52 protein-coding genes, 1 tRNA gene and 1 pseudogene (2 of these 54 cut by a window edge) are annotated in these 57,671 nt (G+C 55.3%); 16 read left to right on the forward strand and 38 right to left on the reverse strand.

Annotated elements, in window-relative coordinates:
* The 4 genes from arsB to GMST_RS07580 all read left to right on the forward strand — a co-directional run.
* Nucleotides 1-126, forward strand: the 3' end of a protein-coding gene (arsB, locus tag GMST_RS07565) for an ACR3 family arsenite efflux transporter (RefSeq protein WP_183354025.1). 924 nt of this gene lie to the left of the window's left edge; only the last 126 of its 1,050 coding nucleotides appear in the window; the start codon falls outside the window, past its left edge; its stop codon occupies nt 124-126.
* A 19-nt stretch (nt 127-145) separates the two neighbouring features.
* Nucleotides 146-700, forward strand: coding sequence for an RNA polymerase sigma factor (locus GMST_RS07570; RefSeq protein WP_183354026.1), 555 nt, complete (start codon nt 146-148; stop codon nt 698-700).
* 91 nt (nt 701-791) lie between these two features.
* On the forward strand, nt 792-1,058 hold the full coding sequence (locus tag GMST_RS07575) for a carboxymuconolactone decarboxylase family protein (RefSeq protein WP_183354027.1): 267 nt from the start codon (nt 792-794) through the stop codon (nt 1,056-1,058).
* A gap of 153 nt (nt 1,059-1,211) precedes the next feature.
* Complete coding sequence (locus tag GMST_RS07580; RefSeq protein ID WP_183354028.1) at nt 1,212-1,442, forward strand: hypothetical protein; 231 nt, start codon at nt 1,212-1,214, stop codon at nt 1,440-1,442.
* A 167-nt stretch (nt 1,443-1,609) separates the two neighbouring features.
* On the opposite strand, the gene GMST_RS07585 is transcribed toward GMST_RS07580, so the two are convergent.
* The 3 genes from GMST_RS07585 to GMST_RS07595 form a co-directional block, all read right to left on the reverse strand.
* Nucleotides 1,610-2,125: a hypothetical protein gene (locus tag GMST_RS07585; protein ID WP_183354029.1), complete on the reverse strand. Its 516-nt coding sequence runs from the start codon at nt 2,123-2,125 to the stop codon at nt 1,610-1,612.
* 305 nt (nt 2,126-2,430) lie between these two features.
* On the reverse strand, nt 2,431-3,399 hold the full coding sequence (locus GMST_RS07590) for a transporter family protein (RefSeq protein WP_183354030.1): 969 nt from the start codon (nt 3,397-3,399) through the stop codon (nt 2,431-2,433).
* 424 nt (nt 3,400-3,823) lie between these two features.
* The gene (locus tag GMST_RS07595) at nt 3,824-4,744 is read right to left on the reverse strand and encodes a cation diffusion facilitator family transporter (RefSeq protein WP_183354031.1); all 921 of its coding nucleotides are present in this window, start codon (nt 4,742-4,744) and stop codon (nt 3,824-3,826) included.
* A 395-nt stretch (nt 4,745-5,139) separates the two neighbouring features.
* Between GMST_RS07595 and GMST_RS07600 the strand changes: the two genes are divergently transcribed.
* Nucleotides 5,140-5,682, forward strand: a complete 543-nt coding sequence (locus tag GMST_RS07600) for a thioredoxin domain-containing protein (protein ID WP_183354032.1) — start codon at nt 5,140-5,142, stop codon at nt 5,680-5,682.
* An 81-nt stretch (nt 5,683-5,763) separates the two neighbouring features.
* Nucleotides 5,764-7,539 carry a cytochrome c3 family protein gene (locus GMST_RS07605; RefSeq protein WP_183354033.1) on the forward strand — a complete coding sequence of 592 codons (1,776 nt, stop codon included), beginning with the start codon at nt 5,764-5,766 and terminating at the stop codon, nt 7,537-7,539.
* A 171-nt stretch (nt 7,540-7,710) separates the two neighbouring features.
* On the opposite strand, the gene GMST_RS07610 is transcribed toward GMST_RS07605, so the two are convergent.
* From GMST_RS07610 to GMST_RS07635, 6 genes are all read right to left on the reverse strand, one after another.
* Nucleotides 7,711-8,676 carry a hypothetical protein gene (locus GMST_RS07610; protein ID WP_183354034.1) on the reverse strand — a complete coding sequence of 322 codons (966 nt, stop codon included), beginning with the start codon at nt 8,674-8,676 and terminating at the stop codon, nt 7,711-7,713.
* A 464-nt stretch (nt 8,677-9,140) separates the two neighbouring features.
* Nucleotides 9,141-9,995, reverse strand: a complete 855-nt coding sequence (locus tag GMST_RS07615; RefSeq protein ID WP_183354035.1) for a transporter — start codon at nt 9,993-9,995, stop codon at nt 9,141-9,143.
* Between the two features lie 42 nt (nt 9,996-10,037).
* Entirely contained in the window at nt 10,038-10,550 is a 513-nt protein-coding gene (locus GMST_RS07620; protein WP_183354036.1) for a single stranded DNA-binding domain-containing protein, read from the reverse strand.
* A 148-nt stretch (nt 10,551-10,698) separates the two neighbouring features.
* Entirely contained in the window at nt 10,699-12,048 is a 1,350-nt protein-coding gene (locus GMST_RS07625) for a sigma-54-dependent transcriptional regulator (protein WP_183354037.1), read from the reverse strand.
* Entirely contained in the window at nt 12,045-13,295 is a 1,251-nt protein-coding gene (locus GMST_RS07630; RefSeq protein WP_183354038.1) for a two-component system sensor histidine kinase NtrB, read from the reverse strand. Before GMST_RS07630 ends, GMST_RS07625 begins: the two co-directional genes overlap by 4 nt.
* Nucleotides 13,296-13,515: 220 nt before the next feature.
* Nucleotides 13,516-13,791, reverse strand: coding sequence for a hypothetical protein (locus GMST_RS07635; RefSeq protein ID WP_183354039.1), 276 nt, complete (start codon nt 13,789-13,791; stop codon nt 13,516-13,518).
* Between the two features lie 393 nt (nt 13,792-14,184).
* On the opposite strand from GMST_RS07635, the gene GMST_RS07640 reads away from it, so the two are divergent.
* The 3 genes from GMST_RS07640 to GMST_RS07650 are packed head-to-tail and all read left to right on the forward strand — an operon-like array spanning nt 14,185 to nt 19,476.
* Nucleotides 14,185-16,620: a PAS domain S-box protein gene (locus GMST_RS07640; RefSeq protein ID WP_183354040.1), complete on the forward strand. Its 2,436-nt coding sequence runs from the start codon at nt 14,185-14,187 to the stop codon at nt 16,618-16,620.
* Nucleotides 16,621-16,678: 58 nt separating this feature from the next.
* Nucleotides 16,679-17,077 (forward strand): response regulator, encoded by a 399-nt coding sequence (locus tag GMST_RS07645; protein ID WP_183354041.1) that lies wholly within the window; start codon nt 16,679-16,681, stop codon nt 17,075-17,077.
* Nucleotides 17,074-19,476 carry a hybrid sensor histidine kinase/response regulator gene (locus GMST_RS07650; protein WP_183354042.1) on the forward strand — a complete coding sequence of 801 codons (2,403 nt, stop codon included), beginning with the start codon at nt 17,074-17,076 and terminating at the stop codon, nt 19,474-19,476. The genes GMST_RS07645 and GMST_RS07650 overlap by 4 nt, the downstream gene beginning before the upstream one ends.
* A gap of 49 nt (nt 19,477-19,525) precedes the next feature.
* Here the strand turns inward: GMST_RS07650 and GMST_RS07655 are convergent, their stop codons facing one another.
* From GMST_RS07655 to ftsH, 3 genes and pseudogenes are all read right to left on the reverse strand, one after another.
* Nucleotides 19,526-22,090 carry a cation-translocating P-type ATPase gene (locus tag GMST_RS07655; RefSeq protein WP_183354043.1) on the reverse strand — a complete coding sequence of 855 codons (2,565 nt, stop codon included), beginning with the start codon at nt 22,088-22,090 and terminating at the stop codon, nt 19,526-19,528.
* Nucleotides 22,091-22,692: 602 nt separating this feature from the next.
* Complete coding sequence (locus GMST_RS07660) at nt 22,693-22,941, reverse strand: hypothetical protein (protein ID WP_183354044.1); 249 nt, start codon at nt 22,939-22,941, stop codon at nt 22,693-22,695.
* Between the two features lie 418 nt (nt 22,942-23,359).
* Nucleotides 23,360-25,214: pseudogene (ftsH, locus tag GMST_RS07665) on the reverse strand (ATP-dependent zinc metalloprotease FtsH).
* Nucleotides 25,215-25,470: 256 nt separating this feature from the next.
* On the opposite strand from ftsH, the gene hslO reads away from it, so the two are divergent.
* The gene (gene hslO, locus GMST_RS07670) at nt 25,471-26,394 is read left to right on the forward strand and encodes an Hsp33 family molecular chaperone HslO (RefSeq protein ID WP_183354045.1); all 924 of its coding nucleotides are present in this window, start codon (nt 25,471-25,473) and stop codon (nt 26,392-26,394) included.
* Nucleotides 26,395-26,837: 443 nt separating this feature from the next.
* On the opposite strand, the gene GMST_RS07675 is transcribed toward hslO, so the two are convergent.
* The 6 genes from GMST_RS07675 to GMST_RS07700 form a co-directional block, all read right to left on the reverse strand.
* A complete protein-coding gene (locus GMST_RS07675) occupies nt 26,838-27,842 on the reverse strand; it encodes a tyrosine-type recombinase/integrase (RefSeq protein WP_183354046.1) in 1,005 nt (334 codons plus the stop codon).
* A gap of 555 nt (nt 27,843-28,397) precedes the next feature.
* A complete protein-coding gene (locus GMST_RS07680) occupies nt 28,398-28,904 on the reverse strand; it encodes a JAB domain-containing protein (RefSeq protein ID WP_183354047.1) in 507 nt (168 codons plus the stop codon).
* A gap of 23 nt (nt 28,905-28,927) precedes the next feature.
* Nucleotides 28,928-29,272 carry a hypothetical protein gene (locus tag GMST_RS07685; protein WP_183354048.1) on the reverse strand — a complete coding sequence of 115 codons (345 nt, stop codon included), beginning with the start codon at nt 29,270-29,272 and terminating at the stop codon, nt 28,928-28,930.
* Nucleotides 29,273-29,581: 309 nt separating this feature from the next.
* The gene (locus GMST_RS07690) at nt 29,582-30,475 is read right to left on the reverse strand and encodes an ArdC family protein (RefSeq protein WP_183354049.1); all 894 of its coding nucleotides are present in this window, start codon (nt 30,473-30,475) and stop codon (nt 29,582-29,584) included.
* Between the two features lie 326 nt (nt 30,476-30,801).
* On the reverse strand, nt 30,802-31,305 hold the full coding sequence (locus GMST_RS07695) for a hypothetical protein (RefSeq protein ID WP_183354050.1): 504 nt from the start codon (nt 31,303-31,305) through the stop codon (nt 30,802-30,804).
* Between the two features lie 63 nt (nt 31,306-31,368).
* Nucleotides 31,369-32,295 (reverse strand): tetratricopeptide repeat protein, encoded by a 927-nt coding sequence (locus GMST_RS07700; RefSeq protein ID WP_183354051.1) that lies wholly within the window; start codon nt 32,293-32,295, stop codon nt 31,369-31,371.
* A gap of 158 nt (nt 32,296-32,453) precedes the next feature.
* On the opposite strand from GMST_RS07700, the gene GMST_RS07705 reads away from it, so the two are divergent.
* The gene (locus tag GMST_RS07705) at nt 32,454-32,798 is read left to right on the forward strand and encodes a helix-turn-helix domain-containing protein (RefSeq protein ID WP_183354052.1); all 345 of its coding nucleotides are present in this window, start codon (nt 32,454-32,456) and stop codon (nt 32,796-32,798) included.
* Between the two features lie 64 nt (nt 32,799-32,862).
* Here the strand turns inward: GMST_RS07705 and GMST_RS07710 are convergent, their stop codons facing one another.
* The 4 genes from GMST_RS07710 to GMST_RS07725 all read right to left on the reverse strand — a co-directional run bounded on the left by GMST_RS07710 (nt 32,863) and on the right by GMST_RS07725 (nt 36,682).
* Complete coding sequence (locus GMST_RS07710; protein WP_183354053.1) at nt 32,863-34,551, reverse strand: AIPR family protein; 1,689 nt, start codon at nt 34,549-34,551, stop codon at nt 32,863-32,865.
* Between the two features lie 269 nt (nt 34,552-34,820).
* Nucleotides 34,821-35,369: a hypothetical protein gene (locus GMST_RS07715; RefSeq protein ID WP_183354054.1), complete on the reverse strand. Its 549-nt coding sequence runs from the start codon at nt 35,367-35,369 to the stop codon at nt 34,821-34,823.
* Between the two features lie 703 nt (nt 35,370-36,072).
* Nucleotides 36,073-36,399 carry a hypothetical protein gene (locus tag GMST_RS07720; protein WP_183354055.1) on the reverse strand — a complete coding sequence of 109 codons (327 nt, stop codon included), beginning with the start codon at nt 36,397-36,399 and terminating at the stop codon, nt 36,073-36,075.
* Nucleotides 36,400-36,448: 49 nt separating this feature from the next.
* A complete protein-coding gene (locus GMST_RS07725) occupies nt 36,449-36,682 on the reverse strand; it encodes a DUF2188 domain-containing protein (protein WP_183354056.1) in 234 nt (77 codons plus the stop codon).
* 304 nt (nt 36,683-36,986) lie between these two features.
* Between GMST_RS07725 and GMST_RS07730 the strand changes: the two genes are divergently transcribed.
* A complete protein-coding gene (locus GMST_RS07730) occupies nt 36,987-37,766 on the forward strand; it encodes a ParB/RepB/Spo0J family partition protein (protein WP_183354057.1) in 780 nt (259 codons plus the stop codon).
* Nucleotides 37,767-37,884: 118 nt separating this feature from the next.
* On the opposite strand, the gene GMST_RS07735 is transcribed toward GMST_RS07730, so the two are convergent.
* From GMST_RS07735 to GMST_RS07805, 15 genes are all read right to left on the reverse strand, one after another.
* Nucleotides 37,885-38,415, reverse strand: a complete 531-nt coding sequence (locus tag GMST_RS07735) for a hypothetical protein (protein WP_183354058.1) — start codon at nt 38,413-38,415, stop codon at nt 37,885-37,887.
* A 41-nt stretch (nt 38,416-38,456) separates the two neighbouring features.
* Nucleotides 38,457-38,927, reverse strand: a complete 471-nt coding sequence (locus tag GMST_RS07740) for a hypothetical protein (RefSeq protein WP_183354059.1) — start codon at nt 38,925-38,927, stop codon at nt 38,457-38,459.
* Nucleotides 38,928-39,537: 610 nt separating this feature from the next.
* Nucleotides 39,538-41,562, reverse strand: a complete 2,025-nt coding sequence (locus GMST_RS07745; protein ID WP_183354060.1) for a bifunctional DNA primase/polymerase — start codon at nt 41,560-41,562, stop codon at nt 39,538-39,540.
* A gap of 106 nt (nt 41,563-41,668) precedes the next feature.
* Nucleotides 41,669-41,902 carry a helix-turn-helix transcriptional regulator gene (locus GMST_RS07750; RefSeq protein WP_183354061.1) on the reverse strand — a complete coding sequence of 78 codons (234 nt, stop codon included), beginning with the start codon at nt 41,900-41,902 and terminating at the stop codon, nt 41,669-41,671.
* A gap of 263 nt (nt 41,903-42,165) precedes the next feature.
* Nucleotides 42,166-42,612 (reverse strand): hypothetical protein, encoded by a 447-nt coding sequence (locus tag GMST_RS07755; protein ID WP_183354062.1) that lies wholly within the window; start codon nt 42,610-42,612, stop codon nt 42,166-42,168.
* A gap of 484 nt (nt 42,613-43,096) precedes the next feature.
* Nucleotides 43,097-44,317, reverse strand: a complete 1,221-nt coding sequence (locus GMST_RS07760) for a hypothetical protein (protein WP_183354063.1) — start codon at nt 44,315-44,317, stop codon at nt 43,097-43,099.
* Between the two features lie 589 nt (nt 44,318-44,906).
* Nucleotides 44,907-46,199: a site-specific integrase gene (locus tag GMST_RS07765; protein WP_246399281.1), complete on the reverse strand. Its 1,293-nt coding sequence runs from the start codon at nt 46,197-46,199 to the stop codon at nt 44,907-44,909.
* Between the two features lie 61 nt (nt 46,200-46,260).
* Nucleotides 46,261-46,348, reverse strand: a tRNA-Ser gene (locus GMST_RS07770).
* A gap of 134 nt (nt 46,349-46,482) precedes the next feature.
* A complete protein-coding gene (tadA, locus tag GMST_RS07775; RefSeq protein ID WP_183354064.1) occupies nt 46,483-47,016 on the reverse strand; it encodes a tRNA adenosine(34) deaminase TadA in 534 nt (177 codons plus the stop codon).
* A gap of 147 nt (nt 47,017-47,163) precedes the next feature.
* Nucleotides 47,164-47,583 carry a nickel-responsive transcriptional regulator NikR gene (nikR, locus tag GMST_RS07780; protein WP_183354065.1) on the reverse strand — a complete coding sequence of 140 codons (420 nt, stop codon included), beginning with the start codon at nt 47,581-47,583 and terminating at the stop codon, nt 47,164-47,166.
* 186 nt (nt 47,584-47,769) lie between these two features.
* Complete coding sequence (locus GMST_RS07785; protein WP_183354066.1) at nt 47,770-48,834, reverse strand: GGDEF domain-containing protein; 1,065 nt, start codon at nt 48,832-48,834, stop codon at nt 47,770-47,772.
* A gap of 190 nt (nt 48,835-49,024) precedes the next feature.
* Nucleotides 49,025-49,675 carry a response regulator transcription factor gene (locus GMST_RS07790; protein WP_183354067.1) on the reverse strand — a complete coding sequence of 217 codons (651 nt, stop codon included), beginning with the start codon at nt 49,673-49,675 and terminating at the stop codon, nt 49,025-49,027.
* Between the two features lie 89 nt (nt 49,676-49,764).
* Entirely contained in the window at nt 49,765-52,083 is a 2,319-nt protein-coding gene (locus tag GMST_RS07795) for a response regulator (RefSeq protein ID WP_183354068.1), read from the reverse strand.
* A gap of 293 nt (nt 52,084-52,376) precedes the next feature.
* Nucleotides 52,377-53,024, reverse strand: a complete 648-nt coding sequence (locus tag GMST_RS07800; RefSeq protein WP_183354069.1) for a response regulator transcription factor — start codon at nt 53,022-53,024, stop codon at nt 52,377-52,379.
* 178 nt (nt 53,025-53,202) lie between these two features.
* The gene (locus tag GMST_RS07805; protein ID WP_183354070.1) at nt 53,203-54,087 is read right to left on the reverse strand and encodes a complex I NDUFA9 subunit family protein; all 885 of its coding nucleotides are present in this window, start codon (nt 54,085-54,087) and stop codon (nt 53,203-53,205) included.
* A 154-nt stretch (nt 54,088-54,241) separates the two neighbouring features.
* On the opposite strand from GMST_RS07805, the gene GMST_RS07810 reads away from it, so the two are divergent.
* A complete protein-coding gene (locus GMST_RS07810; protein ID WP_183354071.1) occupies nt 54,242-54,724 on the forward strand; it encodes a ferritin family protein in 483 nt (160 codons plus the stop codon).
* Between the two features lie 184 nt (nt 54,725-54,908).
* Here the strand turns inward: GMST_RS07810 and GMST_RS07815 are convergent, their stop codons facing one another.
* Nucleotides 54,909-55,361: an FKBP-type peptidyl-prolyl cis-trans isomerase gene (locus GMST_RS07815; protein WP_183354072.1), complete on the reverse strand. Its 453-nt coding sequence runs from the start codon at nt 55,359-55,361 to the stop codon at nt 54,909-54,911.
* 194 nt (nt 55,362-55,555) lie between these two features.
* Here GMST_RS07815 and GMST_RS07820 point away from each other — a divergent pair, with 194 nt between their 5' ends.
* The 3 genes from GMST_RS07820 to GMST_RS07830 form a co-directional block, all read left to right on the forward strand.
* Entirely contained in the window at nt 55,556-56,077 is a 522-nt protein-coding gene (locus tag GMST_RS07820; RefSeq protein ID WP_183354073.1) for an NUDIX hydrolase, read from the forward strand.
* On the forward strand, nt 56,074-56,964 hold the full coding sequence (locus GMST_RS07825; RefSeq protein ID WP_183354074.1) for an RluA family pseudouridine synthase: 891 nt from the start codon (nt 56,074-56,076) through the stop codon (nt 56,962-56,964). The genes GMST_RS07820 and GMST_RS07825 overlap by 4 nt, the downstream gene beginning before the upstream one ends.
* Before the next feature lie 361 nt (nt 56,965-57,325).
* Nucleotides 57,326-57,671, forward strand: the 5' portion of a protein-coding gene (locus GMST_RS07830; protein WP_183354075.1) for a hypothetical protein. 191 nt of this gene lie beyond the right edge of the window; 346 of the gene's 537 nt are visible here — the first part of the coding sequence; the start codon lies at nt 57,326-57,328; its stop codon lies off the right edge, out of view.

Here is a 57,671-nt window from a genome sequence, read left to right on the forward strand (position 1 = left end):
GTCTTCGGCCTCAACTCCGGGGCGGCTTTTGCCGCAGTCATCGGTCCCTTGGTCGAGGTTCCGGTCATGATCGGGCTGGTCAACGTCGCGTTCTGGTTCCAGAGAAGGTACTTCCAGGCAGGGTAGGGGAGTCGCGGAGGGGGGCATGGACTTCGAGGAGATCTACCGTCAGTACCAACCAAGGATTTACCGGTACCTGAGCAATCTCACCTGTGAGGCTGACGCTTACGACCTGAGCCAGGCGGTTTTCCTGAAGGTCAGCGCTTCCCTGGAGAGTTTCAGAGGGGACTCGTCCCTGGCGACCTGGATCTATCGCATAGCGACGAATACCGCCCGGGATTTTGCCGGCTCGACGCTGGTCCGGCAGCGGGAGGCTGAGGTAGTGACCGACGAGGGGGGCGGCCTTGACGGCATCGCAAATCCGCAGGCCGAGGATGTCGAGGAGCAGTACGTCCGCAAGGAGATGAATGCCTGCATCAGCGGAATGGTTCAGGAACTGCCGGAGAGTTATCGTGAGGTGGTTGCGCTGAGCGACCTTGCCGAGCTCTCCAACGCGGAGATCGCCGCGGTGTTGGGGCTCAGCCTGGAAACGGTAAAAATAAGGCTACACCGGGGGCGCAATGTTTTGCGCGATGCCATGGAATGCCGCTGCCACCTCTACCGTGACGAAGGCAACGAGTTGAAGTGCGATCGCAAATAATTTTCGGGAAGGGCGTATCCTTTTACCCGTGTCCTCCGTCTATGGTTGCAGCAGCGACAATTGCTGCAATTTCAGGCGAGAGGAGAAAATCATGGACGAAAAGATCAAGGAGCTTATTGCCATTGGGGCAGCGATCGGAGCGCACTGCCAGCCGTGTCTCACCTATCACCTCGAGAAGGCCCGCGAACTCGGCGTGGACGACGAGTCGATCCGTGCAGCGATCGAAACCGGGCACCAGGTGGAACGTGGCGCCATGAACGCCATGAAGAAGTTTTCCGAGGAGATCCTTCCCCCCAAAAACTGCTACGAGGACCGGTGCAAGTCCATGAAGCAGATGGCGTCTTCCTGTTGCGGCTGAATGAGTGTGGGCCCCGGCAACGGGGCCTTTTTTTTGCTGATGGGGGGGCAAATGGACCGTTGACTCTCAGTTAATTAGTGGGCCTCTCGAGGTAAAACGACGAGATTTCATAGGCTAGTATGGAAATAGCAGCTGCGCCACTTCATCGTACGATTGAATCCCGAAACAGAGCAGTCAGATGGGGGAACTGCACCTTTTTGGATAAAAGTGAAGCTTTTTGGGAAAAAATGCAGCTTTTTCAAGAAAAGTGAAGTTTTTTGGGGGGAGAATATTACTTTTGTAGGAGAAAGAGAGGTTTTGCGCGCAAAAAGTGAAGCTTTTTCTGAAAAAGTGAAGTTTTTTGGAAAAAAGTGGAGTTTTTTGAAAAAAGGTGAAGTTTTCTGACCGGGAAATGTCGCTTGCGATACAAATGGTGACACTCCCAGCAGCGAGCTGGAGACGATGGTTCAGGATATTCGTTTGAGGAGGCGCGGGAATAGTTTTGGTTTTGGGGGCACGAGGAGGGCTAAGCTCCCGCCGGGGTGCCGGGAGCTTAGGCGGGGTCTCGTAACTTAAGAATTGGGAATACTGATAGCTGCCGACCAGGGCCCAGCTTGTTTGCCACGGAGAGCTCGTACTTTCAACCAGTGGAAGAGCGCACGATTCAACCCGGGTATCACTATGCCTTTGCAAACTGTTGCAGACTCGTAGAGCCTCCAGTTCGATTCGATGCTGGGATCTCCGTCGCTGATCCAGATCTGGTAACCCTTGGCGTTCTGAACCTTTGCAAAGGAAACCACGGGTTGTCCAAAGTTGTTGTACGTCACCCTCACATCACGCACCTCGGCAAGAATTATAGCGGCGGACGGAGTTTTTTCGGTGGCGGAGTCAAAACCGAGCATCGCCGGCACCTTCGGGTTCACGATGCTGCAGGCCTTGGCTATACCACGATATTGCGCGATGTGTTTGCAGACTTCGAGACGGTCTTCTTCGCACGCCTTTGCCATTTCCGCATCGCCTTTGAGAAAACCGGCATAACTCGCCTGGTGTCGGGTGGTGGCGGCGAGTAGTTTCTCGACGTTTGGCAATAGCGACTGACCGAAGTTCTCCCCTACGAGCTCTTACTCCGGGAAATAGTTGTCTCCGGCAAGAAAATATCCGATTATCATCGAGATGCCATTCAGTTGGAGAAGCCGTCGGCGCAGCGTTCTTTCCAGTTCAGGTTGAAGAGGGATGTCCGGAGGCAAGCTGACTAACGGATCGGGTACGGAGATGAGAATATCAAAGGGGCTATGGATTATGACCATAGCCCCTTTATCATTTTTGCCGCGTTACCTGGTGTCTGATGTTGTCGCTTCGTTTGCCTTTCTCCGTGTGCTCCGTGCCTCCGTGGCTAAAAACGCCAACTCACTGCGGCCTTGATCCGGTAGTCCGGCACGAGCTGCAGGGCGGTGTTGTTACTCACCACCGGAAATTCGGCGCCCAGCTCGGCGCTTAAGTGCTCCTTCCAGGTGTAGGAGAACTCGGGCCCCAAAAAGACCGAGGTCATGCCGGTATCCTCGGCGCTCACTCCCGCCAGATCGTCTTTCCCTTTATCCTCTCCGCTTAAGGCCAGCTGCAAACCCACGGAACTCGTGTGCGAAAGGTAGAGGTAGCCGCCGGGCTTGAAGTGCCAGGCGAGGTCGTTCGCGTAGCGGTAGTCGTAGTCGCCGCGGCTGCGGATGCTGTACTGCAGGGCCGCGGTCACAAAGAGCCGCTCCCAGCTCGCGAAGACGCTGGTCCCCACGATGCCGTCATAGGAGCCGCTCCCCAGCGCGAGGTCGTGGCCGTGGATCCCTGAGGCCGGCACGCCGGGATCCGGCACGGTCTCGCTCAACTCCTCCTTGAGCCGCGTGGTGCTTCCCGTGGGGAACTTGACGCCTCCCAAGGCGCTCCAGACCACCAGGGTGTCTTCGGTCGTGTGCTGCAGGAGCCGGTAGTGTGCCGTAAGCGACAGATCGCCCAGTCCCGACTCGGTGCCGCTATCGATGCTGCCGGTAGGGGGGGGACGCCGAAAGGTGCGGTTGATGTAGGGGGCGTTCAGCTGGACACCGAACCGGTCGCTGAACTCGTAGCCGATGATGAATTGGGTGATGCTGCTGTCGAGTTTCTGGTCCGCCGGGTTGTCCACCTTGTGACCGTCTTGCTGCATGGTCCCGAAGTGGGTGAACTGTTCGAAGACGCCCAGGTGCAACCCCGGGTTGTTGGACTTCGCGGCCTCGGCGCGGTAAATGGCGCAAAGGTCGCAGGCCCCGGCCTGCGGTACGGGGAGTGCCAGCACAACTAAGATCAGCAGCGTCGAGGATAGCAGGAGCGATTTCATGGCCGGGTTCCTTTCTTGGCAGTGGTGAAGGCAGTCCATGACAGAGGTCTCACTGGCTGCGAAAAAATGTCGGCTGCTCTAAATTTTGCAACCATAGTTTGAACCTCTGATGTTGCCAACTAGTCCAAATTTCGTGTGATGGTCAGGAAAAGGGGGGCTGACAACAGAGAGATACCGCAACTGCTGTGCCAACGGCAGCTAAAGGTCACCGCGGTTGCTGCACAACGTCGCAAACAGGTGAAAGGCAGGCGCGCGATGGTGTGAATGGGTAAATTGAACGCCGACAATGTTGCGCGGTGATGGACGGTGGAGAGGTTCTCTATGACTATCTGAAGGAGGGGAAAAGTAGGTAGTCCCTGTATAGCTTTAGAATCCCTTTATGACTGTTTCACCGCGCATGGCACCTGAAGTTCTCCTGCCGCTCTCACGAGAGTTTAGGGCATTCCTCGGCACACAGGTCGCAGCTGCCCGGGCAGGGTTCGATGTGCATCAGGATGTGGCTGTAGGGGAGGCGGAGCTTGATTTCGGCGGTGATCGCGTCACCGAGGGTGTGGGCGGCCTCGACGGTCATCTGCCGGGGGACCACCAGGTGCATGTCGATGTGCCGGATGTGGCCAGACTTTCGGGTCCTCAGCTTGTGGTACTCGATGAACCTACCCTGGAACCCCTGCATCACCTCGTGGATCACCGCCTCCTCTTCTTCCGGCAGCTTCACGTCCAGTATGTGGAAAAAGGCGGTCCTGGTGAGATCCCAGGCGGCCTTGAAGATGAGGGTGGCGACGATGATGGCGATGATCGGGTCGATCATGGCGATCCCGGTCGCCTTTATGGCTGCCAGGCCGGCCATGACCCCCGCCGAGGTATAGACGTCGGTCCTCAGGTGCATGGCATCCGCTTCGAGGGCCACCGAATCGGTGGCGTTGGCGACGTTTAAGAGGTGCCTGGAGATGAGGTAGTTCACCAGCGCCGAGATCGCCATGACCCCGGCCCCCAGTCCCAGGTGTTCCACCTCGACGACCCCGGTGCGCAGCTTGCCGGCAGCCTCCCAGATGATATAGATCGCGGCGCCGAAGATGAGGAGCGCCTCGATGGTTCCGGCGACGTTCTCGATCTTTCCGTGACCGAACCGGTGCTGGTCGTCGGCCGGCTTGCTCGATTCGCGCACCGAGTACCAGGCAATCCCGGCAGCAACGAGATCTACCCCGGAATGCACCGCCTCCGAGAGGATGGATACCGAGCCCGAGAGGAGGCCGACAACCACCTTCCCGACAACCAGTGCCGAGTTGGAAAGTACCGAAAGCCTTGCTGCCTTCCGTTTTAACGTGTCATGTTCAGGATTGATCATGTCTCGCTGCACAAGATTGGGAATGAGTGTGGCTTCAGGAAGAATACGGTAACGCGGGAACATAAATCAAGGAAATTACAGCCAATGCACCGGCGATGCGCCTCTTGCGGCGGTTGAAAAAGAAGGCCGTGGTCCTGGACTACGGCCTTCAGTCGTCTGTGCACCGGTACTCACGAGGAGAGTTTCTCAAAATCTGACCTGCGCGGCTCGGCGGGTGGGCGGCCGAGGCATCGTGACAGCAATGCCTTGACAGGGCGTACCAACAAAAGAGTTCGAGGCATGACACAGCCTTGCTTATGACAGAATTTTATTTACACTCAGAGCGACTATATTCAGCAATTCGCATTCACACCTTGGGGAGCGCGTTGTCAAAACTCCTGGATCCGGCAGACCTGATGAGAAGAGCCCTTACCTGTACCGTGGCGCTCTACCTTGCGCTCGGCGTCCTTTGCACTCTTTCGAGTGCTGCCGAGACATCCCGGTATGGGGAGCTTCCCCTGGACCAGGCGATACGAATCGGGTCGGGGCGCGAGGTGGTCGTCGAGATTTCCGATCCGGACTGCCGGTTCAGCCGCAGGATGGTCCGCTATTGGGACCAGCGGCAGGACGTGTCCCGCTTCATCTTTATGGTTGCACTGAGTAACCACCCTGAGGCGGCCGGAAAAGTCCGTTACATCCTGTGCGCCCGCGACCGTGTCGCAGCGTACCGGGAGGTCTACTCAGGCGGACTCGATTTCGGGGAGAAATCGTCAGAGCGCCAGTGCGACGACCAGGGCCTGGCCCGAGTGCACCGCGAGGTGGCAGCAAAGGTCGGTGCCGTGGGGACCCCGACGTATCTCATCAAAGGTGTCAAGGTGGACGGCGCCAAGGTCGGAGAGATCGAGCGCCTACTGGGTGGGGCGAAGATTCCCTTCTCCGCAGGCGACCCCGATTGGTAACAGGCTACGTGCCTGTCGTGTTCCATGCTGTCGGGGCCCAGGTCGGGCTCCGGCCCGTGCAGTTGACTTAAGGAGGGGGCTATGATGCGAACTTTCCCCGGTACCCGCCACATCGTCAGTGCAGTGGCCGCCGCGTTTATCCTGGTTGCCTCCCTGGCAGCCGCCGCGACCGAAAGCGGTGCGGATTCCTGCGTGGGGTGCCACGCGGACCAAGCCAGGATGGCCCAACTGGGCTACCCCCACCTGACCGTGACCCCTGCGGAGGTCGCACGGCAGTCGGGGATGCAGGCGGGGTGCTCCGACTGCCACCTGGGAGATCCGGGGCAGCAGGAGCTTAACGCCGCCCACCAGGGGATGGGGCGCCTGCAACCGGTGCGCAAGAAGGGGCTGCTGGTGGAGACCGGGCCGCGCCAAGTTCCGCTCGAATTGACCGGCGACCCGATGACCCGCATCAAGCACCGCATCCTGAAAAACGGCAAAAGCGTCGGGGACCCGGACGTGTCCCTCGTCCTCTACCAGGACAAGCGCCGGGACAACCTGTCCCAGGATTTCAAGGTCATAGAGCGCACCTGCGGCTCCTGTCACGCCAAGGAGTTCTCCGAGTTCACCCGCTCTACCATGGGGCTCAACGCGAAGCAGAGCCAGTACCGGGGCTGGGCCGACCCGAAGCGCGGTCCGCACAACTGCGGCACCTGGTTCGCAGGCAACCACGACCTCATCGCGAAGAACACCGCCCTTCCTTTCTCTCCGGAACAAAACGCCCTGAACCAGAGAAGCTGCAACACCTGCCATGTCGGATGTCTCGATTGCCACTACGACCCGGTGCCGGCAGATCCTGCCGATCCCTCCCGGGGTATGCACACCTTCAACCGGATACCCAAGCCGGAGAGCTGCTACGGAGGCGGGCGCGGCCAGATCTGCCATGCCGGACCGGAGGAGCGCCGCCGCGGCGCCGGGTATTTCGGCGCCAGTTACGCGAACCCCGAGGGGATGGAACCGGACATCCACCGGACCAAGAAGGTGCACTGCCTCGACTGCCACGAGAACAGCGGCTCGGGTACCGGGCTTGGTCACGCCATGGTGAAGAGGCAGGGGCGCTGTGACAAGTGCCATGCCGCGCAGCTCGAGGGGCATGAGAGGTCCCTGCACCGGAAGCTTTCCTGCGAGGCCTGCCATATCCACGACGTTTCCGGCTACCAGGGTACCTACTGGGGCCCGGGCCGCCTGGCCGGCGTCGAGACCCCCTACTTCAAATACAAGGAATACTACGGAATCATGAAGGACCCAATCCTCATACGTGACCAGAAGGGGCGCTGGATACCGGTGAAGCCGTTCCCGATGGCCGTCTTGAACCAGAAGGAGTCCTCCCTGAAGCCCGGGCTCCATTGGCGCTGGCCCAAGGAGCTCCCCGACCTGCAAAGGACCGACGATGCCTACGGCCTGGTCGGCCTCTATGGCGGCCTTCCCGAGAACAACAACGCCCTGCTCTGGATCCAGATGGACAAGGTCTCCCACAAGTACGGCAAGAGCCGGCCCTGCGCCTCCTGCCACGCCTCGCCCGAAGGCGAGCAACGCCAGCTGGTGAAGTGGGACTTCAGCGATGCCGGGGCGCTCCCCTTCAGCGGCAGCCACACGGTGGTGGCGGATAAAAGCGGACTCGCCATCGTCGAACTCACTTCGGAGCCGATCGAGCCGAGCGCCGGCTATCGCCTCTCCAGTCTGGCTCCCTGGATGTACCTGAAGGACCGCTGGCGCATCACCGGGGATTTTTCCCTGCCGGTGCTTCGGGACCGGAAGCTCTACGACCGGGTTGGCGGCGACAGCGGCCGGGCCCGCGAGGCGGGGGTGGTGCACTGAGCGAAGTAGCCTGACGACCGGTTAGGTGGGTGAGCTATCAAAAAGAAGAAGGGCCTGCGGTAATGAATGCGCAGGCCCTTCTTGTACGTGGCGGAGAGGTCCGCTGGCTGCCAGGATGGCAGGATCACTTCTCGTTGGATTCAGGCGTTCCGCCGCCTGACCTGGTGGCCATTACTTCATCTGGCCGCCCATTCCCGACGCAGTCCCCGTCGTTCCGGTACCGGAGCCCATCATGGTTCCCCCCGAAGTGGATCCTGTGGTCCCCCCGGTGCCGGATCCCATCATGGTTCCACCCGAGGTGCTGCCGCCCATCATGCCCCTGAAGGATGCGGACATGTTGCGGAAGGGTGCGCCGACCGGCATGCTGCCCAGGGTGCTGGTCATGCTCCCCATGAGGGTCGTCATGGCGGTCTGTGACCCGGCACCGGTCCCCTTGACCGAGGAAAGGTTGCTGAAGATCGCCCCCATCATGCCGCGGTAACGGTTGACGTCGACCGAGGTGCCGGAACCGCTGGTCATCATCACCTGCCCCATCTGGCTTCCCATCAGGTTCGCCATGTTCTGCGCCGCGGTGTGCATCGTCTGGCCGGTGGCACTGCCGGAATTGGCCATGTAGTCAGCCAGCATGTTGGTCCCCGCCGGGAGCCCGAGCTGGGCGCTCATCAGGTCCATTGCCTGCTGCATGCTGTATTTGCCGGTTGCCATCAATTCGTGGATCTCGGTCGACATGGGGCTGATGAAGTTGCTGCTGACCGTTCCGCTGACGGCGCCGGCGGGCATGCTGAGGATGTAGCTGTTCGCCACGGTCTGGTTGGTGTCCTTGTCGATGGTCACCCCCTGGACCGCCATGGCGACGATCGGGTACTGACCCACATCGGCGGGATCGACGGTAAGAATGTAGTTGCCATTTGGGTCAGTGGTGGCGGTCGGCTCCCCCGCATCGGGCTGGTAGTTGCCGTTTTTGTCCATGAATACCGTGGCGTTCACGAGGTAGCCGTCCGCGACCTTCCCGGATACCGCGGCGGGCGAGCTCCCTGCCGGAGCCCCGGTGCTCCCCGTCGTGCCGCCGGAACCGCCGCATCCTGCCATCAAACCTGCCACAACCAGTACTGCCGCTGCCGAAAATCTCGTTGTCATGGTCCCACTCCTCTTGCTGTGTTTATTGAAAATCTGATCGCCGTCATTGGCGCTCACATCAGGTGACACACTCCCAGGCAACCGGCGAGGCTAAGGATCGTCGCCAGGAGAGTGCCGCTGCCAGTAAGGTTGGTATCTTCATCATCCCTCCGGTAAAGCTGTGACCTGTCGTGACTATTCCACGCTTCGTGCCAAAAGGGTGCATCCCGATAACCGGCTGTTTACATTGCCGGGTTGCCGCTGGGGCGCGGGGCGGGAGAAGCGATGAAGTGAAATCTTTTGCACCACCTGAACGAAGTTTTGCACTTCTTTACCAAGCATGACGAAATGCGGGCCAGGGGTGACGGAAAGGCAGGGGAGGGCGTAGGTGAGAAGGGGAGGAAACGGTGTGGGGCTGGGGAGATAAAGAAAGGATACTTCCCCGGCGGCCTGGGCACGTCGGGGACTTGGAAAGGCGAGGATTCCTAGAACTGGTAGCTGACCGCCAACCCGACACCGTAGTCGGGGCTGGCAGTTTCAATGCCCTTGGCGAGGTAACCGTCCAGACCCAGGTGTGTGGAGAGCTGGTACTTGGTCCTCAGGCGCAGCTCGAGGAGCGGGCCGCCCCCCTCGGTGGTCGTGGTGCTTCCCTTCACCAGGAGCATCGGGCGCAGCCGTTCGCCCACCTGGTACCCGCCGCCGGCGTAGTAGTACAGGTAGTTCTTGACCGCCAGGATGTCCGACTTACCCTGGATGGTGTAGCCGAGCTCGCCGTCGGCGAACCAGTCGCCGTACCACTTGCTGAGCTCGACGGCAAACCCTCCGTCAAAGGCGCCGGTGCCGAGGAACTTGTTCTTGTCCGCAGTGGGGATCTTCAGGTAGGCGTTGGGACGTATGGCGGGGACGTACTCTTCTTCGGTGTAAAGGACGTAGCCGGCCTTGAGCTTTGTGTCACCCAACCCGTACTGCGAGGTATCCACGTTGCTGCCTGAGGCGCTGGTGCGCATCCCGCCTCCCATCATCGTCCCGGCCAGCATCGACGGCTGGGGAGCTCCGGCCTGCCCCTGCATCGCCATGTACTGTCCCGCCACCACCGCACTGGTGCTCTGGTAGATGAAGGGGAGCTCCAGAGAGAAGTCCAGCCGCTGTGTCGGGTACACGGCGACAGTGAACGGCAGGAAGACCGCATCGGTGTGAATGCCGGTTCCGTAGCTGCCGGAGGCAAACTCGAAGCCAAGGCCTACCGCGTAGCGCACTTCATCGGCGTGGAGCCGCGCAGGGGAAAGGAGCGGGGCCGCAAGCGCAAGGATGCCGAACACCTTCTTGATCTGCCGCGCCATGGCGCACCTCCAGATGCAACGTGCCTTCAGGTAATTCACCGCCTAGCGCATCATCCGGCCGCCGCCCCGCATCATGCCGCCACCCGGGCCGCCGGTCATCCCACCGGAATTGACCCCCATCCACGTGGGGCCCCCCCTTTCGTTGCGCAGGACGGCCTGCCCTCCGGAGCTGCGGTTATCGAGCTTCTGTACCATGAGGTAGGTCTTGCCGTCCTTGCCTTGGGCCTGGGAACCTTTGGCGCTCACCTGGTCGTTGGGGCGCAGTTGAAGGTCCTTTCGTTGCCACTCGGAACTCTTTCCCATGCTGAGCGTGACCGTGCCGGTACCGGTTTTGATGTCCACGAAGACGTTGCCGTTTTCTTCTGTTCTGGGAGAGGAGAGCACGCTACCCGAGACCGTCGTCACCGTGTTGATGTCGTACCCTTTGGTGAAGTCGAGACCGCTTTTCCCCAGGTTGTCCCCACCAAAGCCAAAACCTGCCCAGGCAGAACCGGCCGCCAGGACGTTCAGGCAGAGTGCGAACAGCATGAAGAAGGTAACGCGGTCTTTGCACATAGGGTGTTTTTCCTCCAAGATCCTGATTCCACGTTTCGTGCCAGCGGGGCCTTTATGGGTAACACGCTGATATCTTGGGAGATGGTCGCCCCGGGTCAACAAGCTTCCCCGGAACAGGTGCACTCTTTTGCACCTGTGTTTGCACGGTTCACCCCTCCTCCAGCAGCCCGTACTCCTTCAGCTTGTACTGCAGAGACCTTCGGGAGATGCCCAATTCAGCGGCAGCCAGGCGGCGGTTGCCTCCGTTTTTCTGGACCGCCTTGACGATGAGTTCGCGCTCCGTGGATTTGAGGGCCTCCCGGCTGTCCAGGGTTTCCGGCTTTCGTTGCTTCAAAAGCTCGTCCGGCAGCGTGCCCGGCCTGACGAGGTCCCGGGAGAGTATCACCGCGCGCTCCATGACGTTTTGCAGCTCCCGGATGTTTCCCGGCCAAGAGTACCCTTGCAGTGCGGCAAGCGCCTGTGGGTCGATCCCGTTCAGGCTCTTGCCGAGCTGGCCGCTGAACCGTTTAAGGAAGTAGCCGACCAGGGAGGGGATGGCGTCCCTGCGCTCGCGCAGGGGAGGGAGGTGCAGGGGGAAAACGTTGAGCCGGTAGTAGAGGTCTTCACGAAAGCGGCGCTGGTCCACCTCTTCGCGCAGGTTGCGATTGGTGGCGGCGACGATCCTGACGTCCGCCTTGATCTCCCTGCTGCCCCCCACCCGCTCGAACACCCGCTCCTGCAGGACGCGCAACAGCTTGGCCTGCAAGGGGAGCGGCATCTCGCCGATCTCGTCCAGGAAGATCGTTCCACCCTTGGCAAGCTCGAATTTCCCCTGCCGGGGCTGGATCGCACCGGTGAAGGCGCCCTTTTCGTGGCCGAACAGCTCGCTCTCCAGCAGGTTTTCCGGGATGGCGGCGCAGTTGAGCGGGATAAAGGGGGCCCCCCTCCGGGAGCTCAAAAGGTGTACGGTTCGGGCCACCAACTCTTTCCCGGTGCCGCTCTCCCCGAAGATGAGGACGTTCGCCAGGGTGTCCGCCACCTCGTGCACCAAGCGGCGCACCGTCTGCATGGCAGAGCCGGCGAAGATAAGCTCCTCCGGCGGCAGTCCGGCCGCCTCCAGTTCCTTGAGCGAGAGGTATTCCCGCGCCTGCACCTGACCCGCGATGCTGCGGCGCACCACGTCGAGGAGGGTGTCCGGCGAGTCCAGGGGCTTGGTGAGGAAGTCGATCGCCCCCTCCTTGATGGCGGCAACGGCCTCGTCCACCTTGCCGAATGCGGTGAGGAAGATGAACGGCGGAGCGCCGAGGTCGTTTCTGGTTTCGCGGAACAACTCGAGCCCGCTCTTTCCCGGCAGCTTCAGGTCGGAGATCACCAGGTCGAAGCTCCCCTGCCGCAAGAGCTTGAGCCCCTGGATGCCGTCCGCCGCGCACAGCACCTGGTGCCCGTCATCCTCGAGGATGGTCTGCAAAAAGCTGCGGAAGGTTGCATCGTCCTCCACCAGCAGGATCGTTCCCTTCATCGTCCACTCCCATCTGCTGCGCCGGAACTCTCAAGCGGCAGGGTCAGCGTCACCTTGGTACCCTCATCCGGTTTGCTCGTCAACTGAATTTTCCCCCGGTGTTCCTCGGCAATCTTCCGGCACAGGGCAAGCCCCAGGCCGGTGCCGCGCGCCTTGGTGGTGAAGAACGGCTCGAACACCCGGGCGAGGTCGTCCCCGGCGATTCCCGTACCGCTATCTTCGACGCGGGCGACGGCGCTCTTGCCCGAGGAACCGACGCTCCAGCGCAGGGTCCCACCTTCGGGCATCGCCTGGAGGGCGTTCTTGCCAAGGTTCAGCAGCACCTGCTCGATCCGGTCCCGATTGCCCCAGACCCGCACCTCTTGCGCAACCTGGATGGACATCTCCACCCCGAGTTGGCGGGCCTCGTCGGAGAGCATCGCGGCCACGTGGTTGGTTACCTCGCCGAGATCGAAGGCATCCTTTGCGGGGGGCTCGCTGGAGGCGTAAAAGAGAAGCTCCGTGACCAGGTCCTCCAGGCGGCAGGCCTCCGCCACGATATTTTGGGCAAATCCGCTGTTGCGGGGTTCGGCGGGCCTTTTCTCGATCACCTGGGCGAACCCCTTGATGCCGGCGAGCGGGTTGCGGATCTCGTGGGCGAGCATGGCCCCCATGACCCCCAGTCGTGCGAGGCTCTCCTGGCGCGTCATCTCCCGTTGCATCCGTTCCTCCCGACGCGCGGAGCGGAGCAACACGGCGATCAGGCCCCACACGCCCGCCAGCATGCCGAGCAATATGGCGGTGTCCAACCTGGCCCGGCGAATGACCGAGTCGGCGCGGTAGGTGTGCAGGGTGAGGCGCAGGACGAGGGTTTCCGTGGGGAGGTAGAGGGGGGTCGTGAACTGGAAGGCCCGTTCTCCGGTGCCCAGAGTCACCCGCTCCTCGGTGGGGGCGGCTCCAGGGAAGCCCCGCTCCAGAGCGTCATCTCCGGTTGCGGTGCCGATGAGATCCGGGTTGGAGTGGAAACGGTAGATGCCGTGCCGGTCGACCATCGCGAAATAGGCGATGTCGGGCGGCCGAAACTTCGCGAGGCTGGCCAGGGAGGGGTCGTGAACTGCAAGACGGTCGATTGCGGCGCTGAGCGACAGCGCCAGGCCGCGCAGGTTTTCTTCCGCAATGGGGCCTGCCTGGCGGTAGTTGTAGGCGGCAAACCACAGGAGAAGAACGGAGAGGCAAAGCCCTGCCGATATGATGGCTTTTCTGAGCATGTACATCCTGGTTTCGCGAACCAGCTCTTTTTCCGCGCGCTTTACGTGGAGGCGCACTCTGTGAGTGAGACGGTACCTGCAGATTCGCCGGGACGACTTTGTCCCGGCTGCTGCGCTTCTACTATTTTGCCGGCCGGAGGGCTTTGGCACCACGGCTCAGCCATTGGCAGGTGCCGCTATCACAGTAGAGAGGTTGCCAGAAGAAGTATCATAGTTCCATTCATTGTCCATTTCCAGATTCGATTTGGCCTCTTTTCTCGTCGGAATAGGTATTGACGCTGTCTTTTCTCCCGGTCTGGTCCTGGGCGAAGATCTCGGCGCTCACCTTGGACTGCACCAAGACCTTCCTGCGGTTGGGGTCGTAGGAGATCGGCACCTCGGTCAGCTTGACCCGCTCGATCTTGGGCTGGATTACGAAGATGCTCCCTTTCGACATGTTGACCAGGACCTTGGTGAAGCGCCCGGTGTTGGCCACCTCCTTCTGGATGACCCCCATAAGCTGCTCCGGAGTGATGCCGGACAGTTCCGCGTACGCGACTTGACACGAGGCGCGTTCCGCCGCTTGATCAACGGGCGGCTCCGTGGTGAGTACTCCTTAGCCCGTCCAGCCCAAGGCGACAAACGAGGTAGGACTGATGCACCACCGGTGTGGGGTAAGAGAACGGATTAAGTAGGCAGAATGGGAAAAAAGTGGTATCACCCGTTGCATGACGACGGTGTTTGTCGAAGGTCTACCCCCTGCGGGCATTTTCCCGTGTCCCCTTGTGCCGCACCTTGAGCCGTAGCGGGACGGAGTCCTGTCATGGACGACGCATCCAAAGCAGCACACTCTTCGATTAAACTCCCCTCCTTGATCCGGAGGCGACGGGACGGGCTACGCGCGTTTTCCGTGGCACTCCTTGTCTGGCTGGTACTCTGCGCGCTCGGCTGCCTGGCGGGGGGGCGCTGGTACCAGGGGTACCTGGTCGACCGACTGCGCCTTTCCGCCGCCCATCTGCTGGGAACCAAGGGGACGGCCCTGTCGGCCGCGATCAACCGCAGGCTTGCGCTGCTGGAAGGACTGCACACCTTCTCGGAGGCCAACGTCGTGGCGGCAGATTTCGGGAGGCGCTTTGAGACCTACGCCGCAGGGCTCCACGCCGGGGCCAGGGACGTACGCATCTTTGCCGTCGCCCCAGGTGGCGTGATTCGCTACCTCTACCCGGTGGAGGGGAACGAACTGGCCCGGGATCTCGACCTGTTCCGCGATCCACATACACGCGCGGACGCGCTCAGAACCCTTAAAACCAGAGGCATCACGCTGAGCGACCCCTACGAGCTGCGCCAAGGGGGGCTCGGCATGGTGGCGCGCAAGTCGGTGTACGACCGGGGGAGGTTCTGGGGGCTCGCCACGGTGGGGCTCAACGTCCCATCGATCCTCAGCGAGGCGCGACTCGACGAAGAGAGCCGCTTCGCACTGGCCCTCAGGGATCACTCGGGAAGGACCTTCTACGGCGCTTCGGCCACCTTTTCCGCTGCCCCGGTACGCCTTGACGTCGAGCTGCCCGAGGGGCACTGGGAACTTGCGGCGGTGCCGAAGGGGGGGTGGCAGGCGGCGGTCCGCAACGACCTCCTCTGGTTTCAGGCCGGGGTCGCCCTGGCCGCGCTCTGCCTGGCCGGTATCGTCTCCCTGGTCTACGAGAGGCAGTGCCGACTGGGCGCCGCGGTGGCGCAACGGACCGCGGCGCTCGAGGAAAGCGAAGAGTACAACCGGGCCTTGTTCGAACTCTCCCCGACCGGGCTCGCCCTGTGCCGCATGGACGGCAGGCTTGTGGACGTGAACCAGGCTTTTGCAGGGATGCTGGGGCTGGATGTCGAAGAGGTCCTGGGACACAGCTATTGGGAGTACACGCCGCAGCGCTACCACGACCAAGAGCGGGAACAGCTGGACCGTCTGGAGAAAGCGGGACGCTACGGTCCCTATGAGAAGGAGTTGATCGGCAAAAGCGGCCAGGTCCAGGTACGGCTCCAGGGGCGCCTTGTCGAGCATAACGGCGAGCGCTTCATCTGGTCCAGCATCGAGGACGTAACCGACCAGAAAAAGGTGCAGGCGGATCTGCGGCGGGAACACCGCTTCTCCGAGGGGTTGATCGACAGCCTTCCCGGAGTCTTCTACCTCTACGATGAAAACCTGAAGTTCCTCAGGTGGAACAAGAACCTGGAGCGGGTCCTTGGGTACACCCACGAGGAGATCGCGGCCTTGAGCCCGCTCGACCTCTTCGCCGACGACGAGCGGGAACTCCTGCAGACGAAGATCCGGGATGTCTTCAGCCGCGGCGCCTCGCACGTCGAGGCCTACTTCTGCACCAAGGAAGGCGAGCGCATCCCGTACTTCTTCACGGGCCTTAAGACCGAGATCGATGAGTGCAGCTGCCTGATCGGCATCGGGATCGACATCTCGGCCCGCAAGGAGCTGGAGCGCGAGCTGACCGAGATGAACGCCACCTTGGAGACGCGTGTCGCGGAGCGCACCCGGCAGCTGCAGGAGAGCAGGGTCGAACTGGAGTGTCTGGTAGAGGACCTGAAGGAAAAGAGTGACCAGCTGGCGGCCGCCAACGAGAAGTTGCAGGAGGTCGACCGGCTGAAGTCGATGTTCATCGCCTCGATGAGCCACGAGCTGCGCACCCCGCTCAATTCGGTGATCGGCTACTCGAGCATCATCGTCAACGAGTGGCTGGGGCCGCTTTTACCGCTGCAGAAGGAGAACCTGGCCATCGTACTGCGGGCCGGCAAGCACCTCCTTTCCCTGATAAACGACGTCATCGACGTCTCCAAGATCGAAGCGGGGCAGATCGAGGTGCGCCCCGAGGAGTTCGATCTCTTCGACCTCGTCACGGAGGCGGTTCAGCAGTTGGAGCCGGACATCCGCCGCAAGGGGCTTGAGCTCCGCGTCGTCAACGTGCACCAGGTACTCATGAGCGACCGGCGCCGCCTGCTGCAGGCGACCCTGAACATACTCAGCAACGCCATGAAGTACACCGAAGCGGGGTCGATCGAGCTCGCCGTCCTCCCCGGCGAGGGGTGGGTCGAGGTCGCGGTGAGCGACACGGGGATCGGCATCTCGGAACAGGAGGCGGCGCTGATCTTTCAGCCCTTCCAGCGCCTGGACTCGGCGCTGCGCGGCACGGTGTCGGGGACCGGGCTCGGTCTCTACCTCACCGCGAAACTCGTCACGGAGGTCCTGCGAGGCAGCATACGCTTCACCAGCAAACCCGGCAGCGGTTCCACCTTCACCATCCACGTCCCCCTTAAGGCGGGTGCCGAGCCGGCGCCGGAGGGTGCTTGATCTTCCGGTTGTCTGCGGCGCATGATTTTGTAAAGGACACCACGAGACGGAGCGGTCCATGAAAAAGGTTCTGGTCATCGAAGACAACCGCGACAATTTCGGGCTGATCAGGTTCGCCCTGGAGCGGGCGGGCTACCAGGTGGAGGCGGCGGAGACCGGCAGCGACGGCGTGAGCCGCGCCCTTCAATCGCACCCCGACCTGATCATCGTCGACATCAACCTTCCCGATTTCGACGGCTACGAGGTGACGCGGCGCATCAGAGAGGGAGCGCCGGGGCGCGACGTACCGATCGTAGCCATCACCTCCCACGCGATGCTGGGGGACCGGGAGAAGACCCTCGCCGCCGGATGCACCGCCTACTTCGAAAAACCGATCGACCCCATCACCATCGTGGAGGACATGGAGCGTGCCATCGCCAGCTTCCGCGCCGCCCACGCCCCGGGAGGCAGACCGTGAAGGCACTTATCGTCGACGACCGCGAGGAGGACCGCAGGCTTTTGAGGTACAACCTGGAGTGGCACGGGTACCAGGTGCTGGAGGCGGCCAACGGGGAGGTCGCCCTGGAACTGGCCCGCCGGGACAAGCCTGACCTGGTGATCGCCGATGCCCTCATGCCGGTGATGGACGGTTTTCAGCTGCTGCGCGAGATCAAGAAGGATGTCAGCCTGGAGGCGGTTCCCTTCATCTTCTACTCGAGCGTCTACACCAGCGAGCGCGAAGAGGAGCTGGCCCTCTCTCTGGGGGCGCTTGCCTACATCACCAAGCCCAAGGACGCCGACCAGATCTGGGAGGAGATCGCCCGGCTCACCGCGGGGGGGCTCCCGGCCCCGGCCCCGAGCGCGCCGCAGGCTGCCAGTCCCGACGACGAGACCTTCCTCACCCAGTACAGCCGGATCGTGGCCACGAAGCTTGAGGAAAAGGTGCGGGAGTTGGAGGAGGCGAACTCGGGCCTGAGCCACTCGGAGCGCCGTTACCGCAACCTCTTCGCCAGTCTGCGCGACGCGGTGGTCATCTCGGACCTTTCCCGCCAGGTGATCGACGTGAACCAGCCGGCCTGCCGGGACCTCTTCGGCTACCAGACCGAAGAACTCTTGGGGCAAAGCACGGCGCTTTTCTACGCGGACCCCAGGGATTTCGAGCGGGTGGGCCAGGAGGTGTTCAGCCACCCGGGGCAAGAGGACCGGCTTTTGGAGCTCAAGTTGCGGCGCAAATCGGGCGAGCTGTTCGACGCCGAGGTCTACGCCCTCAAGATGCTTGACGACGACGGCAAGGTGGCCGGCACCATCGGCGTGGTCCGGGACATCACCGAGCGCAAGCAGTCGGCGGAGAAGCTCGCCCAGAGAGAGGCGGAATTCAGGCGCATCTCCCGGGAGTTCCACGCCCTGCTCGACGCGATCCCGGACAGCCTCTTGCTGATCGACCGGGAGTTCCGGGTGATCTGGGCCAACGAGGCGGCGGCCCGAAGCGTCGGCACGACCCCGGAGCAGCTTTCCGGCAGGTTCTGTTACACGCTCGGCTCGGAGCGCAGCACGCCGTACGAGGATTGTCCGGCGCTGAAGACCTTCGACACGGGGAAGCCCGTCAGCGAATCGGTGACCGGGAAAGACGGGCGGACCTGGGAGATCCAGACGGCTCCCCTTCTTGACGAGGCCGGCGGGGTCATTTCGGTCATCGAGGTGAAGCGGGATGTCACCGAGCACAAACGGCTCGAGGCCCAGTACCTGCAGGCTCAGAAAATGGAATCGATCGGGACCTTGGCCGGCGGCGTGGCGCACGACTTCAACAACATCCTCACCGCCATCATCGGGTACGGCCAACTGGCCCGGATGAAGATGGCTCCCGGCGACCCGCTGCGGCACAACATCGACGGCATACTCGAGGCGGCGGACCGGGCGGCCCACCTGACCAAGGACCTTTTGCTGTTCAGCAGAAAACAGGAGAACGAGCGCAAGGTGGTGGACCTGAACGAGGTGGTGGCGAAGTCCGGTACCTTCCTGAGGCGGGTGATCAGCGACGACGTGGTGCTCAAGTGCGTGCACATAGGGGGCGCCCTTCCGGTGCTCGCGGACCGGCACCAGTTGGGACAGGTGCTCATGAATCTGGCGGTGAACGCCTGCGATGCGATGCCGCAGGGGGGCGAATTGGTCCTGCAGACCGAGCGGGTCGTGTTGAGCGACGACTTCGTGCAGGCCCGCGGACTCGGCAGGCCCGGCAGCTACGCGCTGTTGACCGCTTCGGACACCGGCGAGGGGTTCGACGAGTCGTTGGGCCAGCACATCTTCGAACCCTTTTTCACCACGAAGGAGGTGGGGAAGGGGACCGGGCTTGGGCTTGCGGTGGTCTACGGCATCGTGAAACTGCACGAAGGCTTTATCACCGCGTACAGCGAACCGGGGCGGGGAACCACCTTCAGCATCTACCTGCCGCTACTTTCGGAGGCCTCTCAGGAGGACGCGGTCCTGCGGGAGGCGCCACCCGCGCGGGGGAGCGAGACGATCCTTTTGGCCGAGGACGACCTTTTGGTGCGTAACCTGGTGGCCAGCGTGCTTCAGGAAGCCGGATACGTCGTCATCGAGGCGGTGGACGGCAGCGATGCCGTGCAGAAGTTCCGGGAGGCACCCGATGCCATAGATCTTTTGCTCTTCGACCTCGTCATGCCGCGGATGAGCGGCAAGGAGGCCTACGACCAGATCGCCAAAGACCGGCCCGGTACCAAAGTGATCTTCGCCAGCGGCTACGCCCCCGACATCGCGCGGCAGAAGGCGTCCTTCGGCGAAGGGATGCACCTGGTCCGCAAACCCGTTGCGCCCAACGAGCTGTTGCGGGCCGTGCGTAAGGTACTGGATGAAGCTTGAGGGAAGGTGAGGGCAGGGGGGATGGTCGTCGGCCGGCGAAGGGACTGCTTCATCCGGCTCTGTTACCGTCCGCTATTCTCAGAAATCGACCCTTGAAGAGCTCAAACCATACAACGCTCAAAAGGCCGGCAGTAACTGATATTACAACGTCCAGCGGGTGTACTGCGCAGAAGCGAAAGACCTCCCTGGCTGCGGGCACGTTTAGGACAATCGCCAGAAAGCCCACGGCCCCTCCGGTAACCCACCATAGGGCGGAGTTGGGAACTTTTAGGATGGCCCCCAGCGTGGCCGACCAGGACCGGTTGGTCATCATCAACCCGAGATTGGCGATGATCAGGGTCATAAACGTCAAGGTACGCGCTTCGTACTCCCCTTGTCCGCGGCTAAGGCACACCCCAAAGACCGCAAGCAACATCACCAGGACGCCCACCCCCTGAAGGGTGCTCAACAGCAGAACGCGTCTGCTGAAGAGTGGTTCCGCCGGAGGGCGCGGGGGGCGGTCCATGGTCGCCCCCTCGGCCGGTTCGACTTCGTAGACGATGGAACAGGCCGGATCGATGATCAGGTGGAGAAAGGCGATATGGATCGGCATGAACAGAAGCGGCCAGTTGAAAAACACCGGGATGAGCGACATACCGGCTATCGGCACATGGATGGCCAGCAGATAGGCCATCGCCTTCTTCAGGTTGTCGAAGATCCGCCGCCCCATCCTTACCGCCTTGACAATGGAAGCAAAATCATCATCGAGCAGCACGAGATCCGATGCCTCCCGCGCCACGTCCGTGCCGCGTCCACCCATGGCTATGCCAATGCGGGCGCATTTCAGGGCCGGGGCATCGTTAACGCCGTCGCCGGTCATGGCAACGATTTCGCCGTTTGCCTTGAGAGCCTGCACCAGACGCAACTTCTGCTCAGGAACGACCCTGGCAAAGATGTTTACCGTCCCAATCCGCTCCCGTAATTCAACCTCGTCCATCCGGTCCAGCTCCGGGCCGGAAATGACCTGGTCCCTTTCTTTGAGTCCGATCTGCCGGGCAATGCTTCTGGCCGTGCCGGGATAATCGCCGGTGATCATCACCATCCTGATTCCTGCGCGATAACAGTCGGCAAGGGCAGGGGCAACCGTCGGCCGCACCGGGTCGGCCAGGCCGACCAACCCCAGAAAATCAAAGGTAAAATCGTGCTGCTCTTCGGGAAGCCCCTTTTCCTGAAAATTGGAACGGGCCACACCCAGGACACGCAAGCCGTCGTTGGCCAGCCGGACAACCGCCGCCATCATCTCGGCCTGCTGTTGCCCGTTGAAATGGCAGAGGTCAGCCACCGCCTCGGGCGCCCCCTTGGCAGCGATCACGAAGTCCTGCCCCGCCGGCGCCCGCCAGACATGAGACATGGCCAGCAGCTCCGGAGAAAGGGGATATTCCTTTTCCAGGGACCAGTCACCGTGCAGATGTTCGGTGTGGGCAAGGTACGTCTCACCGAACTCCTTGATGGCCCTCTCCATGGGATCGAACGGGTCGCGCTGACTGGCAAGAATGCTGAACTCGACAAGATCGTGAAAAATGTCCGGTGGAGGGGCGTTGCAAAAATCACCGATGGGATAGAAAACGTTGTCGGCGTACAGGGTGGTGACGGTCATCCGATTCTGGGTAAGGGTGCCGGTCTTGTCCACACAGAGAACGGTGGCCGAACCGAGTGTCTCGGCCACCGATGACCGCCGGGTGAGTACCTGGGTGCGTGAGAGCCTCCACGCCCCCAGAGCAAGGAAGATCGTCAGAACCACCGGCAGTTCGTTGGGCATAACCGCCATGGCAAGTGTAAGTCCGGCCAGTACACCGTCAAGCCAGGCGCCACGAGTGAAGCCATAGGTGACGATCAGGATGGCACACAGAACCACTACTACCGTGGCCAGGATCCGGACCAGGCGCCCGGTTTCCTTTTGGAGCGGGCTTTCTTCGCCGGTCACCCCTTGCAAGGCGACACCGATCCTGCCGATAGCGCTCTGTTTACCGGTGGCGGTGACCCGGGCGATGCCTTGACCGCTCACCACGAGGGAACCTGAAAACACGAAGGGGATATCGTCGCCACCCGGCTGACTCGGGGGCGTGGACACATTTCCCGGGCTTTTCCTGACGGCCACCGATTCGCCTGTCAGCAGCGATTCATCGGTGGACAGGTTGGTGCAGTCGAGTACCAGGGCATCGGCAGGGACCCGATCCCCTTCGGCAAGGATAATGCTGTCGCCGCGTACCACCTCGCGACCGGCAATCCGTTTCCGGGTTCCGTCACGGATCACCAGGGCGCGAGGGCTGGAAAGGTCCCGGAGCGCTTCCAAGGCACGCTCAGTTTTCCGCTCCTGGTAGAGCGTGATCCCCATGACGAAGAAAATAAACGCAAGCAGCATTAGCGCTTCCTGCATGTCTCCGACCAGCAGGTAGATGCCGCCGCAGGCTACCAGCAGCAGAAACATCGGTTCGCGCATGACATCCCGGGCTATCTGGAGATTCCCTCGCTGGCCGGAAGCAGGGAGCTCGTTGGGGCCTTCTTCCGTGAGAATCTGCGCTGCTTCGACTGAGGAGAGCCCGGCAGGATCGAGCTGTTCGATTATAAGGGCCATCTGTCCTCCCGTTGTTCGTGGCATCGTGAATCATTTTGCCGTTGCGATACCACAGGAATTCAGTGCTGATCCGATTTTTTGCGTGGCACTGCGATACAACTCCCGTGCCTGGGAATTCTTCTTCCGGTATTCGAGCAACTGCCGGCGCCACACGAAGTCTATGCCACGCCGCTGGACGATGGGCGCTATCTCTGCTCCCCCCCGCACCCCTCCAAGTGTGGTATTGGGATATCACCAAACTGCTGGGGCCGGAGAAGTGGACCTTCAGGTTAGAATTGTACTTAGTGAAATTTAGAATCTGATCAGGATGGCGAGGTAGTTGGTTGACTCGCGTTTGAAACGCGGAAGATATTTCTTGATGCTACTCTTCCGTGTCGCCTTCGATTCTGGCGAGGATACAGTCTGCTGCCATCTGTGCTTTAGTTGCCCATGGTGCATCGTGCATAACAATATCTGGAGCTCGACCATACTCGTTCTCACTATTGTGATAACGTTAACATCGATGCCAGTGGTCAGAACTACAGCCATCACCTTCAACAAATTGTTGTATCATGCATCACTTCCCTAGCTATCACAGCCGCTCTAAAGTATTACCTGTATCTTTATATGTTGCCGCCAACTCTTATGAAAGCTGAAATTTTTATATCGCAGTGGTTCTCGATTTCTTGCATCTGCTCAATTGCGTACTCACCTAATGCATCTTGTACTTCTTCTGTAGTTAGAAATAAGCTCACCCAACGATCGAATTCTTCATTATTTGCATTATTTGACCATTCAATAAATTTTATGCGCGCGACAGCAGACAGTTTAGTAGCCAAGATACCAGTGAGAATTGATTTACTGCCAGCCATAACGCCTCCCCCCTGATAATGCGCTCACCTTTACTGATAATTGACCATGTCACATGTTTGTGCGCTAGTGCCATGCCCTCAGACTCAAAAAAATAATCTCAGCCCGTCTCAAACGACAAGAATACAGGGTGACACCCGTGACTAGAGGTAGGAACCTGCGAACTTACTTCTGGATTGTGCATGTAGCTGTAATGCCTCTGCCCCCCCTCACTTCGGAATTTTAGTCTCCGGCGAGCCCCCGTACGGGACCCTCAGCAAAACTTTTTCCACTACAACTTCAAGTTCCAGATGACGCCACTAAGACAAATCATCCAAAGTGAGAGTGCCGATTCTCACGGCTTGGGCAAGGCGAGCGGATCCCCCAGGGACGTACTTTAAACGCGCATTGAGGTTGCCTGGATATTTGAAGTCGTAGCTTTCATTGTGGTAACTGGCGCAGAATTTCTCCTACCCGCACACCATCCAGGGTCTCCTCTTCTTGGAGGGCCGTTGCCAGGGCGTCCAAGAACTGCTTGTGCGCGAGCAGTAATGCGTCGGCAACCTTTTCACCCTGCCAGATGATGTTGCAGATTTCCTTATCGATCACCCACGCCATTTCTTCGGAGAACCCCTTCTCCTCTGCCAGTTTGCGACCGAGAAAGGGATGCTCCTCCCCCCGGGTGAAGGCAACTGGGCCGACTTTTTCGCTCATGCCCCATTGGCAGACCATCTTCTCAGCCAGGTCGGTAACCATCTTTAAATCGCTCTGTGCACCCGTTGACGCCTCTCCAAAAACCAGCAGCTCGGCAGACCTTCCGCCCAAGGCTACGCTGATGCGGTTTTCCAGATAGCTGCGGGGATAATAATAGCGATCGTCCTCCGGGAGTTGTTGGGTGATTCCCAGCGCCATGCCGTGGGGAATGATCGTCACTTTGTGGATCGGATCGGTGCCCGGCAGGAGCTTGGCGATTAGGGTATGCCCCGCCTCGTGGTAGGCGGTTATGCGTTTCTCCTGTTCGGAGATGACCATCTTGCGTTCGCCCCCCATGAGAAGCTTGTCCTTGGCCTGTTCCAGGTGCGCCATGGTGACCGCAGAAGCGTTTTCACGCGAAGCCAGGATTGCGGCCTCGTTCACGAGATTCTCCAGGTCGGCGCCGGTCATACCTGGAGTCCCCTTGGCGATGGTGGTGAAGTCGACCCCTGAATCCAGCAGGATCTTGCGGGTATGGACCTTGAGTATCTTTTCCCGGTCCCTCCAGTCCGGTCGTTCGATCACCACGTGCCGGTCGAAGCGGCCGGGACGCAGCAGTGCAGGGTCCAGCACGTCGGGACGATTGGTCGCCGCCAGTACGATGACATCCTCGTGCTGGTCGAACCCGTCCATTTCGGACAGAAGCTGGTTCAGGGTCTGCTCCCGCTCGTCATGGCCGCCGCCGAGACCGGTACCGCGGCTGCGCCCAACGGCATCGATCTCGTCGATAAAGATGATGCTCGGTGCGCCCTTCTTGGCGTTGGCGAAGAGATCCCTCACCCGGCTGGCTCCGACACCGACGAACATCTCGATAAACTGTGAGGCGGAGATGGTGAAAAAATTGACGCCCGCCTCACCGGCCACCGCCCGCGCAAGCAGCGTCTTTCCTGTGCCGGGAGGACCGACCAGCAGGATCCCCTTCGGCACCTTCCCGCCGATGCGCCGGAACTGCTCGGGCTCCTTCAGGTAATCAACGATCTCCTTAAGTTCCAGTTTGCTGTTCTCCATGCCGGCGACATCGTCAAATGTCACGTTCACCTTCTCGCCGGTACCGTACATCTTGGCACCCGACTTGGCAAAACTGCCAAACATCCCCATCGGCCCTTGTTTTCGGGCCGATCGGGAGATAAACCACCAGACCCCGACGATGAGTACCCAGGGGAGAACCGATATAAGAAACGCCACAAGAGGGGATGCTTCGGAAGAAACCGCAGTGATTTCAACATTTCTGGCGGTCAGTTCGGCCAGAAGTGCTGCGTCGGCCAGCGCTGGCATGGTCGAGGTGAAGGACCCTGTATCCCTGGTGACCTCTTTGCCTTGCACCGTCTCGGCTACCCGTATCTTTTTAAGGAATTCCCCGCTGATGGCCGTCCCTTTGAACGTGACACTTTTAAGATTGTTTCCGGCCAGTTCGCTGCGAAATCGGCTGTAAAGTTATTTGGGCAGGCTGTCCCATCTTTGGCCTGAAATAGCTGTAGCCCAGGTTGATAAGGAGCACCAAAAGAAACATCAGGATAATTGGACGCCAGGTTGCAGGGGCCATAACTAATCTCTTATAAGGGAGTGTCTGTTCCTCCGCATTGTGCCGCGGGGATGGCATAGCCGGACTGCGGGTCACAGTTTGGGAGAGTATATCTCTGAATAAAGAAAATTCAATTATATAGTTCTTTTGAAGTATGCTAAGCTATTATAAGTACCTCCTGACGCTATGACGATCAAACAGTATTATCCATGTCGAGCATGAGTCGTCTTCTCGTTATGCTGCCGAGATGCCCATCCTCCTCGAAGGGAAGTGGACAATGGATGATTACTTGGTACGCATACTGACTAAATTCGGAACGTTCCGGGGGCTGGCCTGCGTCACGACTGGGCTTGTGGCTGAGGCGGCACGGCGGCACGCTACACTCCCCACGGCCACGACGGCCCTCGGACGGGCACTGACCGCAGGAGCGCTAATGGGGGCGTTGCTTAAGACCGACCAACGGGTCGCTCTAAAGTTCGAAGGGAACGGCCCCCTCGGCAGGATCCTCGTCGAGGCACAGAGTACCGGGGCGGTAGCCGGCACCGTAGGAAACCCTGCCGTGGACCTTCCCCTGTACGAGGGGCAGGTCGTTGTGGCTGGCGCCTTGGGCCGGGCCGGTTGTCTCACCGTGACCAAGGACTTGCGGCTGAAGCAGCCGTATCAAGGTACTGTTCAACTCATCTCAGGCGAAATTGGGGATGACCTAGCCGGGTATCTTAACGAATCGGAACAGGTGCCCTCGGCGGTCGGGCTCGGCGTCTGCTTAGCGCCGGATGGGCGTGTCGCCGCGGCCGGCGGGTTTTTGATCCAGTCGCTCCCGCCTCAAGAGAAGGAGGCCATTCAACTGCTCATGAAGCGGATGGGGACCCTCCCCGTGCTGTCAGATCACTTTCGAAGCGGGGGCACTCCGGAACAACTGCTGGATATCCTGTTCGCCGGAATCCCCTATGAGACCATAGAGAAACGTATAGTCGCCTTCAAATGTACCTGTAGCCGGGAAAAGTGTGAGCAGGCTCTGCTGATTCAGGGAAAGGATGCCATCAGGGCGATGGCAACGAGTGAGGGAGGGGGCGTGGTGACCTGCACTTTTTGCAAGGAGATCTGGACTTTCAGCCGGCAAGAACTGGAACGTCTCGTTGACGCGATGCCGGAGCCGTTGGCCGTGGAAGCGGCCTTCGAGGTAGGTCCGGACAAGACGTGAACTGGATTGATGACGAGAGGCGTTAATGATTTGGTAGCGGACAGCGAGGAATTGGCCAAGCACGTGCACCTGTCGCTAAAGCGGCACTTGGCCGGCCGAAGATTGCCGGGAGGTTCAGTGCGCTTAGCATTTCACTCCATGTGTGAACCATTTCGTCGCTAGCACCATGTGCAACGTTCACGCTTTGCCCGAGAATAACGAAGGGGCTACAGCATCAGAGCTGTAACCCCTTGTTTTATATGGCGGAGAGATAGGGATTCGAACCCTAGGTACCTTTCGGTACACCTGATTAAGCCTAACATACTGAATATGTTAGACTCACCACTCGTCCATACCAACCTGGGCTAGTGCTACGAGCCTCTAAAACAGGGCATTTTTAGATGGTTTATGTACCAAATCTTGTACCAAAATATAACACCAAGTGACTTGAAATTGCTAGTGTTTTATAGTTCCAAGACCTTTGCAGCATGTACCAATTTATCAGGGTTCAAGTGAGCATACCGTTCCGTTACCTGGATAGTGCTATGCCCCAACCACTCCTTGACCGTGTAGAGGTCGATACCCTTGTCAATTAATCTGGTAGCGGTGGTATGCCTCAGAGCATGCAACACGAACTCCTTATCACCAGTGAGGCCCATCCTCTTCCTTACCCATGTCCATGCGTTCTCGGCTTGATCCCTGCCAATCATGAAAGGCTTACCTGCTCCCTCGGTCTTCCTGGTATCCAATATGGTCCCTACCCTACAGGTCATGGGTATGCTCCTTGGCTTGTCTCCTTTGTTGATCCAAATAGAGATTAGATTGGTTTCAAAGTTAATATCGTCATAGCGTAGGTCCAACACCTCTGACAACCGACACCCTGTATCCACTAGAACCTCCACTAAATCAGCCACCTCGGGGAAATGGCACCTCCTGCTATTATGTACCGTGTCCCGTAACAGGCTAATCACCGTACCCACTTCTTCCCTGGTCAAGACACGAATCCTGCCCTCGGTCTCCCTTTTCAGTTGGATATGCTCCCATGGTTGCCGGTGGTGACGTAGTAAAGTCTTCATGGTGGCTAGATACCTGTTCACTGTGGCCCCTTTGATACCGGAACCCTCCAACAACCTGATTAAGAGCTTGATTACGTCATCGTCTACCTTGCTAATTGCAATGTCACCGATCAGTTCCATCACCCTCTCTGCTATGCGCTGAGACTTGAGACCGTCCTTGTTATCCTTCCACCGTTCGTCATAGGTCTTTTGGATTGCAATACTCAGTGGCATCCTTGCGGCCTTCTCCCTGGGAGATAATGCACCGTCTACCATCATCCTCTTCTTCTCAACTGCTTCAACGAGCTTGGCTTCCTTCTTGGTGAATTTTCCGGTACTCCTGGTTACACGTACTCCGTCAACAGTGAAGTTCATGTAAAACACGGCCTTATCTCCTCTCCTATATACAGACATGGTGATACCTCCTTGGATTCCAGGCACAAAAAAAGAGCCTTATGGCTCTGGTCGTCCTGGTTTGGTAGATAGTGGAATTAATGGATTGTTAGAACAGTTACTCGACAGCGAAATTAGGCTTCTGGCGGGACTTTGTTACATGAGACAGGTGATGATATGGACTTGCTAAGTTGGATTAGTGAAGGTCTACTTTGGTAGGAATTATTGGGCGGGTGGTAATGCGGGGTTATCTTGCTGACTTGCAGGATTCTACTAAGTGCCGTAATGCATGTTGTTCCCTAGCTGGGAGCTTGGCGATTGCAGAAATCAGCTTGTATCCGTTCTTCATCAATGTGGTCAGTTCATTGTACATATTGAAGATGGTCGGGTATGCCAGCTTTCCAGTATCCAAGGAAGCATAGACCAACCGATATACCTTTTGGCTGCAATCATTACAAAGGATTGTGACTGCCGCATCTTTTGCCGGCAAGAAGGAACTATGAGCCAGGGAACCATGCTTGATACCATGTACCGTATCACCTGGGCGTAATGTCTTGCCGCAATACTCACAGGTTGTCATATGACACCTCTCTCGACAAACGAGTAATAGGAATCACCCACTATGATGTGGTCCAATACTTTTATGCCAAGCAGCTCTCCTGCTTCCCTGAGTCGTCTGGTTACTTCAAGGTCTTCAGCTGAAGGGGTAGGGTCTCCAGTTGGATGGTTATGGACAAGTATTATTGCGGCGGCATTTGATAAGAGAGCAGTCTTAAATGTATCCCGAGGTGTGACTATAGCTTGATTGAGTGTTCCAACTGACACTATTTCCAGACATACAATACGATTTTTCCCGTCCAAGTGTGCCGTACAGAATGATTCCTTAGTTTCGTTCCTGAGAAAGCTAAATGTCTCAAATATCTGAGAAGGGCTGGTATACCTGGCATTGGGTGTCAGGTAGTCAGTTACATTGTCCTTTACCGTCATATTTTCATATACCGCTTTGATCATTCTCAACTTGATGCTCCTGGGTTTAGGTGCTGCTATCTCGATTGGTCCGAATAATCCGTCAACGGTTGGCATGGTGAATCCTCCTTGTAGGTTGGTTACATCAGATAGTCAATCAGCTTCATGGTAATGGCCTTGGGTGATAGCCCTTCCCACTTGGCACCAAGAGTTTCCTTGATGTCCTGCGGCGTATAAAGGTGAACGCTATTGATCGGGTCAGGTTCTGGTGACATGAAGGCGTTAAGGCCCATTGTTCCATTGCATCTGTTGATCGTGAGGACATACAGGGCTATGCTCTCAGTGAATACGTGGATGGTGTCATTGGTGCCACCGTGAAACTGGTAGTTGTTGCCGTTATGCTCAAGGATCAGGTTGTTGATGTGGATGCTGGTGGTGTCCTTGTGACTGGTAAATAGCTTGATTGTCGGTGTGATCGCGGTCATGGTTTCCCCTCCTTGGGAAGCGGCTATTCGGATATGTCCCTTGTTGCACTTGATGCAGATATCATCTGGCGGGTAATAGTCCTCGTAGACGGCATGGCATGTACCGCACCTGAATAGGGCCATAGTTATTGCTCCTTACTTAGGGGATTAAGGGGTTAGCCTGACTTGAAACGAGAAATGGGCTTGTAGAGCTGATTCGGAGCTTGAGGGATGGTCTTTGGCTACTAGGTTAATGAGGGTCTAGAGTCCTTATTATGGAAGGGGTACTACTGGGAGGCATCTTTACTGCTGGGGGCATGTGGCGGGATATTATGCAGCGGTGTCATCGGTGCTGTCGTCTTCACCTCCTTGTCTGCAAAGTATGTAGTCACTGGCTTTTTGCCCTTGAGATGCAGCCATTACGAGCAACTTCTGATTACCTTTTATTGCTTTCAGCCACCCCCTGATGTAGCTTGCACTATTTTCAAGTGTCATTTGCTCGATACCAGCATGACCACACAGGAAAGCTGAACAAAATTCCGAGCACAATTCCTCTTGAGAATAATTATGTGACCCGAAGTATGAGGGTTCCAGTATCCCCTTCCTCCCTATCCGTCTAGCGTGACCTGTTGAATGTCCTAACTCATGGAACAAAGTGCTGTAATATTCCTCCGGTGATTCAAATGCTTCAGCTTTAGGAATTTTCACATAGTCCAAGAAAGGATGGTATGCTGGCTGGTTACCTCCGTAGTGGATATCTGGTCTAAGTGGCATACCTGCAATGATCTGGTCGGCTCTCTCGATGGGGGTAAAGGTGTTGATGGTCTCTATGGCCGGTGGCGGCTCTATACCCTCCGTTTGGAGTAGATTAAAAACTGAATAGTAGCGCAACACTGGTATCTTACCGTTAATGGCTACCTCTCCATCAATAGGTTCAGCATCCTTCTTATCGAGCCATTTCCAGAAGATCACCGGAGTAGACTTCTCACCCTTCCTGATACGACCACCTTTGTCGTGGCACTGCTTAAATGTCACCCAATACGGGGAGGAATAAGGCATACAGGCCAACATGAACACGTTGATACCCCTATATTCCTTTTTTGAAACATAGTTGGCTGGTGCGTTACCACCTCCTACGCTCCAGGTTTTCCGCCATGGCACCACATTTGACTCCAATAGCTCCATGATCCTACTGTTGATTACATCGTAGACGTTAACTGCCATGGTATGCCTCCTTTGGGGGTTGTACAGGACAATAGACGCATGAATGCCCTCATGGCGGTTGCGTCATGTTCTGTTGGTTAGATGTTGAAGTTTGGGAGATTTCTACGAGAAGAGGACAAACAAAAAGGGCCTTACCTTTGATGGCAAGACCCTTGAAGTTACAGAAGACCTATTTTTTTACCTACCGGGGTTCCGAATAATTTTTCTTCAAACCTTCAGATATTACCCAGGCTACACTCCTGTATATAATAAAATCGAAATAGACATGGGTAAATACTATTACGCAACAGGTTATCTCTAGGTCGGGCGAATAAATAGCTATGGAATTATTTAAGTATTTTAAAGGAGTTGATCGCCGTTTCAATTCCACGTGAGACTGCAATTTTCTTTGACCCAGCGTATGAAAGAATATATCCGTTATTCTCAGTTGGTATCATATATAAAGTTACCACAGAATTGTCCATGCAGGCATAAGATATACCAAGGGACTCACGCTTTGCAAAGTTAACATTGTAAGCACCAGTTGGCACTGGCTCTGGGCATTGAGTTCTAGCAAAGGGTAAGAATTTATTCACTGCAAATTTTGTAAACTCTGGATTCTTAACTAATCCAGGCTTTAAACCACCACTTGCAACTTGGACTAACAATTTAGAATAAGATTTTGGATCTTCCGCAGCTGTAATATGGGTTCCATCAGAAAGTACCCGCCTACTTATCACCCATCCTTTTGGAAATGTTATGCTGTAGTTGTCCACATGATCAGTATAAGCATGCGCATAGTCAACAAATATCAGCATCATCACAACAACAAGGTAATGTGTACGTTTCATATATGCCTCAGTACATAATATCGTTATTTGAGTCTATTTGAGCTATCATGACGAATCTAAGTTTTAGTGTCCTGCTGCAAGCTCATGCATTCTTTTTTTAGCTGCCACTATGTCATCGTCAGAGGCATTACCTACATCAGGCTTATTCAATTGATCTATGACGTCATTGTTGAGCTTTTGAGCCACAGAATAGCGCATGTACTCGGCACATGAACTAGTATCTCCCTGCTGGCAAGCCCTATTATAGGCTTCAGTGGCTTCTTTGAATCTGCCAAGAGCAACATTGGCATGAGCCAAGATATTAAATGCTTCAGCGCCATTTGGGGCAATGCCTAGAGCGGCAGACGCATTAGTAATAGCCAGATCATACTTTTTCAGCTTCAAGTAGCAACGCGATGAACCTATCAAATATTGGGCATTATTGGGATTGATTTGGAGTGCCTTGTCAAGGTCCTCCAGGGCTTCCTTAATTTTGCGTTTTTTATACATTATGGTAGCTCTTGCGAACAGATATTCATCATTCGCCGCATCATATTTTATAGCATTGTCAATATTTACAAGAGCCTGTTCCAGCTTACCTTGAGAAAAGTACATGACAAATTTATCAAAAAAAGCGCCAGAATAATCTGGTTTTAGGTCAATTGCTTTATCCAGATCCGACAGCGCCTTTTCAGCCTGTCCTAAGGTAAATAGTGCCTTCCCCCGTGAATCATATGCCCGAGCTAAAGCAGGGTTTATCCTAATAGCGCTATCAAAATCTTCAATGGCTTTGTCAAACATCTTCACATCAGCATATGCAGTGCCACGAGCTGCATATGCTTCTGCATAATCACCTTTTTTATCTATAGCTTTGCTAAAGCTGGTAATAGCCTCTTGATATTTCTGCAACCGAATTTTCTCAATGCCTTGGTCATACAAAGACTGTGCAGAGGTGCAGCCCGTGAGCATGACCAAAAATGAAAGAACGATAGCATGTTGCCTGGCAACCAAGATAAGTACCCCCTGAAACTTCCGGCATTTGTTACCAAACATAGTCAAGCACTGCCCACAATACAACCCCACTTAGAATTTTTCAATATAAATCTAACCTTCATTGGTGGTTTGACACAACTTCTAGTTGTATTGTCCCTGCCAAGGGGTATACGACTATGGGTAAGCCATTGAGTAGTAAAGAGATTGGTGAGAAGGTGAGGTTATTGCGGAAACATGCAGGTCTTACTCAGGAGAAGCTTGCAGAGTTGGTAGGGGTGTCCTTCCAACAGATTCAGAAGTATGAAAATGGCAGCACCAAGCTTAACACCGACAAACTTCAGCAGGTAGCCAGCGCCTTGAACGTTTCAGCCTCTGCCTTCTTTGGAGAGGACACCTATGAGAAGTCACCACTATCTGACAGAGAAAAGAAGCTGATAAAAGCTTTTAGGAGCCTTGGTGACGAGGAGATACAGGATGGCTTAGTGAAGCTCATTGTAAAGGCAGGAACAAAGACTATATGAGGTACCTACTATAGCCTTGCAATCATGTTATCCCCGTAACGCCACTCGGCATCTATTCAGCAAGTCATATACAGTTTTCATATATAAGTTTGCATTTACTCGCATTCTTAAATAGCGTACCTAGTAGATTGCCCTTATACATGTTCTCTGTTACTTCGACAGTCTTATTTATTGCGTCAATCGTTGTTGAATTAATAAGACTTTTGTTGATAGCATAACTTGAAACCTGAGCAATCTTGGATATATTCAACTTCTTCAACACTACCAACGCAATGATTCTATTGCCATGCACCATTACCCCGTATCTTTTCCCACTTTTCTTTTCAAGTTTTAAAATCTCTTCGTTTAAGCATTTATCAACCTCTCTTATAATGTTAATGCAATTGTATAGATAAATCCCATTGGTCTGTGGATTGAATATAGATTTATATGGTGCTTTTGTCAGATCTTCGAAGAACTTACCAATTTCTCTCTTTGCCTGCACAGCCAATGCCGACTGCTCGCTTGCGCATGATAGTGCGACAGTTGCTTCCTGAAGATCAAAGGATTTGTCTGAGGGCTTAAAACTTTCAGATCTTACGATATTATACTCTATACCTTCTATTGCAAGTTCGGTTCTGAGACGTATCTGTTCTTCGTCCTGAGATACAAAGTCCCTATTTTCAATCCTATTTTGCCTATTGTTAGATTTTGTTACCTTGGCACCAAAATGTTCATCCGAATTTTCCAAAGAAACAATCCTTAGATGAACTCTAACTTTATCTAGATTAGCACCGCCTTGCTCGAAATAACGTCCAATGGTACTCACTGTTTGAGCACCATTAACGACATAGACACCATCAGCTTTAAAAGATCCAATATCCCTGGAGCTTCCCCCAACCATTGACTTTCTAATGCTGTTTGCAACCATCGTTATTCCATTGTTAAAATACCAGAAGCTTTCAGGTGTCGATTCAATAGTATGTTTTATTTCGTCATTAACGTTTGTCGAGCCAAGGACATTGCGTATATTTTTCGCAAACAAACGCTTACCATGGTCACACCACCACTTTGCGACCTCTTCACCAGCTACCATACCAAAGTACGCATTATGTGGCTCTGACAGCTTTCCCCACTGAGTTAATCCTACTTCTATATTTATATGTTCGCCTTCTAACCCCGAAGCCAGAGATACGTGTATAGCGCCTTGATTCATTTGTGTGAAATTCACTAAATCGTCTGACTCTGCATCACCAGCATCGTTCATCTCTTTAAGCAAATCTTCTATATTCCTCATTGAATGCATACTAAAATTTTGGTTTCCTGTATGTATAACCAATAGTTCATAAGTCGTATCATATTCTGTTAAAGCTTTTTCTATAATTGCTCTTTTATCTTGAATTTTAAGGTTAAATCGTTCAAAGTCTAGATTAAAAAGGTCCCTAACTCCATTACAAAACTTAACTACATCTGCACTACTAGGTTCTCCGGTCCCTGATTTATTCCATTTTGATTGAGATATAAGCATTTTCTTATTTGACGGAGAATAGTATATAGCATCAATCCCGTTATCATCGCCACCATCTACAACTGAATTTGCTGCATCTACCTCATTAGTTGCAGCCATGTGATATATCGAATAAGCAGCAAGACATCTTGTTAATATTTTCGATTCGATTTCTTTGTCGTTTGAGGATAAATCTGTAATGTCTATTTTGTCAGCAAATAGCTCTTTAATTTTTCTAGATATTTGATTTACATGAAGTACGCTCATATCGCCAATATCCCCTATATTGCAACAAAAAATTCGATATTAACTCACATCCAAACAGTCAATCAAAACTTTTTTATTATACTACCTGCTATTACATAGACAGTCTTTACGATTTAACGTTTATACACTTTGCATTTCTATAAAGTCATCTACACGGAATGTACGGAGATTTCCCATCATCGATAAAATCGAACGAGCGCATTTTAAAACCACATCATATTAACACTCCAGCACACTAGTCGCAATGCAGCAATACTATTATTGCGACACTATTGGTCTTTGAAACCAGACCAAATCAACTCCCATGACGTGATACGTGCATACTCATCTTTCGACAAAGGTAACTGGTCACTATAACTCATATTTGATACTGTTTTACCATCAAATCCAACTAGACCTGTAAATGCATTAGATTTTATTGGTATCTTGGCAATATGGAAATCATCTTTGTCTTTAAATACTGCCGTTATCTCCGAAAAGTAAGTGCCTCTTGTACGTAGGTTACCCTCAACAGACAACTGATAAGACATAATACCATCAACCCATTTTGTCTTTAAACCTACCGGGATTTCATTTAACAGCATTGATTTATCCCAACCTTTTGTTACTGACAACTTGTCCTCTCGCATCTTTTCCTGTGCAACCTCCTTTTCGCTTTTCACTCTAACCAATTTATCGCCATCAACTATGGCGACATCACCGGTTAGCCTATTTACCCTTATTGTTCTTCCCTGCTTATCTTCTTTGGTCTCATATAAACCGCAACCTGAAATAGCTATTGGTAACATAATGGAAAACATAATAATGCATCTTTTCATACTAAGCCTCCTTGCTACCCAATTTAACCTATAAGGTTATTTCATAGCATGCGATTCCCGCCACTCCTTTATCATCTCCTGAGTCACGTCCTTGTCATAGCAAATGGGGCTATACCCTCCTGGCTTGCTGTATGCGCTCCTTCTTCCGCAACTGCTACCATTCCTTGCTACACTATAGGGACAGGGGCAGTTACCGGGATAGCTGGCTATGGAGTCTTTGATGATAGCTTTTTTGATCTGGGTATTTGATGACCTCCCACTCTCTGCGGCACTGGCAAAGGAAACGCAAACTGACAGTAGCATCATGATAGCTGCTGCTTTATAAAAACACCCTTGACTCATAGTCCCCCCCCCTTTTTGTAGCATGTATAATGAAACGGAATTATTATCAAAGGCTTATATCATGAAAGGTAGCAACATGAAAGCATATTCACTGGATGCAACGATGCCTCCATATTAGACCCTAGAAATAGTTTTTACCTTGGCGTTACCACAGACATACTTTTACCGGAATGGTAGCTGCAATGAGCATCGTTCTGACACTAAAGCTTCCATTTGGCGTTTTTTCCGGTAAATAAAAAAAGACACGTCTGAAGAGACATGCCTTATATAACGCATCAAACACCCGGAGGTATTGTTAGATCATGAGCGAGCTGCGAGTCATCTAAATCCATGGCATTATTTTCAGCTTATCGACTTGCGACTAATTGCCATAAAGTGAATTACTTTTCCTACCAGACTTACTTCCTGAGCTACCATACGAATTATCATATCCAGGATTGCCGTAGGTTTTAGTATTATAATCTGGGGTGCGGTCATTGTAGGTGCGTGAGTTAGTGCCTGACTCCCCTGTGTAGGGGTTGGTGTTCCCTTTCGTAGAATAATTATTATTGTAAGATGAATCACTGTCCGAACGGGTGTAACCGTTCACATAAGTTCCATCTTTACGAGTATATCCGTTGACATATTGATCAGCAAAGCAGGTAGCCGCCATCGCAACTAGAGTCAGAATACCTATTAAAACCTTCATAATGTCTCCCTATATTTAAGACTAAATGCTCAGTAGCAAAAAAAATCCGTTAGCCCAGGATGTTCTTAGGGTCCTCTCCGTAAGTATGTTCAGTCTGAATTGTTCCATCTTGCTTGTGAATCTTGATCTGGCCAAGGGGGCCTTCTTTAGCTATTTTTTTCCCAGCGCCCACAGCATCATCTTTTGTCTCAAAATGTTTCTTCCCTTGCTGCTTTTCGACTTCAACATTCCAACCTCCCTGTTTTTTATCTGGGACAACATGAACGACCTTCCTCTTTGTCATGACCATTCTCCTTTCAGAAAGTTGTTGAGCCAAGTATCCATCAGCCATATATCATAGAGTGCCTTAATATGAAAGCAAATTCACGCGATACTGCATACGGCACCCACATTAGTCATATAGAAGGGCTTTCCATCCCAACCCAACCATCACATGCCTTTTAGTAGTGTCCACTCAGCATAGGCATTGTTGCTCTAAATTCAACCAATCCCACTAAGACCTCTCCCACAAAAGATAAAATATTGAGTTTTTATCAAAACCTGTATATATTCCTTTTTCGTAATCTAACCGCTCAGGAGGGTTTACCATGCCAACAGAATCCAGCACTCCCAAAAAATTCAAAAGAGGCGTGATTTACGAAGTTAACTTAGACCAGTTGTACAGGGATGTTGACCAACCACGCAAACACTTTGACGAAGCAGAACTTGAATCTTTAAAGCAATCCATTGCTGATAAAGGATTGTTGTACCCTATTATCTTCCGAGTTGACAATAACGACTGCAACATAATTGTTTCTGGAGAAAGACGGTTCAAAGCATTTCAGGCGCTTGGTAAAGAGAAGATTCCAGCAATGTTGGTTAGCAGTGATAAGTTCGATGAAGTAGCTCTTATAGATAATATTTTAAGGAGTGAGCTTCATCCGGTCGATGAAGCTGAGGCTCTTGAAAATCTAAGGACCAAACACAACTACACCCATGACGAGTTAGGTAATCTGATAGGGAAGGCCGCTAATACTGTTACTGAGATAGTTACGCTAGCAAGATTGTCTCAAGAGATACGTGATGATGCTCGTACAAGGAAGAACCTATCAAGGAATGCACTACTGAAAGTTGCACGTAAGCCGACTGATAAGGGTAGGAAGAAAGCATATGAGATATTACTGGCATCCCTATCTAAAGTGGATACTAAGAGACCATATGTAAAGAGCCCTTCCTATAAGAAGACGGTTGATATCTCAGACAAGGCTATCAAAGCTATCCAGACTATAGACCTAGGGTCTCTTGGGGATAACAAGTCTGAAGTAGAGACTAAGCTTATGGAACTTTTAGAGGCAATACGCAATAAGCTTGATAGTACAGGAAGTTAAACATCCTCGGTGCTCCGAGGATAATGCTGTGAAGAGGTACTAGGAAGCCCTACCAATGGTGGTAGGGCTTCTTCTTTTAGTTCTTGATAATTCTACAAGCAGCGTTCTGCTGTCCCCCTTATCGTTCCTCAAGAAACTCCCTAATTGAAACATAAGACCGTTTATCCTGCTTAATTTCAATTGTTTCTAGCCTGATACTCTTTTTCCCCTGAAACCACACAATCATTGAGTGTTCGTTTATGTTAGGTTCATTCCTGACATAGACATTGGCTGAGTTTTTGTTCCTCACAGTTTCAGGCATTGAATTAACTGCTTCGACTAAAGTTTTTACAAGTTCAGAAGAAGAATCGTTGGCTGTATGCCACTCGCGGTAAGCTCTAGTCACTCTATTGTCATAGTTAAATGAGATAACACCTACAACATTCTTATCTTGCCACAAGGTAATATTTTCTTTGTCTGAGCCTCTATCATCACATCCAGATAATGATTTCTCAATTGCATCTCGCTTCATCCCTAAATACAACTCAACTCCGCACACATATAATGTCTCTTTAGGCGCCTCAACCCTCTTCACCTTCTTAGAGGCTGCATCGGCATTCAACGGGATCAGATATACAATTAGAGCCAGGATAGTAATAACTGTTTTCATATATATCTCCTTGTCCAGATGATTTGATCACTGATAACCTGTCACACAGCTTGAACATGCTTCCTACCCTGCAAATGGATAACCCATCGGTCCGCTCCCCGTCCTCTATTCCTTATTGAGATAGTTACCTTACCTCCTGGCTCAAAGGTAATATCGGTCTTAACACACCTACCAGACACATAGTCAGCTTCATGACTAAGTACTCCACGCTCAAAATGTAACCCTTCAAGGAAGTACCCCAGGTTGTACTCTTCGTCAGGGATAAAGTCGTTGAAGGAATAGCCTCTTGGGGCCGCATAAGTGAAGGACATAAGGGCCAGGGCAAATAGAACTCCAACAGAGGAGATATCAGGCTCTTCCTCGGTGATCTGGAAGACGATCTTGTGAGAGGAGTTAACCGTGCCATTGTCAAGGGGTAGTTCCTGATACTCGTTCGCTAATACCTCAAACTCTATGCCAATTGTCGATTCAAGCAGATGGATTCCTGTGAGCTTGTTCTGGTCCATGTTCATGATTGCTCCGTCTGTAGGGGATCAGTTGTTATGTGCGGGTTATAACATGAACCAAGACTTAGCGGAAGAGCTTAGCTTGAATGGCCCCATATTTCACTTCTGGCGGGACTTTTACCACCCAGCCTCAGTAGGGTATGGTTTTTAAATTTTCAGCTAATATTCGAGGTGCAGGGGTCTCTTTTTCGTCACGCGGATCTCCTATAGTTACCCAGGGCACTCCGAGGCTTTGCGTGAAAATGCTATGAGACTTTCTAATATCAATGTAGGACAGATGGCACCCCTCAAGCTTAAAGGTATGGCGCCAAAAGTGCAATAATATCAATGGAGTGTCACACCTGCCACACCTGTCACACCTTTTTGGTGAATTGCTTTTATATTATTGCATATTACATATAGGGGAGGATATATTGTCTGTCTTAAGTATTTTATTTTTATTCTATTAAGGGTATGACAGGTAGGACAGGTATGCCGAAGCCGGTATTCATGCGGGTTTACAGCGGCACACCTTTGTTTTTTAGGTATGACAGGTATGGCACTTTATGCTTCTAGATACAAAAAGGCCCCTTCCTGATTAACAAGAAGAGGTCCCTTTTCACTTTGTAATGATATTTTATTCTTCTGTAGGCCAATCTATTGGTGAATTAATGAACTTATCAAAGTCACTTCTACACTCAGCCAATGACTGAAAAGTATAACAGTTCTTCCTAACACCTTTACTTATAGTGACCTTACCTTTCTTGAATCCGGAAGCCACCATCTTCCCTAGTTGCATACCCAACTCGGTATCTGATGCCTTATGTTTAACTCCGATGTCCTGAAGAAATTTAACGTACATATCATATAACCATTGAGATTCAACGATTCCGTCTTGCCATCCTGACTCGCTGTTTGGTAGCAAATTCCCTGTTTCTAGTACATGATACCAGAACTTCTGTGCTGGCGTTAAGCTCATGAGTTTGGTTTCTAGTAGCGCACTGGTCTTTGGGAACTTTCTTAAGTCAAGACTACCAAGATCATAGTTCATCAAGTAATGTAGCAGCGCCTCACGTCCACCATCTTTCATTTCGTCTTCTATTGCACCAAAGTAGACATGATCCTGTTGGTGCTTATCGCTTACATCAACGACAAAAAACCGTCTTTCATTCGGACCAGCAGGGACGCACCAATCATTGTTAGTTGCAAACATCATATGAAGGTGGTTCTTCATCTTAAAGGCTTTGTCACCCTTACCTTCTATAGTCAAGAATGGTTCAGTTATCAGTCCCTTCAATACTCCTTCCGCAGCTTTGTCTCCTGCCCAGAATGCTTCATCTGCTAATAGTACGACTACATCTTTCATATGAGCATTAAACTTACCTGTCAACTGGGAACTCTGGTTCATAGGTAGATAGTGCCTTCCGAACAACGAACCGAACCCATTAGCAAAGACACCTTTACCAACACCCATCGCACCACGCATGACGATAGCAGTCCCTACAAGTTCATCTGGGTGCTGAACCGTATGGGCCATCCAGCCTATGATGTAATCGTAAATTTCCTTGTTTCCATTGGCGATATTCTCCTCAACATGCTTGAGGTATAGGCTGCAATCACCTGCAACTGGCTCAACTGCGAACCCACGCCATAGGTTATAGTATCCCTTTGGTGTCCCTCCGGGGTTAAAGATCAGACCCTCATACTGGCGACGATTCGGGTGACTAAACCATGTATCACCGAGCTTTCTTTGTTTCCCAGCGACCAAAGTATATCTGTTGCTGTAAAACTCCTTGAAGTCTTTCGGTGCCGACAGTTCAATATCTGGCCAGTTGAATACCGGGCATGTCGCTTCTTTCAAGACACGACATTTGCCACCAACCATTACCACTGCATGGTTCCTGTTAAGTTCCTCGATCTCGGGCTGAACATCTGAGACCTCGTACCTATACGCACTGTCAAGTGTACGCTGGACCTCTTTGACCTCTAGTGGAGGGTCACACCTTCTATTCTCTGCAACCACTGCTTCAACGGCATCCTCGTAAGCCATACCTTGTTTGTTGCACCCAATAGCCACATTGAATATGTGCTGGTTCCGACCACCTTCCTTCATCCCCTCAGCACTGGAACTAACCGCCTTCTTAGCAACAGCTAGGTCCACCAACCACTCAGGTGCATCTGCTAACGTCTCGCACATATTTAAAGCCTGATAACGGCCCCCATCAATGACGGAAGGAGGAGCAACAATGTAACCACCTTCGCATCTCACATCGAGTCCAGGGCCTAACTTGCCTGCACTGCAAGGCACCTCACGATTTGGGCGCTTAAACAGCAGGTGATATCCACCCGAAGGAGTCGAGTGCTGTCTGGTTCCTGGCAATTCACCATGCTGCAATTCTAATATTTTGAGGGTATCACTACCTAAAACACCATTCTTGTTGTCTACGTCCACTACAAGCCAGCCAGTGACTGCGCCAGTGGGTACACCTATATTTGCATCTGGATGCTGACTCCATAACTGGTTAATAACAATAGGGTCAGTGGTGGCATCTTTAAAACCATTTTTCGTCAGTGGTGCCTTACCATTTTGCCATAATGGGAACACTGCAATTCCCTTTCCTGCATAATCAAGTGCTGCCTGTTTCATATTTATTTTTTCCATTACAATTACCTTTTAGCCCCTCGTATGGGGCTTTTTGTTTTTTAGCCATAGGCTCTCCTTTTGCTAATATTTTGGATCATTATCCGATTGCTGCTATCTGCTCTCTCTATTGCTTGCTAACTGTCATCTCCTTTCCTGCAAGCTCATCTATATATGCCATAATCACGCTATCCATGTACCGTGCAAGGCGGCCTATCTTTATGTACTCCGGTCCTATCTTCTTCCAACGCCAGCACTCTAGTGTCTTAGTTGAGACGCCCAACATCTCAGCAACCTCCTTTTGATCTAACAATCTTGTGTACTGATACTTAGAGTGCGTCTTGTACTTAATTTTTTTCATCTCGTTCTCTCCTACGTCATTTGAAATGTGCTGCCCTCTCAGAGAGCAACTGCCGATCAGTGTCGGTCTTTATATATGTTATTAAGCGCATCTTGTTTTCGGTTGCAGTATTTTTTAGAAAAGGATAGTACTGGGGTCTATTCTTGGGCTATGGGAACTGCTGTTGGGGGAGTATATCAAGGCGGGAATACACAAAAAATGAGAGAAGCCGCGAAGCCTCTCTCATGGGTGTACCTGGTATTCAGTTGTTTGTGAGGATTCGGCTAGCCCTCGGTACGGTCTTGGTCGATTGCGGCGCCCTCAACGGCGTCTTCCTTAATAGTGGCTTCGTCAACGACAACTACCTCGACCTTGGCAGGGTATGCCTCCCTGAACAGCTTGGTTGCCTTCTCGGAGGTCTTGGGATCGTCCATGTAGGACTGGAACCGTTCCTGAACATAGACCTTGATCTTGTCGGCTCTGGCCTGATCCGTGAAGCCGATTACGCCCTTGTCCTTCTTTTCAAGGAAGTCCCTGTTGGCATTGCCCTGGAGACGCTTAAGGGTGGCGGTAAGAGTATCTTTCGGGGTAAGAACCTCTGCAGCAGCCTTGACCTTCTTGATGTTGCCCATGAAGTCGTCATCGGCAAGGGCTTTGAGGACAGCGTCACGGATCATTGCTGCGTTGGTGGTGTCCGGGAAAGTGATGGCGTTGGTGGTTTTGTTGAACATGAGTGTTTCTCCTTTTTGTGTTGTTTTGTACTATGGCTTTCCATAGCAATTGAGGTTTACCTGCTACTAGCGTCCCAAAATAACCCCTATTATAAAGTTTATTATTTGGATACAAAAAAGCCTTCTGGGCAGGACATCCAGAAGGCTTCTATAAATTGAGAGAAAACAACGTTATTTGTGTTACGCTACAGCTTTCAACTTTATTCCTTGGCACGTTTCAATCGATAACACGTACAATATTTTATATATTTTGTATTTTAAAGACCTCCAGAAAACACCAATGTACTTTGCATTTCACAAACTTCCACCAAAACCCGAATTTACTTTTTCAAAACCCAAGTTTAACACTGATATTTTATGCTTTCAAAAAGGTCCAGGTAAACTCAGTCTTTTCTTCTACAACCTACCCAAAGATAACCAGGCATAATTTAAATATTTAAGCGCATAAAACACGGTAACATACTATATTACAACCTGTTTTCATTCAATACTCGTCTGACGCGCAACTTACCTCTTCAACATTGCCTGATAACAAAGATAACCACTCGCATACTAAGGCTTTATCTTCTTTTTGCCCCAATCTTGCCACTTTTACTGGCAAATTTTTAGAATTACAAACCTCATACTTTAGTTTGAATATTCCTGCAACGTGTGGAGTTACACCCTCTTCTGCAATCACAGTATACTCATCATAAAACTTGCCACATATGCTTGATGACTCGAATCCAGCATGTTTAACAGCTTCATCGATAAGCCCAGCATTTCGACTCTTTTTAACCCACAACAGTTCACCCTTGCCAGCCTTCACATCAAGGTCATATAGCACCACAGCATCCTTGTGGTTAGGATCGCTACTAAGTGCAACAACTGCCTTATAAACAAGCCCCAGACCTTCTAGTATCTTAAGCGACGATACGATTAGACCATCATCAATCACAACATCTTTAAATACTTCTTTTATCGCTGTCTTAAAGTGGTCGCTCTGGCAAAGCTCGCACTCCTTGGCCCGGTATATATCAATACCGTTCTCCGTACCTGTTTTTCGCATATCATATCGGATATACATATTTTGGTATGGTCTTACACCACCATACGAAACATCATTATGATTGTACATCAACAATAGTAATCTTGCGATAACATCCTTATCCTTGTATCTAAGCAACCTCTTCAAAATTTTTTGTTTATCTGAATCCTCAATTAGATCATTATGGAACCACACCTGCTCATTTCTGCTGCAATTAAAAGTATTCAACACCCACTGTACATAACCCTTTTTACCAGCACCTTTATTCATTGGTGGTGTTGGCAATAACTTTTTTGGCTTGTAATTTGGATTATTCACATTTAACTGATTGTCCATCTCTATTTTTTCGTTGACTGGAAACGCATAGGCTTGCCAATCATCTTTAGTATAAAGAACTTTATTACCATTTTCCGACAAATTCATGAGATACTTAGTCACTCTTAGGTATTGTTCGCTATTGAGTCCAAGCTTTCTTACAATACCTGAATTGCCAACGGTCGAAAACATACCTGAAACATCTGCATGTCTCGCAATTATGAGATAAGTATAGATGTGCAAAGCTGTTGCGTTATTGTCCTTGATCAACAGCTCAACGGCTTTCTTTGGTATCCAGAAAGAGCCATGCCCCTTTTTAAGCTTCTTACCTACTTTAACTACTAGAGCTTCTTTGTTTTCCATACCATAATCTCGCATAAGGGATTCTAAATCCCTTGGTCATGATGTAATATCAATTAGTTACACGCTATTGACGTCACTGTTGCCGCAAAACACCTGCCACTTTTACCATAAATGACCATTTGGAAACCTAGGCCTGTGGCACATCTACAAGGTTTTAGGCTCGGACTCGAAGGATCATTTTGGTCTTTTCAAAATGATCTTGAGAGGGCGAAACGCTTTCTTACCATACCTGATGCACGCTGGCAAGCTACCACCGGATTGCCCTATCGGCTCACTATGATGCCAACCACACCTCTGACGCAATGACACGTCCTAACCAGCCTGACTCATGAGCACACACCGCGACCGTTCAAGTTATAGCAATGTGGGATTGGAACCTTTCACCTCCTGAGTTTAGGGGGTAGTGGTACTGGAAAAACGGGACTTGCACATCATGACCACTTTCCGGTTTCGTAAGATTATTTTATCAACATCTAGCCTAACCTCACGAATATAAAGGATATACATCGCTTCCACGGTTTACAGTGGTATGTTGTCATACTTGAATATTCCAACTCCGATATTACGTGTTTCGTTCTAATCTAAGCACTTACATTGGTGATATCTCGATGCCATATTCCAGGTGTATCATAGCCTCCAAGAGAACCTTTGGCTGATACCTCTTACCATACCGGCTCATTGTCATAGAATCGTTGGCATGTCCCATGATCTCGGAGATAACAACCTCCTGTACGCCTGCTTGCTTCATGGTGTCGGTTACCGTATGACGCAGGCTATGAAACACCTTGGCCTTGTCAGTGGTCACATGACTCCTGTTAAACTTCTGGAACCACTTACCAAAGGCATTGCTGTAACCATCTGCCTCTCGCCAATTCAGGTTCATCCATAACCGTGGAACCCCATCAGCACGGAGTCGTTCAACATATTTCAGGAACCCACACTTTAGCAGGGCAGGGTGGAGCGGTATGACCCTTTTGCTGGATAATGTCTTTACCTTCTTGTCCTGGTCATCGTTGACGCTGAAGCACCACACGTCATCAATCTGCTGCACATCAGCCACATACATCTGACATATCTCGTCCAACCGCAAGCCTGAGAACATGGCCACTACCGGAATCCAGTACCGTTCAGGTTTCTCCTGGTCCCTTGGCAAGCACCCCAGTATCAATTTTAGCTCTTCAACAGTATAAGCCTTACGCTCCTCGTCACTCCTGCGCTTCTCAGGTATGAGCATACCTTGGGCGTAGTTGACGGTAAGGAGGCTACCCTTGACGCAATAACTAAGCAGGGAATTAAGCCTCGATATATATTTGTTCGCAGACTTGATGCTCATAGGAGTTACATCAGGAAGGTCAAGCACCTCTGAGGCTGTCTTGCCTGGATATATCTTGTACTGGTTGGCTGGGAGTCGCATAAGCTTACTTCGGAAATCAAGCACCACGGCCTTGGTTATGCTCTTCACGTCCACGTCACCGAGGATATCCTGTATCAGCCTATGGCAAGCAACGATCTCAATTTTCGTCTTGGGTGTCCACCTTGTCTCGTGCATGACAACGTACTCTTGCATCAGGACGGATAGCAAATGACCTTTACTTGGGGCCTTACGTTTCGCTGGGCATAGTTCACCTACCACATTTTGCAGTTGATCACCGGACAGCACACCAGCACGGATCAGGGCAAACACCTGCTGCACTCTAAGCTCGATACCAACAGCAAGGAGTCTCGCACAATTGGTGTCAGTAGCCTTCAGTGACTTTTTTATTTCGCATGTAGGGAATTTTGGTCTTAGGTCTACGGGTATGGCAATCCTGTAGTAGTAGCGACCATTACGGGTTGTAAGATGGGATGGATAAAACAAAACCTCTACCTCCAGTTGGTCCAAATCTTGGACCATCCTGTCAGTAGAGGCTCACAACACTAGCAAAATCAGCTAGTTACAAAACTGGCGGAGAGATAGGGATTCGAACCCTAGGTACCTTTCGGTACACCTGATTTCGAGTCAGGCACCATCGACCACTCGGACATCTCTCCGTTTATGACTTGGGCACTTCCCGGTGTGGCTCTCGTCGAGCTTTGAACGCCGAGGAAAAGTTTACCACGTTGTGTACCAAATTTTTCTGCGTTATGCAAGGTTTTCCTGGTGTGAGTCGCCTCTGGCGCTGAGACTATAACCCCTTCGCCTGTGACTCTGTTGCCGCTGCCAGCTTCTCGCTTTCTTTATTCTGCAGCTTGGCCCGCTTTTTCTCGGCCCTGAGCGCGCTGAAGAAGTTGCTGAGCAGGGCGGAGGTCTCCTCTCCGCGCACCCCGGGGGTGAGGACGACGCTGTGGTTCAAACGGGCGTCGTTGGAGAAGTCGAAGAGCGAACCGGCCGCGCCTCCCTTGGGGTCATAGCTGCCGAAAACCACCCGGTCCAGACGCGAGAGGATGATGGCCCCCATGCACATGGTGCAGGGCTCGAGCGTCACGTAGAGGGTGGCTCCGGTAAGCCGCCAGCTCTTGAGCTTCGCGGCGGCCCTGCGGATCGCGATCAGCTCGGCGTGGGCGGCCGGATCCTGCTTGCTCTCGCGCAGGTTGTGCCCGCGCGCGATCACCACGCCGTCCTTAACCAGCACGGCGCCAATCGGCACCTCGCCGATCGCCTCGGCCCGCTTCGCCTGGACTATCGCCTTCCCCATCCAGTAGTTGTCGTCTTTTAACATGTGGTCCTTTGCTGGGCTGGCGCGGATTTTGTCTTCGCTTGGCGGCTGTCGCCGGCGAGGACACAAGGGACTCAAAGGACGCTAGGGACGCGAAAGGAATAGAGGATCGCAGGAACGCGAGGAGCCCACCGCAGACAGATCTTTCCCTCAGTGCAGCCCTTCGCCGGTCGAGGTCATCACGAGTTTGCCGTGCTTTACCCCTTTGACGCCGATCAGCTCGTCGGCGATGCGCCGCACGTCGCGTGCCTTGCCGCGTACCACCAGCACTTCGAGACAGTTGTGGGGGTCCAGGTGGACGTGCAGGGCGGAAACGATTTGGTCGTGGTGGGAGTGCTGTTGCTCGGTGAGCTTGTCCGAGAGGTCGCGCACGTGGTGGTTGTACACCAGGGTAACGGTGCCGATGGCGTCCTTCTCGTCTTCTTCCCAATCGAGCTCGACCTGCGCGGCCCGGATCAGGTCCCGGATCGCCTCGGAACGGTTCGCGTACCCTTTACGCTCGATCAGCCTGTCGAAACTCTCCAGGAGTTTGTCGTCCATGGAGATGCCGAACCTCACCGTTTCACCCATCCTGCCTCCCCTGACACTGCAATTCATTGAAATTGCGCGCCACTATACCTGAAAGCGCTCCGGGAGTCAAAATGTGGCGGAAGGGACGAGTAGGTGGGCGCCTGGAGGGGGCAAAGAGGCCTCAGCTTCCGGGTCGGGTTGCCTTTAGGTGGATCGATGGGGGGAGGGCGCAAGCGCCCCGGTTCTTCAGTGGCTCGTCGCGTTTACCTCGTGCAAAGATGCCTCGTGCACCGAGACCCGGTTCTTGCCGCTGCGCTTGGCGACGTAGAGCGCGTCGTCGGCTTCGCGCAACAGCTCGTCGACGCTCCCCTTGGGCTCGCGCCGGCAAGCGACGCCGAAGCTCCCGGTGACGGTGACGGTGAAGTCGGGGTAGACGAAACTGAAATTGAGCCCGGCGATGCGGCTGCGGATGCGCTCGGCGACACCCGCGGCGTTGGTCGCCTCGGCGCCGGGGAGCAGCACGGCGAACTCTTCGCCGCCGTAGCGCGCCGCTAGGTCGGCACCGCGGCACTCTGCGCCGATCGCCTTGCCGACCGCCGTGATGACCTCGTCGCCGGCCGGGTGCCCGAAACGGTCGTTGATCGCCTTGAAATTGTCGATGTCGATCATCAGTACCGAAAGCGGACCCGCTCCGCGCCGCCCGGCCTCGATGGCCAACAGTTCGCGGAAGGCCCGCCGGTTGAAAAGACCGGTCATGCCGTCTCTGAGCGCGAGCTCGCGCAACCGTTTGTGGTCGCGCGTCTTGATGAGCGCGGCGCTGAGACATTCGGCGACACCGGTGAGAAAGGAACGCGAAAGCGGCTGGGCCGTCTCGGCCACCTGGAACAGGCGCAGCACTCCGGGGACGCCCGGCAGCCCGAAGCTCACCTCGGCCCCCCCGGAGGGGTTGCGGGAGGCGCCGCCTTGCACCTGTTCGGCGTGCAGGCGGTCGAGCACCAGGCATTGCAGTTCGGTTTTGCCTGCGCCGGTACGCTTGGGGACGAAGGCCAGGCAGTCGAGGTCGCTTTCCGGGGCAAAGGAGAAGATGGCAAGGCCGTACCCGAAGTGCTCCTGGAGCCTTGCCGCGGCCGTGGCGCAGACCTGGGCGGGGTCGAGGTGCGCGTAGACGGCGCGACAGAAGTCGACCGTGAAGCGGGCCTCGCGCAGTCGCTGCGGGAGCACGCCGCCTCTGCCGTGCGTCGCTTGCCCAGCGTGTACCGAACGCCGTTCTTGGCCCGGCTCGATACGCCCGACGGCCTTTACCACTCTCATCCACTCCCCTCCTGGGCACGAAACCCGGCAAACAAATGCAAACAGCCAGACCTGACGCAAAGACGCGCCCTGCGCCCTAGTTGTTTAGGGAACTTATCGGCAGATCATGAGGAAAGTTGACAGAAAAATAGGGAGGGGCCGGGCAGAAATATTCCTGCCCGGCCTTTTGGGGAAGCTGTCTGACTGCGGCCTACCAGAGCGAGGTGAGACCTTCGCGAACCGCATACTTGGTGAGAGCCGCTATGCTGTTCACGTTGAGCTTCTTCATGATGTTGAGACGGTGGGTCTCCACGGTCTTCACCGAGATGTTCAGGGTGAAGGCGATGTCCTTGGTGTTGCGGCCGTCGGCGGTGTGCCTGAGCACGTCCTGCTCGCGCTTGGAGAGCACCACGAAGTTCCCCAGGGCGTCCTGGGTGTTCTTCTGGGTGTACATGTTGATCAAGAGATCGGTGATCCGCGGGTCGAGGTAGGACTTCCCGGCGGCAACCGCCCGGATCCCCTTCTCCAGTTCGGCGATCACGCACTCCTTGCCGAGGTACCCCTTGGCCCCAGCCTTGAGGGCTGCGGTCACGTTGGCCCGCTCCTGGCTGGAGGAGAGGATCAGCACGTTGGTGCTCGGGAGGTCCGCGAGGATGCGCTGGGTCGCCTCGATACCGTTGAGAACCGGCATGACCAGATCCATGACGATGACCTCGGGCCGCGCCTCGCTCGCCTTCTCGATGGCCTCGCGGCCGTCAGAGGCTTCGGCTACCACTTCGATGTCCGGGGAGTTCTTGAGCAGGGCCTTGAGCCCCTCGCGCAGGATCCGGTGATCGTCGACCAGCATAACTTTGATGCTCATGTTGCCCTCCTACTTGGCTTAAACTGGAATCGCGCGGGATAGCCGGCTTGCCGCCCGCGCGCTGCATCTGCATCCGAAGAACCTTTCAATCAGGCGGTTCCCATGGCCCGGCACAACTCGTCCGACAACTGTTTCAGGTTGTAAGGCTTGGCCACCAAGCCGTTCACCCGCATCTCGCGTTTCTCGTCCAAAAAGGGGTCGGCCGTGTAGCCGCTGGAAATGATGAGCACGGCGTCGCTGTCCATGGAGCGGATCCGGTAGGCCGCCTCCTTCCCCCCCATCCCGCCGGGGACCGTCATGTCCAGGATCACCGCGGCGAAGGGGTCGCTCTCCAGGTTCTGCCGGTAGAGATCGACCGCCTGGGCGCCGTCGCAGCAGGTCGTGGTCCGGTAGCCGAGCCGGTTCAGCATCTGGGAGGCGAGGTTGCGGATCATCTCCTCGTCGTCCATGACCAGGATCGCCTGCCCCTGCGCGGCACAGCGTGCCGGTGGCGGCTCAGGCTCGACCCTTGGCTCGGCGAGCGCCTGCTCGCTCTGGCTTGCCGCCGGCAAAAGGAGCTCGAAGCTGGTTCCCGATCCGGGGGTGGACCAGACGCTGATGGCACCCTCGTGGCGCTTGACGATCGAGAACACCGACGCGAGACCCAGCCCCGACCCCTTGGGCTTGGTGGTGAAGTAGGGGTCGAAGATCTTGGCGAGCAGCTCGGAGGGGATGCCGCACCCCTCGTCGGCTATCACGATCTTCAGGTAGCGCCCCGGGACCAGTCCGCGACCGTAACCCGCGTCGATCACCTGGTTTGCCGCCGAAAGGGTGAGGGTGCCGCCGCTCGGCATCGCCTGCACCGCGTTGAGGATCAGGTTGTTGAGCGCCTGGTGGATCTGCCCGGGATCCGCATTGAGCTGCCAGAGGTCCTCGGGGAGCTTGAGCTCCGCCTTGCAGTTGCCGCCGCTTAAGAAAAGCGAGGCCGCCTCGCAGATGAGGGCCTGGGTGCAGACGCTTTTGCGGACCGGCTCGCCGCCGCGTGCGAAGGTGAGCAGCTGCCGGGTCAGCGCCGTGGCTTTCGCCACCGCCTTTTCGCTGTCCTCCAGGCGCGCATCCAGAGGGCTCTCCTTGTCCAGCTGCAGGCGGGCCAGCGAGATGTTGCCGGTGATCGCCATCAGGATGTTGTTGAAGTCGTGGGCGATCCCGCCGGCCAGCACCCCGAGAGACTCCAGGCGCTCGATTTTCTCGCGCTCCATCTGCAGCTTTCTGCGTTCGCTCACGTCGAGGTAGAGCGCCGCAACCTGTCCCTTCTCCGGAGAGTACACTTGCACCTCGTAGTAGCGGTCCGATCCCTGGGAACAGTGCTCCAGGCGTGCCGGCTGCCCGGTGATGGCCACGGAGGCCAGGCAGTTGAGCCAGCGCTCCTCCAGATCCGGGAACACGAGGCTCAACTGTTTGCCGATCAGCTGTTCGCGGCGCAACCCGGTAAGCCGTTCGAAGGCCGGGTTCACCTCGAGGAAGCGGTAGTCGATGCCGTCGGGGCCTATCACCCCCTCGAGCAGCGAGAACCCCTCCTGCAGCGAGCTGAACAGGCCGCGGTAGCGGCTCTCGCTCAAAAGCAACTGCTCGGTCGCCTGCACCCGTGCCGTGATGTCGAGGTTGGCGCCGATGAAGCGGGGCTCCCCTTCGGCGTCCCGGTACACCTTCCCCTGGGAGGAGACCCAGTGGATGGAGCCGTCGGGCCAGACCACCCGGAACTCCTGGTGGTAGTCTCCGCCGGAAGTCTCGCCGGCCCGCTGTACCGCGAGGTCGACCCGGTTGCGGTCCTCGGGATGGATCCGGCCCAGCACGTTGCGGTACTCGACCTGCACCCCTTCCAGCCCGAACATGACCTGGCTGCGCTCGTCCCAGGTAACCTGGCCGGTCCCGGGGCGGTAATCCCAGGTGCCCAGAGCCGCCGCGTCGAGCGCGAGGCGGAGCTGTTCACGGCTTTGCAAAAGCGCCACGTTCTGCGCCTTGAGCTGGTGCTCCAGCTCGATACGCTCGAGGGAGTCGTCCACCGCCTCGAACAGGAGTTCCTTGGCTACCGGTTTCACCAGGTACCGGCTGACGTTCAGGTTCAGGCAGTCCAAAAGCAGCCGGGATTCCAGGTGGGCGGTGATGATGATCACCCGCGTCTCCGGGGCGAGGCTGCGCAGCTTTTGTACCATCTCGATGCCGCTCATGCCGGGCATCTGGATGTCGGACATGACGATCTGCGGTCGCAACTGCCGGAACAGCTGAAGCCCCTGCGCCCCGTTCGTTGCCGCCACCAGGTTCAGCTCAGGGTAACGCCTGGCGAGGGCGGTCTGCAAGGCCTCGAGGGCATCGGTGTCGTCCTCGACGATCAGCATCGTGTAGTTTGGGGCGAGTCGGTCTGCTGCCACGTACGGTTCTCTCCGACGGTTTGATGCACTGCCCGGTTGGTGCTGGCGAAGTAGCGGCTAACGCCCGACTGGCTGTCCCGGGGGGATCTCCACTGCCGGCGCCCTGAGGGGGCCTCGGGGAATGCGGAAGCCATCTGTGCAGCTCCAGCTGTCGGACTAACCTGCACCTCAGGTGCGCCCGGAGCCTGCTAGTGTCTCAGAACTAACAGATTATTAGCACCCCTGTCTGTCAGGAGTTCTCAACAGTGTGCAGCTAAATGGCTACTTTTTTGCGGATAAGGGGGGAAGTGCTGTCACCGGGCGGGGGTTATGCCGTGTTGGAGGGCGAAGCTTACCAGCGAGGGGATGTTGTGCACCCCTAATTTCTGCATCAGGCGGGAGCGGTAGGTGTCTACGCTTTTGGAGGATAGGGCGAGTAGAACGGCGATTTCGGAGCTGGACTTCCCCTCCACCACGAGTTGGAAGATTTCCAGTTCGCGGCGGCTGAGACTTTCCAGGGGGCTCTTGTGGGAATTCTGCTGATGTTGGCCCTGTCCCTCGAGCGGGTTCACCACACCGGCGCCGAAATACTGTCGGCCGCGCATCACGGTGCTCACCGCGGTCACCACCTCTTCGCCCGCCGATTCCTTGAGCAGGTAGCCCCGGGCCCCGGAGCGCAGCGCCCGGTAGCAGTGCTCGCTCGAGTTGTACATGGAGAGGACCAGGACCTTCACTTCGGGGAGTTGCTCGCAGATAAGCCGCGTGGCCTCGATGCCGTTTAACTCCGGCATGGCGATGTCCATGATCACCACGTCGGGCGCGAGCTCGATCGTCTTGGCGACGGCCTCCCGACCGGTCATCGCGCTGCCGACCACGGTGAAACCTTCGCGGGCCTCCAGGTTCATCCTGAGTCCGTCGCGCACCAGGGCATGGTCATCGGCAATGAGAATCCGTACGGTCATTGCTTTCGGTAACTCCTCGAAAAGATCTGGGGGGAGCGGACCCCTCTGGAGAGTATCGGCGAACCCGTTAGGAAGCTGAAGTTCCAGCGGGTTCGCCGATCATACACGAAAAATGCCGGGTCGGTAACACAAATGTAAGGTTTGCAGGCTTTTCCGCTCGCCTCCCTCCCGGAGGGTGTCAGCGCTTCAGGTAGCTGCGGATCCCGGTCTCGAAACTCTGCGGCGCGAAGCCGAAGGTGGCGCTCCAGCTGCCGTCGCAGGTGTTCCCCTTAACCAGCATCTCCAGCTGGTCCGAGGTGAGCGGGAAGAAGGGGAGCCGCTGCAGTACCGGCACCACCAGGCGCATCAGGGCGAGCGGGTTTCTCACCTTGAAGACCCCTTTCATCCCGAGCGTGCGGGCGATGGTGTCCAAAAGCTCGTTGTAGCTCAGGCGGTCCGGTCCGCACAGCGCGTAGGTCGCGCCGATCGTCTCCGGGAGCTCGAGGGCGCCGGCGAAGCAGCGGGCCACGTCGTCGGCGGCGATCGGCTGCAACTGGTAGTTGCCGTCGCCGATCACCGGCATGGCGGGGAGGGCCTTGATCATGCCGGCGAGCATGTTGACGAAATCGTCCTTGGGGCCGAAGACCACCGAGGGGCGGAAGATGGTCCAGTCCAGAGCCGAGGCGCGCACCTCCTCTTCGGCCCGGTACTTGGTCTCAAAGTAGCCGGTGCGGGCCTCGGGTCCGGTTCCCAGCGCGGACATCTGCAGGAAGCGGCGCACCCCGCCTTCGCGGCTGGCGCTCAAAAGGTTGCGGGTCGCCTCGACGTGGAGCCGCTCGAAGGTGGTGCCGCGTCCGGGGAACTCGCGGATGATGCCGATCAGGTTGACGGTGGCGTCGCAGCCGCGGGCCGCAGCGGCGACGCTGGCGGGGACGGTGGCGTCGCCTTCCACCTGCTCGCAGCCGGGTTCCGTCACCCCGCTTCTGCGGTGCACCAAGAGGCGCACGCTGTGCCCGCGGGAGACCAGCTCCCGGCGCAGATGTCCCCCCACGAAACCGGTCCCGCCAGCCAGAAATATCCTCATACTGCCTCCTTGTCGGTGCTGCCGCAAGGCAACAGTCTACCAGCGGGGCAGGAATTCGCCAGCGGCACTCTGTCATTTGTATACAAAGTGCCTTGTGCTTGGCTGCGTACTGTGTTAAAAAAGGCTGCTAATAAACAGCTAGAGGAGAACCTCCATGGCCGAGATAGAGCAGGGTGACGTTTGTTACACATTCGAAGCGGCAATTGAGATGGCTGCCCAGATGGAAAACGAGGGGTTCAGAAGCTACCTCGCCGCGCTGCGCCTGGTGAAGGACAAGGCTGCCCGCGAGATCTTCAAGGATGCGGCGCTGGACGAGCTGGAGCACAAGCACCAGTTGGAGAAGTGGCTGGTCGAGGGGCAGATGAAGGGGGGAGGCGAGCTGCAGAAGCCGGTCCCCACCATGAACCTGGACTACGTCTTGGCCAAGCGCGAGCTGCGTCCGGACTCCGACGCCCGCGAGGCCCTCGCCTACGCCATCCACCTGGAGAAGGGCTCCATCGAGTTCTACCAGAAGATGTCCCGCGGCTGCGAGGGTGCCCCGATGGCCGCGCTCTTCAAGCAGATGCTGGCTGACGAGACCCGTCACCTGCAGTCGCTGGAAGATCTCTACGAGTGCCACTTCATGGCGGAGAACTAGAGCCCCCCGGATCAAACAGCGTCGTTTGGGCTTCCAGGCCCGGCTTTGCCCGGGCCGCAAGGGTGCCCCCTGCGCAGTGTCGCACAGGGGGCTTTTGCCTTGGCGAGGCAACCGATAAAAAAGCCCCACCCCGGAGCGGAATCCGGCGGTGGGGCTTTTTCAGTTCTGTCTGGTGGCTCTAGCTCTAGACGATTTCGACGAGCTTGATGTCGAAGTTCAGTGCCTGGCCGGCCAGCGGATGGTTGGCGTCGATGGTGATCGTGGTGTCGTCCATGTCGGTGATCAGCACCTGGAACACCTGGCCGTCCTCCTGGGTCACTTCGAGCTGCTGCCCGAGTTCCGGCTTGAGTTCCGCCGGGAGTTCGCTGCGCGGCACCTGGGCCACCATCTCCTCGATCCGCTCACCGTAGGCCTCGTCGACCGGGATGTGGATCGTCTTGGCCTCGCCGACCTCGAGCCCGACTACCCCATTTTCAAAACCGGGGATCACCTCGCCGCCGCCGATGGTGAATTCCATCGGGCCGTGGCTGCAGCCGCAATCGTCCTCCGAGCACTCGGAGGAGTCGAATACGGTGCCGTCATCGAGCCTGCCGGTATAATGAACCTTTACGCGGTCCCCTTCTTTAGCCTTTGCCATTGTGCACCACCTCATTTTATGTTTGGTTGCTAATTTTGACGAGAATACCAGATTGCCCGGCAGGTTGCCATAGCTAAAGTTGGCCTTGCCCGCCGTCCTCCACACCCTACTTTACCCGATCCCGAGGTTCAGGGGAAAGCACAATCACTTCACTTACGCCAGGCGACATGGTATGTATCGGGGAGGAGGTCGTCATGGAAACCAGAAACCATTCCACCGTGTTCAACGGTATCGTGGTGGACATAGAGCAGATGGAGGTACTGATCGGCAAGCAGGGGTGGTACACCTACCAGATCGTGCGCCATCCGGGAGGGGCGGCCGTGTTGCCGCTGCACGAGGACGGCAGCGTGACGCTGATCAGGCAGCTGCGCCCGGCGGTGGGCGAATTTTTGCTGGAACTCCCGGCGGGGCGGCTCGCGCCGGGTGAAGATCCCATGCTTGCCGCGGGGCGGGAACTCGTCGAGGAGACCGGGCTGAGCGCCGCGGGGCTTGAGTCGCTCGGCGTACTGCACTCCTCTCCCGGCGTCTTCGACGAGGTGATCCACCTCTACCTCGCCACCGGCCTCACCCAGGGGGAAGCACGGCCCGAGGACTACGAGGAGATATCCTGCGTCCGGCTGCCGCTCGCCGAGGCGCTCAAGATGGCCGAGGAGGGAACGATCACCGACGGCAAGACGATCGCCGCGCTTTTGCGCGCACGGAGGTGCCTGCCATGATACTGGTGGCACGGGTGGGCGCGGAACAGGCGGGGCTTCGCTTGGACGACGGGGTGAAGCAGTTCTTCCCGCAGTACTCCAAGGGGGAGATCAGGCGGGTGATCGACTGGGGGGGGTGCAGCATCGGGCAGCTCACGGTGCGGGTCGCCTCGCGGACCCTCAAGGAGGGGGACGAGATCGCCTTCGGGGTCATGGAGCCGGAACGCTGCATCGAGCTGGTCTACCAGAAGGGGGATCTCCTCTACGAGGACAAGGACTTTCTCGCGGTGCACAAGGCGGCCGGCTTCAACAGCCAGCGGACCCCCTACCAGCTGAAGGGGACCGTCGAGTACGCCGTGGAGATGTACCTGAAGGGCATCGGGCTCAAGGAGCCGGCGCGGGTGGTGCACCGCCTGGACCGCGGCACCAGCGGCGTGATGTTCTTTCCCAAGAACAAGCAGGCGGCGACCCTCATCTCGCGGCTCCTTAAAGAGGGGAAGGTGCAAAAGACCTACTGGGCGCTCGTTTCGGGCTCGCCGGACCTCGCCCAGTGGAAGGTCGACGCCCCCATCGACAAGCTGAGCAAGTTCCGCTACGGCGTCTCCCAGTCCGGCCGGCTGGCCTGCACCGTCTTCACGGTCCTCGCCGAAGCTGGAGGGGTCACGGCGCTGGAGGCGAAGCCGCTTACCGGGCGGACCCACCAGATCCGGGTGCATTTAAAGCACAGCGGCTTCCCGATCATCGGCGACGAGAGCTACGGCGGCATTCCCGCTCCCCGGATGATGCTGCACTGCCGCAGCATGCGCTTCACCGGCCCCAGGGGGAAGGTGATCGAAGCGGTCGCCCCCATCGACACCGAGTTTGCGGCGCTGGCGCCCGAACTGGAGCGGCTGGTTTCCCCGGCCTGACCCTGTCACGAGTGGTCATTCAGGGGATTTCGGGGAACCTTCCAAGCAGGTCCCCTCTCCCCCTGCGGGAGGGACAGGGTGAGGGGGAAGGCGCCACCTCGGCGCAGCTGGCAGCTTCACCCACCCCCCGGCCCCCTCCCGTCGAGGGAGGGGGAGATGTGGTACCCGAAAATCCCGGAAATCCTTCCGAACCTGGCGCGGGCTGCAAAGGCCTGGGCGCTCAGTTTTGATGGCAGTGGGCCAGGCGGAGAATACCCGCACGTTTTGTGCGGAAAACTTTGACTATCGCACCGGATTGTCGTACATGTACTGTCACAGAACCGGAATTAACTGTCGTAGCATCTAGCTGCAGGAGGGTCTTATGAAGAAAATGTTGAGGATCGTATTTCCCCTAGTGTTTGCCGTTGCCTGTGCCTTCTCGGTCTGGGCCAACGAACCGGCCGGTGCTCCGGCGGGGTGCGACAAGTGTCCCAAAGCGGCGGCTGCTGAAAAGGCCGCTCCGGCGCAAGAAGCTCAGGCTGCCGGGTGCGAGCACTGCGCCAAGATGCAGGGTGGCAAACCGTGCGCGGAGAAAGGGTGCGACAAGAAGGCGATGGCCGGCTGCGAGCACTGCGCGAAGATGAAGGGGGGGGCCGGCAAGCCCTGCTGCGACAAGGAAGCCAAGGCTGCGGCCGGCTGTGAGAACTGCCCGAAGATGAAAGCGGCGG

Origin of the sequence: Geomonas silvestris, assembly GCF_014193515.1 — a bacterium.
Lineage (GTDB): Bacteria > Desulfobacterota > Desulfuromonadia > Geobacterales > Geobacteraceae > Geomonas > Geomonas silvestris.

Excerpts from the sequence above, each read along its gene's own strand:
- GMST_RS07570 (WP_183354026.1), top strand. The coding sequence starts at position 146 with ATGGACTTCGAGGAGATCTACCGTCAGTACCAACCAAGGATTTACCGG.
- GMST_RS07575 (WP_183354027.1), top strand. The coding sequence starts at position 792 with ATGGACGAAAAGATCAAGGAGCTTATTGCCATTGGGGCAGCGATCGGA.
- GMST_RS07590 (WP_183354030.1), bottom strand. The coding sequence starts at position 3,399 with ATGAAATCGCTCCTGCTATCCTCGACGCTGCTGATCTTAGTTGTGCTG.
- GMST_RS07595 (WP_183354031.1), bottom strand. The coding sequence starts at position 4,744 with ATGATCAATCCTGAACATGACACGTTAAAACGGAAGGCAGCAAGGCTT.
- GMST_RS07600 (WP_183354032.1), top strand. The coding sequence starts at position 5,140 with ATGAGAAGAGCCCTTACCTGTACCGTGGCGCTCTACCTTGCGCTCGGC.
- GMST_RS07605 (WP_183354033.1), top strand. The coding sequence starts at position 5,764 with ATGATGCGAACTTTCCCCGGTACCCGCCACATCGTCAGTGCAGTGGCC.
- GMST_RS07610 (WP_183354034.1), bottom strand. The coding sequence starts at position 8,676 with ATGACAACGAGATTTTCGGCAGCGGCAGTACTGGTTGTGGCAGGTTTG.
- GMST_RS07615 (WP_183354035.1), bottom strand. The coding sequence starts at position 9,995 with ATGGCGCGGCAGATCAAGAAGGTGTTCGGCATCCTTGCGCTTGCGGCC.
- GMST_RS07620 (WP_183354036.1), bottom strand. The coding sequence starts at position 10,550 with ATGTGCAAAGACCGCGTTACCTTCTTCATGCTGTTCGCACTCTGCCTG.
- GMST_RS07625 (WP_183354037.1), bottom strand. The coding sequence starts at position 12,048 with ATGAAGGGAACGATCCTGCTGGTGGAGGACGATGCAACCTTCCGCAGC.
- GMST_RS07630 (WP_183354038.1), bottom strand. The coding sequence starts at position 13,295 with ATGCTCAGAAAAGCCATCATATCGGCAGGGCTTTGCCTCTCCGTTCTT.
- GMST_RS07635 (WP_183354039.1), bottom strand. The coding sequence starts at position 13,791 with ATGGGGGTCATCCAGAAGGAGGTGGCCAACACCGGGCGCTTCACCAAG.
- GMST_RS07645 (WP_183354041.1), top strand. The coding sequence starts at position 16,679 with ATGAAAAAGGTTCTGGTCATCGAAGACAACCGCGACAATTTCGGGCTG.
- GMST_RS07655 (WP_183354043.1), bottom strand. The coding sequence starts at position 22,090 with ATGGCCCTTATAATCGAACAGCTCGATCCTGCCGGGCTCTCCTCAGTC.
- GMST_RS07660 (WP_183354044.1), bottom strand. The coding sequence starts at position 22,941 with ATGGCTGGCAGTAAATCAATTCTCACTGGTATCTTGGCTACTAAACTG.
- hslO (WP_183354045.1), top strand. The coding sequence starts at position 25,471 with ATGGATGATTACTTGGTACGCATACTGACTAAATTCGGAACGTTCCGG.
- GMST_RS07675 (WP_183354046.1), bottom strand. The coding sequence starts at position 27,842 with ATGTCTGTATATAGGAGAGGAGATAAGGCCGTGTTTTACATGAACTTC.
- GMST_RS07680 (WP_183354047.1), bottom strand. The coding sequence starts at position 28,904 with ATGCCAACCGTTGACGGATTATTCGGACCAATCGAGATAGCAGCACCT.
- GMST_RS07685 (WP_183354048.1), bottom strand. The coding sequence starts at position 29,272 with ATGACCGCGATCACACCGACAATCAAGCTATTTACCAGTCACAAGGAC.
- GMST_RS07690 (WP_183354049.1), bottom strand. The coding sequence starts at position 30,475 with ATGGCAGTTAACGTCTACGATGTAATCAACAGTAGGATCATGGAGCTA.
- GMST_RS07695 (WP_183354050.1), bottom strand. The coding sequence starts at position 31,305 with ATGAAACGTACACATTACCTTGTTGTTGTGATGATGCTGATATTTGTT.
- GMST_RS07705 (WP_183354052.1), top strand. The coding sequence starts at position 32,454 with ATGGGTAAGCCATTGAGTAGTAAAGAGATTGGTGAGAAGGTGAGGTTA.
- GMST_RS07710 (WP_183354053.1), bottom strand. The coding sequence starts at position 34,551 with ATGAGCGTACTTCATGTAAATCAAATATCTAGAAAAATTAAAGAGCTA.
- GMST_RS07715 (WP_183354054.1), bottom strand. The coding sequence starts at position 35,369 with ATGAAAAGATGCATTATTATGTTTTCCATTATGTTACCAATAGCTATT.
- GMST_RS07720 (WP_183354055.1), bottom strand. The coding sequence starts at position 36,399 with ATGAAGGTTTTAATAGGTATTCTGACTCTAGTTGCGATGGCGGCTACC.
- GMST_RS07725 (WP_183354056.1), bottom strand. The coding sequence starts at position 36,682 with ATGACAAAGAGGAAGGTCGTTCATGTTGTCCCAGATAAAAAACAGGGA.
- GMST_RS07730 (WP_183354057.1), top strand. The coding sequence starts at position 36,987 with ATGCCAACAGAATCCAGCACTCCCAAAAAATTCAAAAGAGGCGTGATT.
- GMST_RS07735 (WP_183354058.1), bottom strand. The coding sequence starts at position 38,415 with ATGAAAACAGTTATTACTATCCTGGCTCTAATTGTATATCTGATCCCG.
- GMST_RS07740 (WP_183354059.1), bottom strand. The coding sequence starts at position 38,927 with ATGAACATGGACCAGAACAAGCTCACAGGAATCCATCTGCTTGAATCG.
- GMST_RS07745 (WP_183354060.1), bottom strand. The coding sequence starts at position 41,562 with ATGGAAAAAATAAATATGAAACAGGCAGCACTTGATTATGCAGGAAAG.
- GMST_RS07750 (WP_183354061.1), bottom strand. The coding sequence starts at position 41,902 with ATGAAAAAAATTAAGTACAAGACGCACTCTAAGTATCAGTACACAAGA.
- GMST_RS07755 (WP_183354062.1), bottom strand. The coding sequence starts at position 42,612 with ATGTTCAACAAAACCACCAACGCCATCACTTTCCCGGACACCACCAAC.
- GMST_RS07760 (WP_183354063.1), bottom strand. The coding sequence starts at position 44,317 with ATGGAAAACAAAGAAGCTCTAGTAGTTAAAGTAGGTAAGAAGCTTAAA.
- tadA (WP_183354064.1), bottom strand. The coding sequence starts at position 47,016 with ATGTTAAAAGACGACAACTACTGGATGGGGAAGGCGATAGTCCAGGCG.
- nikR (WP_183354065.1), bottom strand. The coding sequence starts at position 47,583 with ATGGGTGAAACGGTGAGGTTCGGCATCTCCATGGACGACAAACTCCTG.
- GMST_RS07785 (WP_183354066.1), bottom strand. The coding sequence starts at position 48,834 with ATGAGAGTGGTAAAGGCCGTCGGGCGTATCGAGCCGGGCCAAGAACGG.
- GMST_RS07790 (WP_183354067.1), bottom strand. The coding sequence starts at position 49,675 with ATGAGCATCAAAGTTATGCTGGTCGACGATCACCGGATCCTGCGCGAG.
- GMST_RS07800 (WP_183354069.1), bottom strand. The coding sequence starts at position 53,024 with ATGACCGTACGGATTCTCATTGCCGATGACCATGCCCTGGTGCGCGAC.
- GMST_RS07805 (WP_183354070.1), bottom strand. The coding sequence starts at position 54,087 with ATGAGGATATTTCTGGCTGGCGGGACCGGTTTCGTGGGGGGACATCTG.
- GMST_RS07810 (WP_183354071.1), top strand. The coding sequence starts at position 54,242 with ATGGCCGAGATAGAGCAGGGTGACGTTTGTTACACATTCGAAGCGGCA.
- GMST_RS07815 (WP_183354072.1), bottom strand. The coding sequence starts at position 55,361 with ATGGCAAAGGCTAAAGAAGGGGACCGCGTAAAGGTTCATTATACCGGC.
- GMST_RS07820 (WP_183354073.1), top strand. The coding sequence starts at position 55,556 with ATGGAAACCAGAAACCATTCCACCGTGTTCAACGGTATCGTGGTGGAC.
- GMST_RS07825 (WP_183354074.1), top strand. The coding sequence starts at position 56,074 with ATGATACTGGTGGCACGGGTGGGCGCGGAACAGGCGGGGCTTCGCTTG.